At 72.0% G+C, this 57671-nt stretch carries 50 protein-coding genes and 1 pseudogene (1 of these 51 only partly in view); 34 read left to right on the top strand and 17 right to left on the bottom strand.

The window, feature by feature from the left end; genetic code table 11:
• Window positions 1-1674, bottom strand: the 5' portion of a protein-coding gene (locus tag ACWDNY_RS00745) for a CHAT domain-containing protein (protein ID WP_451643503.1). The gene continues 930 nt to the left of window position 1, outside the view; the window shows 1674 of its 2604 coding nt (coding positions 1-1674); its start codon is at window positions 1672-1674; the stop codon falls past the left edge of the window.
• Window positions 1675-1794: 120 nt separating this feature from the next.
• Here ACWDNY_RS00745 and ACWDNY_RS00740 point away from each other — a divergent pair, with 120 nt between their 5' ends.
• From ACWDNY_RS00740 to ACWDNY_RS00730, 3 genes are read left to right on the top strand one after another with little or no spacing between them, the layout of a single operon-like run.
• Window positions 1795-3231, top strand: a complete 1437-nt coding sequence (locus ACWDNY_RS00740; RefSeq protein WP_451643502.1) for a S8/S53 family peptidase — start codon at window positions 1795-1797, stop codon at window positions 3229-3231.
• Window positions 3228-3866: an RNA polymerase sigma factor gene (locus tag ACWDNY_RS00735; protein WP_451643501.1), complete on the top strand. Its 639-nt coding sequence runs from the start codon at window positions 3228-3230 to the stop codon at window positions 3864-3866. Before ACWDNY_RS00740 ends, ACWDNY_RS00735 begins: the two co-directional genes overlap by 4 nt.
• A complete protein-coding gene (locus ACWDNY_RS00730) occupies window positions 3863-4366 on the top strand; it encodes a hypothetical protein (RefSeq protein ID WP_451643500.1) in 504 nt (167 codons plus the stop codon). Before ACWDNY_RS00735 ends, ACWDNY_RS00730 begins: the two co-directional genes overlap by 4 nt.
• Before the next feature lie 134 nt (window positions 4367-4500).
• Here the strand turns inward: ACWDNY_RS00730 and ACWDNY_RS00725 are convergent, their stop codons facing one another.
• The 5 genes from ACWDNY_RS00725 to ACWDNY_RS00705 form a co-directional block, all read right to left on the bottom strand.
• Entirely contained in the window at window positions 4501-5310 is an 810-nt protein-coding gene (locus ACWDNY_RS00725) for an N-formylglutamate amidohydrolase (RefSeq protein ID WP_451643499.1), read from the bottom strand.
• A 102-nt stretch (window positions 5311-5412) separates the two neighbouring features.
• Entirely contained in the window at window positions 5413-6573 is a 1161-nt protein-coding gene (metX, locus tag ACWDNY_RS00720; RefSeq protein ID WP_451643534.1) for a homoserine O-acetyltransferase MetX, read from the bottom strand.
• Window positions 6570-7931 (bottom strand): bifunctional o-acetylhomoserine/o-acetylserine sulfhydrylase, encoded by a 1362-nt coding sequence (locus ACWDNY_RS00715; protein WP_451643498.1) that lies wholly within the window; start codon window positions 7929-7931, stop codon window positions 6570-6572. Before ACWDNY_RS00715 ends, metX begins: the two co-directional genes overlap by 4 nt.
• A 423-nt stretch (window positions 7932-8354) precedes the next feature.
• On the bottom strand, window positions 8355-10574 hold the full coding sequence (locus tag ACWDNY_RS00710) for an NADP-dependent isocitrate dehydrogenase (RefSeq protein WP_451643497.1): 2220 nt from the start codon (window positions 10572-10574) through the stop codon (window positions 8355-8357).
• Window positions 10575-10727: 153 nt separating this feature from the next.
• Complete coding sequence (locus ACWDNY_RS00705; protein WP_451643496.1) at window positions 10728-11147, bottom strand: DUF4186 domain-containing protein; 420 nt, start codon at window positions 11145-11147, stop codon at window positions 10728-10730.
• Window positions 11148-11776: 629 nt separating this feature from the next.
• On the opposite strand from ACWDNY_RS00705, the gene ACWDNY_RS00700 reads away from it, so the two are divergent.
• On the top strand, window positions 11777-13582 hold the full coding sequence (locus ACWDNY_RS00700; RefSeq protein ID WP_451643495.1) for a multicopper oxidase family protein: 1806 nt from the start codon (window positions 11777-11779) through the stop codon (window positions 13580-13582).
• A gap of 168 nt (window positions 13583-13750) precedes the next feature.
• Here the strand turns inward: ACWDNY_RS00700 and ACWDNY_RS00695 are convergent, their stop codons facing one another.
• Window positions 13751-14842 carry a mechanosensitive ion channel family protein gene (locus ACWDNY_RS00695; RefSeq protein ID WP_451643494.1) on the bottom strand — a complete coding sequence of 364 codons (1092 nt, stop codon included), beginning with the start codon at window positions 14840-14842 and terminating at the stop codon, window positions 13751-13753.
• A 472-nt stretch (window positions 14843-15314) separates the two neighbouring features.
• The gene (locus tag ACWDNY_RS00690) at window positions 15315-16073 is read right to left on the bottom strand and encodes a crotonase/enoyl-CoA hydratase family protein (protein ID WP_451643493.1); all 759 of its coding nucleotides are present in this window, start codon (window positions 16071-16073) and stop codon (window positions 15315-15317) included.
• 160 nt (window positions 16074-16233) lie between these two features.
• Between ACWDNY_RS00690 and ACWDNY_RS00685 the strand changes: the two genes are divergently transcribed.
• A complete protein-coding gene (locus tag ACWDNY_RS00685; RefSeq protein ID WP_451643533.1) occupies window positions 16234-18174 on the top strand; it encodes an ABC transporter ATP-binding protein in 1941 nt (646 codons plus the stop codon).
• 334 nt (window positions 18175-18508) lie between these two features.
• Here the strand turns inward: ACWDNY_RS00685 and ACWDNY_RS00680 are convergent, their stop codons facing one another.
• Window positions 18509-19738 carry a hypothetical protein gene (locus ACWDNY_RS00680; RefSeq protein WP_451643492.1) on the bottom strand — a complete coding sequence of 410 codons (1230 nt, stop codon included), beginning with the start codon at window positions 19736-19738 and terminating at the stop codon, window positions 18509-18511.
• Between the two features lie 175 nt (window positions 19739-19913).
• Between ACWDNY_RS00680 and rpmG the strand changes: the two genes are divergently transcribed.
• Both rpmG and ykgO read left to right on the top strand, forming a co-directional pair.
• Complete coding sequence (gene rpmG / locus ACWDNY_RS00675) at window positions 19914-20078, top strand: 50S ribosomal protein L33 (protein ID WP_451643491.1); 165 nt, start codon at window positions 19914-19916, stop codon at window positions 20076-20078.
• Window positions 20079-20209: 131 nt separating this feature from the next.
• Entirely contained in the window at window positions 20210-20332 is a 123-nt protein-coding gene (gene ykgO / locus ACWDNY_RS00670) for a type B 50S ribosomal protein L36 (protein ID WP_451643490.1), read from the top strand.
• A gap of 106 nt (window positions 20333-20438) precedes the next feature.
• Here the strand turns inward: ykgO and ACWDNY_RS00665 are convergent, their stop codons facing one another.
• The 4 genes from ACWDNY_RS00665 to ACWDNY_RS00650 form a co-directional block, all read right to left on the bottom strand.
• Entirely contained in the window at window positions 20439-22394 is a 1956-nt protein-coding gene (locus ACWDNY_RS00665; protein ID WP_451643489.1) for a DEAD/DEAH box helicase, read from the bottom strand.
• A gap of 219 nt (window positions 22395-22613) precedes the next feature.
• Entirely contained in the window at window positions 22614-23708 is a 1095-nt protein-coding gene (locus tag ACWDNY_RS00660) for a carboxylate-amine ligase (protein WP_451643488.1), read from the bottom strand.
• 98 nt (window positions 23709-23806) lie between these two features.
• Window positions 23807-24292 carry a SpoIIE family protein phosphatase gene (locus ACWDNY_RS00655; RefSeq protein WP_451643487.1) on the bottom strand — a complete coding sequence of 162 codons (486 nt, stop codon included), beginning with the start codon at window positions 24290-24292 and terminating at the stop codon, window positions 23807-23809.
• A 56-nt stretch (window positions 24293-24348) separates the two neighbouring features.
• Window positions 24349-24573, bottom strand: coding sequence for a DUF5133 domain-containing protein (locus ACWDNY_RS00650; protein ID WP_451643486.1), 225 nt, complete (start codon window positions 24571-24573; stop codon window positions 24349-24351).
• A 291-nt stretch (window positions 24574-24864) separates the two neighbouring features.
• Between ACWDNY_RS00650 and ACWDNY_RS00645 the strand changes: the two genes are divergently transcribed.
• The gene (locus tag ACWDNY_RS00645; RefSeq protein ID WP_451643485.1) at window positions 24865-25878 is read left to right on the top strand and encodes an SDR family oxidoreductase; all 1014 of its coding nucleotides are present in this window, start codon (window positions 24865-24867) and stop codon (window positions 25876-25878) included.
• A 74-nt stretch (window positions 25879-25952) separates the two neighbouring features.
• Here ACWDNY_RS00645 and ACWDNY_RS00640 read toward each other — a convergent pair.
• A pseudogene (locus ACWDNY_RS00640) lies at window positions 25953-26317 on the bottom strand (transposase); the annotation flags it as partial.
• Between the two features lie 231 nt (window positions 26318-26548).
• Here ACWDNY_RS00640 and ACWDNY_RS00635 point away from each other — a divergent pair.
• The 15 genes from ACWDNY_RS00635 (at window position 26549) to ACWDNY_RS00565 (ending at window position 42429) form a co-directional block, all read left to right on the top strand.
• Complete coding sequence (locus ACWDNY_RS00635; RefSeq protein WP_451643484.1) at window positions 26549-27628, top strand: lytic transglycosylase domain-containing protein; 1080 nt, start codon at window positions 26549-26551, stop codon at window positions 27626-27628.
• Between the two features lie 64 nt (window positions 27629-27692).
• Window positions 27693-28739 (top strand): sigma-70 family RNA polymerase sigma factor, encoded by a 1047-nt coding sequence (locus tag ACWDNY_RS00630; RefSeq protein ID WP_451643483.1) that lies wholly within the window; start codon window positions 27693-27695, stop codon window positions 28737-28739.
• A gap of 108 nt (window positions 28740-28847) precedes the next feature.
• Window positions 28848-29777, top strand: coding sequence for an ABC transporter ATP-binding protein (locus ACWDNY_RS00625; RefSeq protein ID WP_432030087.1), 930 nt, complete (start codon window positions 28848-28850; stop codon window positions 29775-29777).
• Window positions 29774-30544, top strand: a complete 771-nt coding sequence (locus ACWDNY_RS00620; RefSeq protein ID WP_451643482.1) for an MlaE family ABC transporter permease — start codon at window positions 29774-29776, stop codon at window positions 30542-30544. Before ACWDNY_RS00625 ends, ACWDNY_RS00620 begins: the two co-directional genes overlap by 4 nt.
• A gap of 3 nt (window positions 30545-30547) precedes the next feature.
• A complete protein-coding gene (locus ACWDNY_RS00615) occupies window positions 30548-31372 on the top strand; it encodes an MlaE family ABC transporter permease (RefSeq protein ID WP_451643481.1) in 825 nt (274 codons plus the stop codon).
• Window positions 31373-31377: 5 nt separating this feature from the next.
• Window positions 31378-32640: an MCE family protein gene (locus ACWDNY_RS00610; RefSeq protein ID WP_451643480.1), complete on the top strand. Its 1263-nt coding sequence runs from the start codon at window positions 31378-31380 to the stop codon at window positions 32638-32640.
• Window positions 32637-33677, top strand: coding sequence for an MCE family protein (locus tag ACWDNY_RS00605; RefSeq protein WP_451643479.1), 1041 nt, complete (start codon window positions 32637-32639; stop codon window positions 33675-33677). Before ACWDNY_RS00610 ends, ACWDNY_RS00605 begins: the two co-directional genes overlap by 4 nt.
• Before the next feature lie 197 nt (window positions 33678-33874).
• Window positions 33875-34867 (top strand): MCE family protein, encoded by a 993-nt coding sequence (locus ACWDNY_RS00600; RefSeq protein ID WP_451643532.1) that lies wholly within the window; start codon window positions 33875-33877, stop codon window positions 34865-34867.
• Complete coding sequence (locus ACWDNY_RS00595; protein WP_451643478.1) at window positions 34864-35973, top strand: MCE family protein; 1110 nt, start codon at window positions 34864-34866, stop codon at window positions 35971-35973. Before ACWDNY_RS00600 ends, ACWDNY_RS00595 begins: the two co-directional genes overlap by 4 nt.
• Window positions 35970-37262, top strand: a complete 1293-nt coding sequence (locus ACWDNY_RS00590) for an MCE family protein (protein ID WP_451643477.1) — start codon at window positions 35970-35972, stop codon at window positions 37260-37262. The genes ACWDNY_RS00595 and ACWDNY_RS00590 overlap by 4 nt, the downstream gene beginning before the upstream one ends.
• Window positions 37259-38533 carry an MCE family protein gene (locus ACWDNY_RS00585; protein WP_451643476.1) on the top strand — a complete coding sequence of 425 codons (1275 nt, stop codon included), beginning with the start codon at window positions 37259-37261 and terminating at the stop codon, window positions 38531-38533. The genes ACWDNY_RS00590 and ACWDNY_RS00585 overlap by 4 nt, the downstream gene beginning before the upstream one ends.
• Before the next feature lie 11 nt (window positions 38534-38544).
• The gene (locus ACWDNY_RS00580; protein WP_451643475.1) at window positions 38545-39018 is read left to right on the top strand and encodes a hypothetical protein; all 474 of its coding nucleotides are present in this window, start codon (window positions 38545-38547) and stop codon (window positions 39016-39018) included.
• 34 nt (window positions 39019-39052) lie between these two features.
• Window positions 39053-39811, top strand: a complete 759-nt coding sequence (locus ACWDNY_RS00575; RefSeq protein ID WP_451643474.1) for a hypothetical protein — start codon at window positions 39053-39055, stop codon at window positions 39809-39811.
• A gap of 518 nt (window positions 39812-40329) precedes the next feature.
• Window positions 40330-41916 carry a hypothetical protein gene (locus tag ACWDNY_RS00570; RefSeq protein WP_451643473.1) on the top strand — a complete coding sequence of 529 codons (1587 nt, stop codon included), beginning with the start codon at window positions 40330-40332 and terminating at the stop codon, window positions 41914-41916.
• A 12-nt stretch (window positions 41917-41928) separates the two neighbouring features.
• Window positions 41929-42429, top strand: coding sequence for a hypothetical protein (locus ACWDNY_RS00565; protein WP_451643536.1), 501 nt, complete (start codon window positions 41929-41931; stop codon window positions 42427-42429).
• Window positions 42430-42821: 392 nt separating this feature from the next.
• Here the strand turns inward: ACWDNY_RS00565 and ACWDNY_RS00560 are convergent, their stop codons facing one another.
• Window positions 42822-43706, bottom strand: coding sequence for a helix-turn-helix transcriptional regulator (locus ACWDNY_RS00560; protein WP_451643531.1), 885 nt, complete (start codon window positions 43704-43706; stop codon window positions 42822-42824).
• A gap of 241 nt (window positions 43707-43947) precedes the next feature.
• Here ACWDNY_RS00560 and ACWDNY_RS00555 point away from each other — a divergent pair, with 241 nt between their 5' ends.
• Entirely contained in the window at window positions 43948-45393 is a 1446-nt protein-coding gene (locus ACWDNY_RS00555; protein WP_451643472.1) for an MFS transporter, read from the top strand.
• Window positions 45394-45527: 134 nt separating this feature from the next.
• Here the strand turns inward: ACWDNY_RS00555 and ACWDNY_RS00550 are convergent, their stop codons facing one another.
• Complete coding sequence (locus ACWDNY_RS00550) at window positions 45528-45698, bottom strand: hypothetical protein (protein WP_451643471.1); 171 nt, start codon at window positions 45696-45698, stop codon at window positions 45528-45530.
• Window positions 45699-46214: 516 nt separating this feature from the next.
• Here ACWDNY_RS00550 and ACWDNY_RS00545 point away from each other — a divergent pair.
• The 9 genes from ACWDNY_RS00545 to pqqE all read left to right on the top strand — a co-directional run bounded on the left by ACWDNY_RS00545 (window position 46215) and on the right by pqqE (window position 55812).
• Complete coding sequence (locus ACWDNY_RS00545; protein WP_451643470.1) at window positions 46215-47609, top strand: LytTR family transcriptional regulator DNA-binding domain-containing protein; 1395 nt, start codon at window positions 46215-46217, stop codon at window positions 47607-47609.
• Window positions 47610-47648: 39 nt separating this feature from the next.
• A complete protein-coding gene (gene katG / locus ACWDNY_RS00540) occupies window positions 47649-49931 on the top strand; it encodes a catalase/peroxidase HPI (RefSeq protein ID WP_451643469.1) in 2283 nt (760 codons plus the stop codon).
• Window positions 49932-50352: 421 nt separating this feature from the next.
• Window positions 50353-50814 (top strand): MSMEG_3727 family PQQ-associated protein, encoded by a 462-nt coding sequence (locus ACWDNY_RS00535; protein WP_451643468.1) that lies wholly within the window; start codon window positions 50353-50355, stop codon window positions 50812-50814.
• A gap of 13 nt (window positions 50815-50827) precedes the next feature.
• Complete coding sequence (locus ACWDNY_RS00530; RefSeq protein WP_451643467.1) at window positions 50828-52528, top strand: PQQ-dependent dehydrogenase, methanol/ethanol family; 1701 nt, start codon at window positions 50828-50830, stop codon at window positions 52526-52528.
• A 50-nt stretch (window positions 52529-52578) separates the two neighbouring features.
• Window positions 52579-52677 carry a pyrroloquinoline quinone precursor peptide PqqA gene (gene pqqA, locus ACWDNY_RS00525; RefSeq protein ID WP_451643466.1) on the top strand — a complete coding sequence of 33 codons (99 nt, stop codon included), beginning with the start codon at window positions 52579-52581 and terminating at the stop codon, window positions 52675-52677.
• 110 nt (window positions 52678-52787) lie between these two features.
• Window positions 52788-53675 carry a pyrroloquinoline quinone biosynthesis protein PqqB gene (gene pqqB / locus ACWDNY_RS00520; RefSeq protein WP_451643465.1) on the top strand — a complete coding sequence of 296 codons (888 nt, stop codon included), beginning with the start codon at window positions 52788-52790 and terminating at the stop codon, window positions 53673-53675.
• Window positions 53676-53679: 4 nt separating this feature from the next.
• Window positions 53680-54378, top strand: coding sequence for a pyrroloquinoline-quinone synthase PqqC (gene pqqC / locus ACWDNY_RS00515; protein ID WP_451643464.1), 699 nt, complete (start codon window positions 53680-53682; stop codon window positions 54376-54378).
• A gap of 5 nt (window positions 54379-54383) precedes the next feature.
• Window positions 54384-54713, top strand: coding sequence for a pyrroloquinoline quinone biosynthesis peptide chaperone PqqD (gene pqqD / locus ACWDNY_RS00510; protein ID WP_451643463.1), 330 nt, complete (start codon window positions 54384-54386; stop codon window positions 54711-54713).
• Window positions 54706-55812, top strand: coding sequence for a pyrroloquinoline quinone biosynthesis protein PqqE (pqqE, locus tag ACWDNY_RS00505; protein WP_451643462.1), 1107 nt, complete (start codon window positions 54706-54708; stop codon window positions 55810-55812). The genes pqqD and pqqE overlap by 8 nt, the downstream gene beginning before the upstream one ends.
• Before the next feature lie 29 nt (window positions 55813-55841).
• Here the strand turns inward: pqqE and ACWDNY_RS00500 are convergent, their stop codons facing one another.
• Window positions 55842-56381 (bottom strand): manganese efflux pump MntP, encoded by a 540-nt coding sequence (locus ACWDNY_RS00500; protein WP_451643461.1) that lies wholly within the window; start codon window positions 56379-56381, stop codon window positions 55842-55844.
• Between the two features lie 444 nt (window positions 56382-56825).
• On the opposite strand from ACWDNY_RS00500, the gene ACWDNY_RS00495 reads away from it, so the two are divergent.
• Window positions 56826-57404 carry a fasciclin domain-containing protein gene (locus ACWDNY_RS00495; protein ID WP_451643460.1) on the top strand — a complete coding sequence of 193 codons (579 nt, stop codon included), beginning with the start codon at window positions 56826-56828 and terminating at the stop codon, window positions 57402-57404.
• Window positions 57405-57671: the final 267 nt, after the last annotated feature.

Here is a 57671-nt window from a genome sequence, read left to right as displayed (position 1 = left end):
CCGCCCCTCGCCGAGCCGCTCCAGCAGCCGCGCCGGGTCGAAGCGGTCGCCGCCACCGGGCGCCTCTCCGCGCAGGTGCAGCGTCCGGGACCGGATCTCCCGCTCCAGGCGCCGCTGCTCCCGCTCCAGCGCCGGGACCGGATGCCCCTCCTGCCGGGCGGCCTCCGCGCGGGCCGCGATCTCCCGGAACGCGGTCAGGCCGCTGAGCAGCGCCGGGTCGGCGGGCGGCCGGGTGGGCGGGGCGGACAGCACCGTCGCCCGCCAGCGCTCGCTCCACACCAGCAGCCGTCGCGGCTCACCCGAGGCGAGACTGGCCTGCTGGGCCAGCGCCGCCAGCTCCGCGCCCCGCGCGGTGGCCCGCGCCCGCAGCTCCGAGGCCCCGAGCGTCATGCGGTGCTCGTCGAGGACGTCCAGCCCGCGCCGGCACGCCTCCAGCACGCCCCGGCGCGAGCCGGCCGCCCGCGCCCGCAGCGCCTGCGCGACCCAGCCCGTCACCCGGGCCGGCGGCGGCCCGCTGTGACGGCTGCGCGCGGCGTCGGCCAGGTGCCGTTCCGCGTCCGCCGTCCAGCCGAGGGACAGCGCGATCCGGCCCGCGAGCAGCGACGCCTCCGGCGCGGCCGGCGAGCCCGCGGCGGCCAGCCGCTCGGCCACCCTCGCCGCGTCCGCGACCAGCCGTCCCGAACGGCGTCCGGTCGCCACCCGCGCCTCGATCAGCACCAGCCGGGCGTGCGTCTCCCACCAGGCCCGCCGCTGCCCGGCGAACAGCCGTACGGCCGCCGCGGCGCGGGCGATCGCCGTGTGCGGGTCGTCCGCGAGCCGGGCGGCGCGTGCGGCGGCGAGCAGCAGTTCCGCCTTGCGCGTGGACTGGCCGCCGATGCCGTCCAGGGCCGCGATCGCCGCGTCCGCCTCGGCCAGCGCCTCCGGGGCGAGCCCGGCGGCCATCAGCACCTCGCAGCGCCGGATGTTCAGCATGAACGTCGGCGTGCCCAGCTCGGCGTACCGCTCCCCGGCCTCGTCGAGCAGGCGCAGCGCCGCCGGGATGTCACCGGAGCGGAAGGCGGCCAGGCCCCGGCTCTCCACGGCGTCGGCCTTGTCGTGCTCCTGGCCGGTGGTGTCCCACAGCGCCTGGGCGGCGGTGAAGTCGGCGTCGGCCCGCTCCACCGCGCCCAGCGCCAGGTGCACGGTGGCGCGCAGCGTGAGCGCCCGCGCCGTCCAGATCACGTCGCCGGCCTGCCGCAGCACCGGGATCGCCCGGCGCACGTCGTCCAGGGCCTCACGGTGCCGGCCCAGCACCCACCACACGTACGCCCGCCGGTACAGCACCCGCGCCCGGGTGTGGCCGCTCCCGCGCGCCACACCGCGGTCGAACGCCTCCAGACCCCGGCGCGTGCTTCCCGCGTGCACCAGCGCGACCCCGAGCGTGGCCAGCACGTCGGCCTCGCGCTCGGCGGACTCCGCACGCGCCGCCAGGTCCCGCGCCCGCCGCAGATGCCGCAGCGCCAGCCGCATGTCGCCGAAGTCCCGCTGCCAGATGCCGATCACCTGGTGGGCCACGGAGGCGTGCGACGGCGCCGGGGCGGCGGCCAGCAGCCCCCTTGCCCGCACGAGGGCCTCACCCGGGTCGGCGAAGACCATCGGCAGCAGTTCGAGAACCGACTCGCCTCCCGCTGTCACCCCACGGATGGTAGTGGTCACCGCGCCGTGTCCGGAACCGTGTCACCCGGTTTGACGATGTATCAAGTGACGATCCGGCGGCTCTGCATGACGACCGCCGTCACCAGGGGGAGGACACGCATGGCACCACAGCGGTTCCACGAGCAGTTCCAGCAGATCCAGCGCTCCATGCCCGACGTGCCTCTGGCGATGGGCCCGGACGACTCGGGGGAGTTCCTCTACGAGAGGGGCGTCGTGCTGGCCCGGGACGGCGAGGAGGCGCACCTCGTCGAGGACACCGTGCGCACCCACTTCGCCGAGGCGCCCGGTCTGGTCGCGGACCACGTGCGCCGGGCGGGGCCCCAGGCCAACCGCACGGGCGTCACCCGCATCCAGGTCGGCGACCCGGGCGAGGGCGACCACGGCGGCGACCGGACCGTCGCGCACGCCCTGCGTGCCCTGCGCGAGCACGAGGGGCGCGCCGGACGGCGGCTGGTCAGCCGCAACCACGTGGTGTCGATCGCGGTCAACGCCTGCCCCGGCGACGAGCCGGTGCCCGCCCCCCGCGCCGAGGGCGTCAACCCGGCGCCCGCCGCCGCCCACGACCCCGCCGGCACCCCCGTGGACGTGCTCGTCATCGACACCGGCCTCATGCACGACTACCGGTCCTTCCCGCTGCTCGCGCACGTCGAGGGCGACGGCCAGGTCAGGGAGACCGACGACAACGGCGTCCTGCAGCAGTACGTCGGTCACGGCACCTTCATCGCCGGGCTCCTCGCGGCCGTCGCCCCAGACACGCGCATCACGGTCCGCGGCACCCTCAACGACGCCGGCGCCGTCCTCGAGTCGGACTTCGGGCACAAGCTCTTCGAGGCCGTGGACCAGCAGGGGTGGCCCGACATCATCAGCCTCTCCGCCGGCACCTCCAACGGCCGCACCGACGGGCTGCTCGGCGTCGACGCCTTCATGCGCGAACTGCGCGACCGGGGCACCCTGCTGGTCGCGGCGGCCGGCAACAACGCCAGCGCCACGCCGTTCTGGCCCGCCGCCTACGCCGACCTGCCCGGCTTCGCCGAATCCGTGCTCTCGGTCGGCGCGCTGCGCGGCGACGGCGAGTACGGCGCCTGCTTCACCAACCACGGCGCCTGGGTGAAGGCCTACGCCCCCGGCGAGCGGCTCACCAGCGCCCTCACCGGCTTCGACACGCCCGTGCCGTACGTCTACCAGCACTCCACCTACGACGCCTGCCGCTACGGGTTCACCTACGCCTGCACCTGCCGCTACCCGCGGCACACCGGCGCGCTGAGCGAGGAGCAGGGCAGCGCCCCCGGCAAGCCGGACCAGGTGATGTTCGAAGGGTTCGCACAGTGGAGCGGCACCTCCTTCGCCGCCCCCGTGGCTGCCGGGATGGTCGCCGCGCACATGACCGCCCACAAGGAGAGCGACGCGCGCGCGGCCCGGAGCCGGCTGCTCGCGGCCACCACCGAGTACGCGGAAGTGCGCGGGGCGCACGTGCCGGCGCTGCGCCCGCCCACCTGGCGCCCGGTCCCCGCCCCGCGGACGGCTCCGCCGGTATGACGGCCGGAGCCGTCCCCGCCACGGCGTACGATGTCAGGTCGTACACGAGGGGTGGGACCGTGGACCGTACAGATGTCGGCGCGCTCGTCCGGGCCGCCGTCGACGGCGACGCGGCGGCCTGGAAGGCACTGGTGGAAGGGCTGAGCCCGCTGGTGTGGTCGGTGGTGCGCGGCCACCGGCTCTCCGACGCCGACGGGCACGAGGTCTACCAGACCGTCTGGTTCCGCTTCGCCCAGCACCTCGGCCGGATCCGGGAGCCGCACAAGGCGGGCGCCTGGCTCGCGAGCACCGCGCGGCACGAGTGCCTGCGCACGCTCAGAAGCCTCAACCGGCTGACGGTGACGGACGATCCGCGCCTGCTCGACCGGGTCAGCGACGAGCGCACGCCGGAACAGGCGGTGCTCGACTCCGAGGAGGCCGCCGCGCAGAGCGAGCGGATCCGGCGGCTGTGGCAGGAGTTCGAGAAACTCGGCGACCGCTGCCGTCAGCTGCTGCGTGTGCTCATGGCCTCGCCGCCGCCCAGCTACCAGGAGGTGTCCGCCGCACTCGGCATCGCGGTGGGCAGCATCGGACCCCTGCGCCAGCGCTGCCTGCGGCGCCTGCGCGCACGACTCGACGCCCGGGGGGCGAAGTGAGCGACGGTCACGAGGACGACGACCTCCTCGGCCGGCACGACGTCCATGACGACGGGTCCGGCGGGGACTGGGGCGCGCACCTGCTGGAGGAGGAGCTGCGGCAGGCCGCCGCCATTCTCGACCCGGTGCCGGACGCCCTGTGCCAGCTCGCCGTCGAGGCGTTCGTGCTGCACGACCTCGACGCCCGCGTCGCCGAGCTGACCTTCGACTCCCTGGCCGACGCCCTCCCCGTCAGGGGGGCCGCGGACGTGCCACGGATGCTGACCTTCAGCGCGGGCGACCTGACCGTCGACGTGGAGGTCGGCGAGGACGGGCTGATGGGTCAGGTGCTGCCGCCCCAGCCCGCTCGCGTCGAGGTGCTCAGCGGCCCCCGGCCCGGCGCGCCCCTCACCGCCGATGCCATGGGCCGCTTCACTGCCACCGCTCCGCCCGGCGGCCCGTTCGCCCTGCGGTTGCACGCGGGCGGGCAGGTGGTGGTCACGGAGTGGCTGCGGGCCTAGTAGTGCTTCGTCACGTTGGGTGATCACTGCTGGTGGTGGGCGTCCTCCTCGGCATGCGGTTGGGGGAGGTGGAACGGCTCCCACGTGAGTTCGCACGTCGCGCGGGCGGGCGTCGGCCGGTGGCCTGCCGGAGGTCAGGCCGAGACGGTGTCGACGAGGGCCGCCAGCGCCGCCGCGAGACGGTTCAGGCCCGGACCCGCCGGGCCGCCCGGCTCGGTCATGTAGGTGTCCCGGCGGATCTCCACCATCAGGGCGGTGACGCGGGAGTCCGTGCGGTAGAAGTCCAGTGGGACGTAGGTTCCGCCGAACGGGCTGTCCAGCCCGGTCTCCCCGCACTCCGCGAAGGCCTTCCGGGCCGCCTCGGCCAGCTCGCCCGGCGTGTGGAAGGAGTCGGTGCCCAGACACACGGGCGGCCGCGGTCCCTCGCCGTGCAGCTCGTAGGGCAGCGCGGTGGCGGGGTACGAGTGGACGTCGATGACGACGGCCCGGCCCGTGGCGGCCAGCCGTCCGGCCACCGCCTCGGTCATCGCCCGCGCGTACGGGCGGAAGTAGCGCTCGACGAGTGGCTCCGGGTCGGTGCCGTCCGGCCTGAGCACCTCCCGGTGCGTGGTCCGGGTGTACACCGCGCCCATGCCGACGGCGAGCATCTCCTCCCGCTCGTCCGGGAACCGCTCCGGGTCGACGACCAGCCGCGACAGCCGGTTGACGAACCGCCAGGGGGTGACGCCCGACAGGCCGGCGGCCACGGCCGCGAGCTCCGCGGTGTGCGCGTCGGTGATGTGGCCCAGCTCCCGCGCCAGCGCCGGGTCGTCCAGCACGATGCCCGCGCGCACCGCGGGCGGTATCTCCCGCGCCGAGTGCGGCACGTGCAGGATCACGGGCGACTCCTCCGCACCGGGCAGGAGTTCGAACGAGGGTGAGGACGAGGGTGCGGTGTCGGGCACGGGCTGCTCCGGGTCCAGGTCGTAGTGAGTGGGTCGCGGCAGGATCGTGCCACACGAAGATCATCGGACCTCGACGGGTACGACGGTCTCCGGGCTCCGGGCTCACCCCGCTTCCAGCACCTCCCGTACCAGCGCCCCGACCTGCTCCGTCTCGATGAGGAACCCGTCGTGCCCGTACGGCGACTCGACCACCCGCAAACGGTCCGCGCCCGGGACGAGCGCGGCCAGCTCCGCCTGCTGGGCGAGCGGGTACAGACGGTCCGAGTCGACCCCGGCCACCAGGGTGGGCGCGGTCACGCGGCGCAGTGCGGCGCGCGTGCCGCCCCGGCCGCGTCCGATGTCGTGGCTGTTCATCGCCTGGGTGAGCGTGACGTACGAAGCCGCGTCGAACCGCCGGACCAGCTTGTCCGCGTGGTGGTCGAGATACGACTCCACCTGGTGGCGGCCGCCCCGCCACGGATCCTCCGCGTCCTGCGCCGACCGGCCGAACCGCGCCTGCAGCTCCGGCTCGCTGCGGTAGGTGACGTGGGCGATCCGGCGGGCGAGACCGAGACCGGCGTGCGGGCCGCGCCCGGTGTCGTGGTAGTCGCCGCGCTGCCAGTGCGGGTCGCTGCGGATGGCGTGCAACTGGACGTTCGCCCAGGCGATCTGCTCGGCGCTCGCCGCGGCCGTCGTGGCGAGGAGCAGCAGCGCGCCCGTGCGCCCGGGATGCCCCACCGCCCATTCCAGGGCCCGCATGCCGCCCATCGAGCCCCCCACGACCAGGGCCCAGCGCTCGATGCCGAGGGCGTCGGCCAGCCGGGCCTCGGCCGCGACCTGGTCCCGCTGGGTCAGGAACGGGAACGCCCCGCCCCAGCGCCGCCGCCCGTCGGGGTGCGGCGAGGCCGGGCCCGTGCTGCCCTGGCAGCCGCCCAGCACGTTCGGCGCGACCACGAACCAACGGTCGGTGTCGAGCGCCCGGCCGGGCCCCACCAGCCCGTCCCACCAGCCCGGTGTGGGATGGCCGGCGCCGGCGGGCCCGGCGACATGGCTGTCCCCGGTGAGCGCGTGCAGCACCAGCACGGCGTTGGAGCCGTCCGGAGCCGGCCGCCCCCACGTCTCGAACGCCAGCCGGGCGCCCCGCAGTTCACCGCCCGCCTCCAGCGGCAGCGGCTCGCCCGGCACATGCCACCGGCGGCGCCCGGGCGGGTCCCCCTCCCGCCAGGCCCCGGTGGCCGGCGGGAGAGGGGCCGAGGCGTCCGCGGCGGCGAGGACGGCGCTCAGGACGCGCCCTTGGCGGCGCGGAAACCGGCCTCCAGGTCCGCCTTGAGGTCGTCGATTCCCTCCAGCCCCACCGACAGGCGCACCAGGCCCGGCGAGGCGCCCGTCGCCGCCAGCTCCTCCTCGGTCAGCTGGCTGTGCGTCGTGGAGGCCGGGTGGATGATCAGGCTGCGCACGTCGCCGATGTTGGCGAGGTGGCTGAACAGCTCCACCGCGTCCACGAACCGCCTGCCCGCCTCGACGCCGTCGCGCAGCTCGAAGGACACCACGGCCCCGGCGCCGCGTGGCAGGTACTTCCGCGCCGCCTCGTGCCAGCGGCTGGACGGCAGACCCGCGTAGTGCACGGCGGCGACCTCGTCGCGCTGCTCGAGCCACTGGGCGAGCGCCAGCGCGTTGGCGGAGTGCCGTTCGATGCGCAGGCTCAGCGTCTCCACGCCCTGCAGGAGCAGGAACGCGGAGTGCGGCGAGAGCGCCGGGCCGAGGTCGCGCAGCAGCTGCACGCGCAGCTTGGCCGCGAACGCGCCGGGGCCGAGAGCGGGCCAGTAGCGCAGCCCGTGGTAGCTGGGGTCGGGCTCGCTGAAGTCGGGGAAGCGCTCGGCGTGCGCCCCGAAGTCGAAGGTGCCCCCGTCCACCACCACGCCGGCGATCGTGGTGCCGTGCCCGCCGAGGAACTTGGTCGCCGAGTGCACGACGACGTCCGCGCCGTGCTCGATCGGCCGCAGCAGGTAGGGGGTGGGCACGGTGTTGTCGACGATCAGCGGCACGCCCGCCGCGTGCGCCACGTCCGCGACCGCCCGCACGTCCAGCACGTCGCCGCGCGGGTTGCCCAGCGTCTCCCCGAACAGCGCCTTGGTGTTCGGCCGGACCGCCGCCCGCCAGGCCTCCGGGTCGTCGGGGTCGTCGACGAACGACACCTCGATGCCGAGCCGCGGCAGGGTGTGCCGGAGCAGGTTGTAGGTGCCGCCGTACAGGGACGTGCTGGAGACGATGTGGTCGCCGGCGCCCGCCAGCGTGAGGAGCGCCAGGGTCTCGGCGGCCTGCCCGGACGCCAGCGCCACGGCCCCGACACCGCCCTCCAGCGCGGCGATCCGCTGCTCGAACACGTCCTGCGTGGGGTTGTGCAGGCGGGTGTAGATGTTGCCGGGCTCCGCCAGCGAGAACAGGTCGGCCGCGTGCTGGGTGTCCCGGAACTCGAACGACGTGGTCTGGTAGATCGGCGTTGCCCGCGCACCCGTCGCCGGGTCGGGGGCGGCGCCGGCGTGGATCTGGCGGGTCTCGAAGGACCACGCTCCGGAGCCGGCCCCGGTGGGCGTGTGCTGGGGCGTGTGACCGGCGGTGACGGAGTCGACGGGCTGGCTCATGGTGCTGCTCCCTGGAACGAGGTGCGGAATGCGGGGTGCGCGCGGCGGACCGCGGTGTGCGTGACGGAACGTGCCCTCGGCCCCCGCGTGCGGGCGTGCCCGCACGCGGGCACGCCGGTCTGCGGGCACGCCCGGTGCGCGGGCGGAGGGGGGAGAGAAGGGAGAGTGCTGCGGAAGCCGGAGCGGAGCGTCAGCTCGCGGCGCGACAACCCATGGTGGTGACACGCGCGTAGTCGACGTGGCGGCGGGTCACGAGCAGGGTCATGCGAGGAGACAACCACGGGGGAGCGGGGCGCACCAGCACCTGGTGGAAGATGACATACAGCCGTCACACAACGACTGCGCCCCGCTCCCCGGCGGTGTGCCGGGGAGCGGGGCGGAGCGGTCACGGGCCCCGTCGGGCCCGCCGGGTGGTCACCCGCGTCAGCTCAGGGACGCCAGCGCATCGTTCCAGGTGGCGGACGGGCGCATGACCTCGGCGGCCTTCGCCGGGTCGGGCTGGTAGTAGCCGCCGATGTCGGCCGGCTCGCCCTGGACGGCGGCGAGTTCCTCGACGATCTTCTGCTCGTTGGCGGCGAGCGTCTCGGCGAGCGGGGCGAACGCCTTGGCCAGGTCGGCGTCGTCGCTCTGCCCTGCCAGCTCCTGCGCCCAGTACAGGGACAGGTAGAAGTGGCTGCCGCGGTTGTCGATGCCGCCGACCCGGCGGGTCGGGGACTTGTCCTCGTTCAGGAACGTCGCCGTGGCCCGGTCGAGGGTGTCGGCGAGGACCTTGGCGCGGGTGTTGCCGGTGGCCTCGGCGTACTGCTCGAAGGACGGCACCAGGGCGAAGAACTCGCCGAGGGAGTCCCAGCGCAGGTAGTTCTCCTTGACCAGCTGCTGGACGTGCTTCGGCGCGGAGCCGCCGGCGCCCGTCTCGAACAGGCCGCCGCCCGACATCAGCGGGACGACCGACAGCATCTTGGCGCTGGTGCCCAGCTCCAGGATCGGGAAGAGGTCGGTCAGGTAGTCGCGCAGGACGTTGCCGGTGACGGAGATGGTGTTCTCGCCGCGGCGGATGCGCTCCACGGAGAACTTCGTCGCCTCGACGGGGGACAGGACGCGGATGTCCAGGCCCTCGGTGTCGTGCTCCGGCAGGTACGCGTTGACCTTGTCGATCAGGTTGGCGTCGTGGGCGCGGGTCTCGTCCAGCCAGAACACCGCCGGGTCGCCGGTGGCGCGGGCGCGGGTGACGGCGAGCTTCACCCAGTCGCGGACCGGGGCGTCCTTGGTCTGGCAGGCGCGGAAGATGTCGCCCGCGGAGACGGTCTGCTCGATGACGGCGTCGCCGCCCGCGTCGACGAGGCGGACCGTGCCGGTGACCGGGATCTCGAACGTCTTGTCGTGGCTGCCGTACTCCTCGGCCTTCTGCGCCATCAGACCGACGTTGGGGACGGAGCCCATGGTGGACGGGTCGTAGGCGCCGTTGGCGCGGCAGTCCTCGATGACGGCCTGGTAGACACCCGCGTAGCTGGAGTCCGGCAGGACCGCGAGGGCGTCGTGCTCCTGGCCGTCCGGGCCCCACATGTGGCCGGAGGTGCGGATCATGGCGGGCATGGAGGCGTCGACGATCACGTCGGAGGGCACGTGCAGGTTGGTGATGCCCTTGTCGGAGTCGACCATGGCCAGCTCCGGGCCCTCGGCGAGCTCGGCGTCGAAGGAGGCCTTGATCTCGGCGCCCTGCGGCAGGTTCTCCAGGCCCTTGAAGATGCCGCCCAGACCGTCGTTCGGGGTCAGGCCGGCCGTGGCGAGCGCCTCGCCGTACTGCGCGAACGTCTTCGGGAAGAAGGCACGCACCACGTGACCGAAGATGATCGGGTCGGAGACCTTCATCATCGTGGCCTTCAGGTGCACGGAGAACAGCACGCCCTCCTGCTTGGCCCGGGCGACCTGCGCGACGAGGAACTCGCGCAGCGCGGCGACGCGCATGACGGAGGCGTCGACGACCTCGCCCTTGCGGACGGGCACGGACTCGCGCAGCACGGTGGTGGAGCCGTCGTCGCCGACCAGCTCGATGCGCAGGTTGCCGTCCTCGGCGATGACGACGGACTTCTCGGTGGAGCGGAAGTCGTTCTCGCCCATGGTCGCCACGTTGGTCTTGGACTCGGCGGTCCAGGCGCCCATGCGGTGCGGGTGGGTCTTGGCGTAGTTCTTGACCGAGGCGGGGGCGCGGCGGTCGGAGTTGCCCTCACGCAGGACCGGGTTCACGGCGGAGCCCTTGATCTTGTCGTAGCGGGCGCGGATCTCGCGCTCCTCGTCGCTCTTCGGGTCGTCCGGGTAGTCCGGCAGTGCGTAGCCCTGGCCCTGCAGCTCGGCGATCGCGGCCTTGAGCTGCGGGATGGACGCCGAGATGTTCGGCAGCTTGATGATGTTGGCCTCGGGCTTCTTGGCGAGCTCACCCAGCTCCGCCAGCGCGTCCGGGATCCGCTGGTCCTCGTTCAGGTACTCCGGGAACACGGCGATGATGCGCCCGGCCAGCGAGATGTCCCGGGTCTCCACGGCGACGCCCGCCCGCGAGGCGTACGCCTGGACCACCGGCAGGAAGGAATACGTCGCCAGGGCCGGGGCCTCGTCAGTGTGTGTGTAGATGATGGTCGAGTCAGTCACCGGGTGCTCCGCTCCACGTCTGCAACATTGCTCGACATCAAGATATCTCGTGAGTGCCCCCGGCTCGACAGGGGTCCGGGCCGGATCCGCCCGGCCCGGCCGCGGCGCGTGCGGCCGCGGGCCGTCTCCCCGGCCGCCTGGTGCCCACCGCCGTCAGCGCGGGCCCGCGGCGGGCGCTTCGCCCGACAGCTCGCGCTGGATCCAGCGGCAGATCACGTCCACCACCCAGGCACGCTCCGCGCGGCTCAGTTCCCGGCCCTTGGGGATGCCGTGCCAGCGCTGGAGACAGGTGCGGCAGCACGTGGCGGTGGCGTGCTGGGCGACGAACACCGGGTGCCCCCGGTAGGGCGTCTGCCTGCCGTCCTTGTAGGGCTCGGCCGGCGCCAGCCGGCGCGCGATCAGGTCGTAGGCGTGCCACCGAAGGGTGGAGGGGCCGTGCAGCTCGGCGGTGGCCCGATCCCTTCCGCGCAGGTGGAACTTCGCGCGGAAGGGGTGGCGCGCGACGGCGTCCAGCCGCCGGTCGATCGCGGAGACCGGCGTCGGGCGTGTGGAGGGGTCCGGGTCGGAAGTCATACTGCTTCGAGCATACGGAATGCGGACACACAGCACCTGGACCGCCGGCCCGTGCCCATGGTTGTGTGCGGCCATGTGCCCCATGGGCGGCAGCCGGCCGCACGACCGGCGTACCCGGTCACGAGCGTGTTCCGGTCGGCTTGTAGGAGAAGCCGCCGGCGGGGGTGGTCCGCTCGGTGCGTCCGGCGGCACACAGCGAGACGCCGGGGCGCGGCATCACCCTGGTGGACCGGAGCGATACGTCCCATCGAAACCCCCGGCAGGCTTCCGTCGCCCGCGGGCGCGCTCGACCGGCCGGCCGACAACGCCGTGATCGCGGGGCGCCAGGGCGTCCCGTGGCGGCCGGTGGCCGTCATGCGCATCCACCGGAGCGATGCGACGATCGTCGGTGACCGGCAGCCGACCGCGCACGGGCCCGAGCCCGCCGAGGGCCCGGCTCGGGGGTCGGCCACGGGTGCTGTGCTCCGATGATCTGAGCCGAGGTGAGAAGCGCAGTGATCAGCAGGAGACTCTTCGTTCAGGCCACTCTGGCAGGCGGAACGTCACTCCTTCCCGTTGCCGGTACGGCGATGCCGCGGGCTTCGCCGGCAGAAGCAGAAGTCCTCGATCCGGCGGCGATACGGAAGTACGTGGCCGAACTGGTGATACCCCCCGTCATGCCGCTGGACAGCCGGGTCGGCCGGGACAGCTACACGATCGGAATCCGGCAGTTCCGGCAGCAGGTGCTTCCCCCGGGCATGCCGGCCACCACCGTGTTCGGATACGGCTCGACCGGGCATCCCGAAACGTTCCACTCTCCCGCGTTCACCATCGAAGCCCGGTACGGACGAGCGGTCCAGGTCAGGTGGGTCAATCAACTGGTCGACACGAACGGCGGACATCTGCCGCATCTCCTGCCGGTCGATCCCACACTCCACTGGGCGAACCCACCGGGCGGGGCCAGGCGGCGGGACTCGCGCCCCACGTTCACCTCGACGCCCGGACCGTACGGCGGACCGGTTCCCGTCGTCACCCACCTGCACGGCGGGGCGAACACGGAGGAGAGCGACGGATACGCCGAGGCCTGGTACCTGCCCGCCGCGCGGGACATTCCCCGCGGTTACGCCCGAGTCGGATCCTTCTACGAGGAGTTCGCGAAGAAGTCCGAGGCGAAGTTCGGTGTGCCCTGGGACCCGGGCGAGGCCGTCTTCCACTACGCCAACCACAGCCGGGCCGCCACCCTGTGGTTCCACGACCACACCCTGGGCATCACCCGGCTGAACGTGTACGCCGGAATGTCGGGCTTCTACCTGCTGCGCGGCGGGCCGTCTGACCTGGGGGAAGGCGTCCTGCCCGGACCTGCGCCGAGGCTCGGTGACCCGCCCGGCACGCGCTACTACGAGATCCCGGTCGTCGTCCAGGACCGTTCGTTCCGCACCGACGGGGCCCTGTTCTATCCGGCGAGCCGGGCACTCTTCGACGGGTTCAAGGGCCCTTATGTGCCCGGCAGCGACATTCCGCCGATCTGGAACCCCGAGTACTTCGGCAACGCGATGGTCACCAACGGCAGGACCTGGCCGGTGCTGCCCGTGGAGCCGCGCCGCTACCGGCTCAGGTTCCTCAACGGCTGCAACGCTCGTACCCTGATCCTGAAGATCGTCGCCGATCCGCTGGCCCGCAGGCCGGTACCGGAAAAGCTCGCGCTGTGGCAGGTCGGAAGCGACGGAGGCTTCCTGCCCGCGCCCGTTCGGCGCGACCAACTGCTGCTCGCCCCGGCCGAACGCGCAGATGCCATCGTCGACTTCTCCTCAGCCCCGGTCGGCACGGAGCTGTACCTGATCAATGAGGGGCCGGACGGCGTGTTCACGGGAGGTACGGTCGGGACCGGCTTCCCCGCGGCGAACCCGAAGACCACCGGGCAGGTCATGAAGTTCGTGATCGAACCGCTCGTCACGGCGGACACCTCGACGCCTCCCGCACAGCTCACGCTGCCACCCTTCGAGCCCCTGGGCGCGGCCGACCGCAACCGGCAGGTCAGTCTCGGCGAGGCGGCCTCGGCCCGTGTGCCGGGCGTGAGCCCGCGCGAAGTGCTGCTCGGCGTGATCGGTCCGAACGGCAAACCGAAACTCCTGGGGTGGGCCGATCCCATCACGGAGAACCCGGCCGTGGGATCGACGGAGATCTGGGAGATTCACAACCTGACGACGGACGCCCACCCCATTCACATCCACGAAGTGCAGTTCCAGGTCGTCGACCGGCAGACGCTCCCGGCCGGCGGCCGTCGTCCCCCGGAGGCGTGGGAGCGCGGTTTCAAGGACACGGTGCTCGCCTATCCGCAGGAGACAACCCGGGTCAAGGTGCGCTTCGGCCAGGCAGGCCGGTACATGTGGCACTGCCACCTGCTGGAACACGAGGACAACGAAATGATGCGTCCGCTGCGCGTCGGTCCGGCCTGACGTCCGACTCAAGAGAGCGCTGGAGCCCGCCGCCGTGGAAAGTGGAGGGTCCGCCGCCCACTCGTCTGTCTGCAGGAGCACGGTCGTGTTGCGGCGCACGACCGTGCCGACCGTGGCGGCGGCCCCGTGCGCGCCGGTCCGTGAACGTCGGCGCGCACGGTCCTCGTGTCAGTCGGCGACGGCCGTTTCCGACGGCACACCGCCGTCGCTGCGCTGGTGCGGTATGACGACGGAGCCCTGCTGCAGGGCGACGGTCCGTGCGGGCGCCGGGATGCGGATGCCCTCCTCGCGGTACCGCCGGTGCAGGCGCTTGATGAACTCGTGCTTGATCCGGTACTGGTCGCTGAACTCGCCGACGCCCAGGATGACCGTGAAGCCGATCCGCGAGTCGCCGAAGGTGTGGAAGCGGATGGCCGGCTCGTGCTCCGGCAGGGCGCCGGTGATCCCGGTCATCACCTCGGCGATCACGTCGGTGGTCACCCGCTCCACGTGGTCGAGGTCGCTGTCGTAGCTGACCCCCACCTGCACCAGGATCGTCAGCTGCTGCTCGGGACGCGTGTAGTTGGTCATGTTGGTCTTCGCCAGCTGCCCGTTGGGGATGACCACCAGGTTGTTGGACAGCTGGCGGACCGTGGTCTGCCGCCAGTTGATGTCCTCGACGTAGCCCTCCTCGCCCGTGCTCAGCCGGATGTAGTCGCCGGGCTGCACGGTCTTGGAGGCGAGGATGTGGACGCCGGCGAAGAGGTTGGCCAGGGTGTCCTGCAGGGCGAGCGCCACGGCCAGGCCGCCGACACCGAGGGCGGTCAGCAGCGGCGCGATGGAGATGCCGAGCGTCTGCAGCACGATCAGGAAGCCGATCGCCAGTACCAGGACGCGAGTGATGTTGACGAAGATCGTGGCCGACCCGGCGACGCCGGAGCGGGACATGGTCACCGCCCGCACCAGGCCGGCGATCACCCGGGCCGCCGTCAGCGTCGACACGAAGATCAGCAGCACGCTCAGTGTCTGGTTCACGGTGTGCTGCACGGTGCGGGCCAGCGGCAGCACCGCCGCCGCGGCGGCCGCGCCGCCCGCGACCGCGGCCCACGGGACCACCGTGCGCAGCGCGTCCACGATGACGTCGTCCCCGCTCCAGCGGGTCCGGCCGGCGTGCTTGCCCAGCCAGCGCATCAGCATGCGCAGCAGCAAGGCCGCCACCAGGCCGGCCGCCAGGGCGATGCCGGCGAGGAGGAGATCGTCGAGGGTCAGTGCGCGGCTCATCGATCACCTCCGGGAAGACGCGCTGCGGCGCACGGGGCCGCCGACGGCCGGATGTGGGGTTGCGTCACGTTGCCACCTGTTCGGTTCCGGGATGTGCGAGTGCGCCTGCCGACGCTCCGCGGGGAGGGTCGGCACCCGGCGCACCCGGTCATCCTGCCGTATCCGGCACGGTAGTTCGTACCGGGACGGGGCGGCCGGTGGACCGCCGGGGCCGGTGAGGCGCCGGCCGGACGCGGCCCCGCCCGGGCCGTTCGGGGCCCACGGCTTCGTCGCCGGACACCGGCGCCGCCGCTCGCCACGGACGGCGCTCGCGGTGCACGGCGACCGCGTCGTCGCCGTCGGCTGCGTCGGCGACCTCGCCCGTCTCCGGGGCGCGGATGCCGGGGGCGCCGCCGCGGCCGCGCGACGCAGCGGGCGGCCGCGGTGGCCGCTGGGGCCCGTCACCCCGGCATCGCGCGCGCCGAGCCGCGCCTCAGGTGAAGGAACCGTGCCGTCCCGCGCCCGCGGCGAAGCGGGCGGCGCCCTCCGTGGCCCGCGCCAGGACGCCCGCACCGTGGCGCAGCTCGCTCCGCAGGGCACTCTCCTCGTCGAGACCTTCCTGGGCGTGGACCGAGGCCCGGTCGGAGCGCAGGCACTCCTGCGGGAACCGGGCGATCGCGGCGGCGAGCTCCTCGGCCTCGGCACGGGCCCGCCCGGTGGGTACGACCCGGTTCGCCAGCCCCATCTCGTACGCCTCCCGAGCCGGGACCGGGCGCCCGGTGAGGATCATGTCCAGCGCCCGGCCCGTGCCGATCAGCCGCGGCAGCCGTACCGTGCCGCCGTCGATCAGCGGCACGCCCCAGCGGCGGCAGAACACGCCGAACACGGCGTCCTCCTCCGCGACCCGCAGGTCGCACCACAGGGCCAGCTCCAGCCCCCCTGCCACCGCGTGTCCCGCGACCGCCGCGACGACCGGCTTCGACAGCCGCATCCGCGTCGGCCCCATCGGGCCGTCACCTTCCTCGGCCACCCGGTTCCCGTGCTCGGTGCCGATCGCCTTCAGGTCCGCGCCCGCGCAGAACGTGCCGCCCTCACCCCACAGCACCGCCACCCGGGCGTCCTCGTCGGCCTCGAACGCGCGGAAGGCGGCGGCGAGTTCGGCCGCCGTCGGGCCGTCCACCGCGTTGCGCGCCTCGGGACGGGAGAGGACCACGGTGGTGACGTGGCCCCGTTGCTCGATCCTGACCGGCATGGCGGCGACCTCCTCCTGCGCGACGAGACGGGCAGGCTACCCGCCGGTCAGCTCGCCGGACAGGTGCCGGCCGGCCCGGCGATCCGCCCGGAGCCCCGGCTTCTCCGCCCCCTGCGTTGACCTCAACGTAGCTCGAGGTTCTAGGTTCTGTTCCATGAGCATGGAGACCACCGCCTGGACGCAGTTGCACAGCGTCATGAACGCCCAGCAGGAGCGCCGCCCCTTCGCGCGCGCGACCCTGCGCCGCATCGCCGCATTCGCCCGGCCGCACCGCCGCCGCATCGCGTACTTCGTCGCCCTGGGGGTGGTGACCGCCCTGCTCGCCGTGGCGACGCCCCTGCTCGCCGGCCGCGTCGTCGACGCGATCGTCTCCGGCGGTGACGAGGGCACGGTCGTACGCCTGGCCCTGCTGATCGCCCTGCTCGCGGTGACCGAGGCGGCCCTCGGCATCCTCGGGCGGCGGCTGTCGGCGACGCTCGGGGAGGGGCTCATCCTCGACCTGCGGACGGCCGTGTTCGACCACGTGCAGCGCATGCCGGTCGCGTTCTTCACCCGGACGCGCACGGGAGCGCTCGTCTCCCGCCTCAACAACGACGTCATCGGCGCCCAGCGGGCGTTCAGCAACACCCTGTCCGGCGTGGTGAGCAACATCGTCACGCTGGTGCTCACGCTGGCCGTCATGCTCACCCTGTCCTGGCAGATCACGCTGCTGGCGCTGGTGCTGCTGCCGGTGTTCGTGGTGCCGGCCCGGCGGATGGGCAGCCGGATGGCCCGTATGCAGCGGGAGGCGGCCACGCTCAACGCGTCGATGGGCACCCGGATGACCGAGCGCTTCTCGGCGCCCGGCGCCACCCTCGTCAAGCTGTTCGGCCGCCCCGAGGAGGAGTCGGTGGAGTTCGCGGCCCGGGCCCGCCGGGTGCGCGACATCGGCATCCGCACGGCGACCGCCCAGTCGGCGTTCATCACCGCGCTCACCCTGGTGTCGTCCCTGGCGCTGGCCCTCGTCTACGGCCTGGGCGGCTTCTTCGCGCTGCGCGGCACCCTGGAGGCGGGCGCCGTCGTCTCCCTGGCCCTGCTCCTGACCCGCCTGTACGCGCCGCTCACCGCGCTGGCCGGCGCGCGCGTGGAGGTGATGAGCGCTCTGGTCAGCTTCGAGCGGGTCTTCGAGGTGCTGGACCTGAAGCCGCTGATCGAGGAGAAGCCGGACGCTCGCGAGGTGCCCGAGGGGCCGGTCGCCGTGGAGTTCGACGACGTCCGCTTTGGCTACCCGTCCGCCGACAAGGTGTCCCTGGCCTCGTTGGAGGAGGTGGCGACGCTCGACACCCGCGGCGGCGCCGAGGTGCTGCACGGCGTCTCCTTCCGCGCGGAACCCGGGCAGACGGTCGCGCTCGTCGGCTCCTCCGGTGCCGGCAAGTCGACCGTCGCCCAGCTGCTGCCACGCCTGTACGACGTCGACGCGGGCGCGGTGCGCGTCGGCGGGGTCGACGTCCGCGACCTGAGCTTCGCCTCCTTGCGGGCGACCCTCGGCATGGTCACCCAGGACGGTCACCTCTTCCACGACTCGGTGCGCGCCAACCTGCTGCTGGCCCGCCCGGCGGCCACCGACGAGGAGCTGTGGGACGCCCTGCGCCGGGCCCGCCTGGACGACCTCGTGCACTCCCTGCCCGACGGCCTCGACACCGTCGTCGGCGAGCGCGGCTACCGCCTGTCCGGGGGTGAACGCCAGCGCATGACCATCGCCCGGCTCCTGCTCGCCCGCCAGCGCGTCGTCATCCTCGACGAGGCGACCGCCCACCTCGACAACACCTCGGAGGCGGCGGTCCAGGAGGCGCTCACCGAGGCGCTGGAGGGCCGGACCGCGGTGGTGATCGCCCACCGGCTGTCCACGGTGCGCGCCGCCGACCTGATCCTCGTCGTGGAGGGCGGCCGCATCGTCGAGCGGGGCACGCACAGCGAACTCCTCGCGGCCGGCGGCCGGTACGCGGAGCTGTACCGGACACAGTTCGAGCAGCAGCGCGACGAGGTGGCGGTCGCCGAGCCGGCCGGGCGGGCGACGGGCGGCGAGCCGGCCGGGCAGGCGGCGGGCGAGGCGGTCGCCTGAGGCCCGGCGCACGGGGGCCCTGCCCCGCGACGCGCCCGGCCCGCACCGCCGCGCCCTTCGAGCAGGGGGCGCCCCCATGGCCGTACCGCCCGGAAGCCCACGTACGCCCGTCACGTGGGCTTCCGGGTGGTCGGCGCACACCTGCCTGTACGGGCTCCGGAGGACGGCTGCCGGCGCGCACCGGCCGGTACTGGGGGTCCCGGGCGGCCGGCCGACAGGTGCCCCCGGCCGGCGCGCGGCCGTCCCCGGGTGCCGGGACCGCAGCCGTGACCGGCCCCGGCGCGATGCGGCCGGTCTCGGCCAACGGCCCGCCGGGCCGCCGGGGCGACCGTGTTCAGGCGCCGGCCCGCCCGTCGCCCATGGCAGCGGCCCGCACCACGAACGGCCGCGAGACCACGGTGACGGCCACGGACACGGCGGCCAGAGCGGTGACCGCGGCCGCCGGCGTCACCGACTGCGCGAGCCCGCCTGCGATCGCGGCGCCGATGCCCTGCCAGGTCATCCGCCCGGCCGACTCCACGCCCTGCACCTGCCCGCGGACCGGGCCGGGGGTCAGGGCGAGCAACTGCTCCTGCAACGGCAGCGTCGCGGCGAACCCGGCACCGGCGACGAACACCGCGCACGTCACCACCGCCGACGGCGGGTGGAGCACGAACAGCAGGTAGGGGCCGGCGAGCAGCAGACGCAGCGCGAACGCGTACCGGCGCCGCTGCCTCGCGGAGAGCAGCCGCCCGACCGCCAGGTCACCGAGCAGCATGCCCGCCGATCCGGCCGCCAGCAGGATCCCGGCGTGCCCGGGGGAGTAGGGCAGGAACAGCGCCTCACAGCCGACGACCAGGCCGTTGGGGACCCACAGGTTGACCAGCAGGGCGCGCCGGCCGGGGTGGGAGAACAGGGCCACGTTCGCCGCCCAGGTCCGGCGCAGCCCGGGACGGCGGGACGGACGCACCGTCCGCTCCCGCACGGTCGCCGTCACCACCGCCGCCCCGAGCGCGGTGAGGACGGCGGCGACGACGAAGACCCCGCCCGGGCCGAGGACCCTCAGCAGCGCCGCACCGGCGGCGAAACCGACGATCGTCGCGCCGCCCGACGTGACGTTCATCAGCGAGCGCGCCCGTGCGTACGCGCAGGCGGGCACGACCTCGGCGAGCAGCCCCAGCCGGGTGCCGGTGCCCAGGGACTGGAAGAGCCCCAGCACCAGCAGCAGAGCGAACCGGGCCGCCAGGGGCAGTCCCGGAACGGCCTGCGCCGCCACCCCCAGCAGTGAGGCGCAGTGGAGGGCGAGCAGGGTGCGGCGCGGACGGCTCCCGTCCGCCACCGACATCAGCGTCATGGCGCCGAGCACGGTGGCGAACGTGGCCCCGTACATGCTCACCGCCGTCAGGAACGGGGACCCGGTCTGCCGGTCGACCAGTGTGCCGAGCGCGAGGCCGGACAGGGTGCCCGCGGCGGCCGTCAGCGTGAAGCTCGCGTACAGGCCCGCGAACTCCCTGCCGCGGAGCAGGGCCAGGTAGCCGGGGGAGGGAGGGGTCGGGGACGCGGATGCGATGACGTCGGAAGGCATGAAAAAAGCCTCCGGACAACACGCGCGGGGCGGGCCGAAGGCGACGGGGCAGCATAGCAGCCGTCGCCCGTTTCCGCGGCCGGACGGGAATGCCACGGCCGGGGTGGTGGTTGAACACGGCGTAGCTGACATGCACGGACCAGTAGGCCGTGATGTGGACGAGAGGAGAGGCACCGTGGCACGCAACACCACGCGTCCGGTCGTCACGCTGAGGTCGACGGCCGGCACAGGCGTCACCTACGTGACGCGCAAGAACCGTCTCAACGACCCCGACCGGCTGGTCCTGCGCAAGTACGACCCGGTGGCCGGGGAGCACGTTCCGTTCCGCGAGGTGCGGTGAACCAGGCGGTCCCGGCCGCCGACGCCCGGCGGACGGCCGACGGACGGAACGGAGCCGGGCACCCGTCCCGGGGCCCGCGTCGCCGGTGACCGGGCGCCCGTCCGGCGCCCCGAGTACGAGGAGGACGTGACATGAAGGTGCGCAACTCACTGCGTTCGCTGAAGTCCAGGCCCGGTGCGCAGGTGGTACGCCGCCGGGGTGTGACGTTCGTGATCAACAAGAGGGACCCGCGCTTCAAGGCCCGCCAGGGCTGAACCGGCGCGCCCCGACGGCCCGGCCCCCGCGATGCGCGGGGGCCGGGCCGTCGCCGTCCACGCCCGGTGCGCCGGAGCGGCCGTGCGCGCAGGGCAGGGCGGGCGCCTACCGCAGGTGCGTGCGTTCCCTGCGGACGGTGGGCCTCCTGCCCTTGATGGTGGTGCCCCGCAGCGCGCGGACGACGTCGTCGGCGGCCGACTCGGGGACCTCGACGAGGGAGAACCGGTCGGTGATCTCGATGCCGCCGATGTCCCGGGCGTCCAGCGCCGTCTCTCCCACGAGGGCGCCGAAAAGATCCTGGGGACGGATGCCGGAGGTCCGTCCGGCACCGACGAACAGACGTGTCATCCCCCGCGCAGGGACCCGGCCGCCGCGGGACGCGGGCCTGTCCCGCCGGTCACGGCCGCCCGGTGCGCGCTGCTGCGGCCGGAAGGAGGCCTGCGGGATCTCCTCCTCGTCCCCGCCGTCCATCTCGCCGGCTTCGTGGGCGAGCTTGACCGCGGCCAGGGCCACGTCCATGACGTCGAACTCCTCGGTGAGGGGTTCGACGACCCCCCGGAAGGGTTCGTAGCCGTCCTCCACCAGCGTCTCGCGCAGCGCTGCCCGGGTGAGCTCCATCCGGTGCGCCCGGAGATCGGCGACGGTGGGCAGCGCCTGTACGTCGATGGTGCGCCGGGTGGCCCGCTCGATCGTCTTCAGCGTGCGGTGCTCGCGGGGTTCGACCAGGGTGACGGCGACGCCGGCCCGGCCGGCCCGCCCGACCCGGCCGACGCGGTGCACGTAGGCCTCGGGCGCGCTGGGCAGGTCGTAGTTCACCACGTGGCTGAGGTTCTCGATGTCCAGGCCGCGCGCGGCGACGTCGGTGGCCACCAGCAGGTCGGCCGTCCCGGCGCGCAGCCGGCCCATCACGCGGTCGCGCTGCTCCTGGCTCATGCCGCCGTGCAGCGGCTCGGCCCGGTAGCCGCGGCCGTTGAGTGTGTCGGCGAGGTGGTCGACCTGGTCCCGGGTGCGGCAGAACACCAGGGCCGCCGTGGGCGTCTCGATGTCCAGGACCCGCCCGAGCGCCGCGGGCTTGTGCGAGCGGGGGACGACATACGCGGTCTGCCGCACCAGCGGTGCCTCGCCCTCGGCCGGCGCCGGGCGCTCGATGCGGATGCGCACCGGATCGTGGAGGTGGCGGCGGGCCATCTTCTCGATCCGCGCCGGCATCGTGGCGGAGAACAGCACCGTCTGGCGGTTCTCCGGCGTGTCGCCCAGGATCGCCTCGATGTCCTCGGCGAATCCCATGTCCAGCATCTCGTCCGCCTCGTCGAGCACCACGGTGGACAGGTGGTCCAGGCGCAGGCTGCCGCGGCCGATGTGGTCCAGCGCGCGTCCGGGGGTGGCGACGACGACGTCGACGCCCCGGTCCAGCGCCCGCAGCTGGTGCGCCATCGACTGCCCCCCGTAGACAGGCAGCACCCGGGTGCCCAGCTCCTGGCCGTAGCGGTGGATCGCCTCAGAGGTCTGAACGGCCAGCTCCCGGGTGGGGACGAGCACCAGTGCGGCCGGAGGCGCTCCCCGTCCGTCGGGCGGGGTGCGGTCGAGCAGGGGCAGGGCGAAGGCCGCCGTCTTGCCCGTCCCGGTCGCCGCCTGGCCGATGAGGTCCTGGCCCTCCAGCAGCGGCGGGATGGCCTCCCGCTGGATCGGCGTGGGCTCCTCGTACCCCAGGCCGGACAGCGCGCGCAGCAGCTCGTCCCGCAGGTGCAGATCGGGGAAACCAGCCGGTTCTTCGGGTGCCGGGGCTTCGGATGCCGGTGGTTCGGGTGCCGGTACCTCGGATGCCGGTGGTTCGGGTGCCGGTACCTCGGGTGCCGGGGCTTCGGATGCTGGTGGTTCGGGTGCCGGTGGTTCGGGTGCCGGTCCCTCGGAGGCCGGTGGTTCGGATGCCGGTCCCTCGGGTGCCGGTGGTTCGGGCGCCGGTGGTTCGGATGCCGGTCCCTCGGATGCCGGTGGTTCGGATGCCGGTCCCTCGGGTGCCGGTGCTTCAGGCGCCGGTTCTTCGGATGCCTGGGAGGCCATGCCCGCACTCCTCCAGTGGTCCGGGCCCAGATCCACCGGCGACTGCCTCCGCCCTTCCGGGGAGCCCTCCACCGGCCTGGGACCCTTCCAGGGTAGGGCACCCCCCCCACGCCACGGCGTGCCGTACCGCCCCCGTCGAGCGGGACCACCCCGCGGTCGGATCGGGCCCGGGCGTCGTCCCGTCGCGGGCGCCGTAGGACCGCCGGTGCCAGTGGTCCCTCACGGCATGGTGCCGGTCTCGATCATCATGGCGATGACGGCGTCGATGCCCCCTTCCGCCAGGCTCTGGCGCTGACGGTCCGCGCCGGTGCCCTGCTGCAGCAGGCGGTGCACCAGCGAGGTGACCTCACGGGTGTCACCGGCCGCGTCGAGCGCGGGACCGATGTGCGTCAGGAGCTGGCTGACGGCATCGCCGGCCCGGACACGGCGTCCGCCAGGATCGACGAGGTCCTCGCTCAGGCCGTGGCGGGCAGCCTGCCACATCGCGACCCGGAGCAGCTCCGGGTCGGGCACCGTCTGCTCCGCACCGGCCGCGATCTCGCGCAGCGCGGTGTCGACCAGCGCGCGCACCAGGCCGGTGAGCATCACGGCCTCGTCCGAGCGCAGCTGCACGTCCAGGCAGCGGACCTCGATGGTGGGGTAGTGCTCGGACAGGCGGGCCTGCCAGTAGAGCTGCCCCCGGTCGCCGATCACGCCGGTCGACAGCAGCCGCTGGATCCGCATCTCGTAGTCGGCCTCGTCGGCGAAGTGCGGGGGCAGGCCGCTGACGGGCCAGCGGCCGAAGACGATGGTGCGCCAGCTGGCGAACCCGGTGTCGTGGCCGTGCCACAGCGGGGAGTTGGCCGCCATCGCGGTCAGCACCGGCAGCCACCCCCGGACGCGGTTGAGCACCTGCACGCCCGCCTGCCGGCTGGGGACGGCGACGTGCACGTGCATGCCGTTGACCACCTGCTCGGCCACCAATTGCGGGGCCTGCCGCTGCAGAGACCGGTAGCGGGCCTGGTCGGTGACGGGCAGCGGCAGACGCTGCAGCAGCGGCGGCGTGGCGCCGGCCACGATCCGGCAGCCGTGCGCCTCCGCCGCCCCGGCCACGGCGTGGCGCAGCCGCAGCAGGTGCCCGCCGACCTCCTCGAGCGTGGCGCACACCGGTGTGGACACCTCGACCTGTGCCTGCAGCAGTTCCGGCCGGATCTCCCGCGCGGTGACGAAGGGTTCCAGATCGGCCGAGGTGCGTACCTTCTCCGCCAGGGAGACCGGCCGGCCCGTGACCGGTTCGATCAGCAGGTACTCCTCTTCGACACCAACGGTGATCATCAGCGGCCTTTCGCTCGCCGCGCACCGCCCCGGCGGGGAACCGGCGCGCTCCACCCGGGCGGTCACGGCTCCTCGCGCCCGGCGTCGCCCCGTCTGCTTCAGGGTGCCCCACGCAGCAAGTCCCGCGACCCGGCCCGCCCAAACACCTTCGATCGCGGCGCCGGGGGAGCGGGGCGGCCGCCGGGGGCGGAGGAGTCACTGGTCAAGGCCGTCGCCTCCCGCGGGATCGGCGGGGCCGGCAGGGTCAGGGGGTGTGCTTGTCCTGGTGGCCGGCGCCACTCGGCCGGCAGGACGGTGACGTCGTCGAGGCGGCCCGCGTGGTGTTCCCCGACGGCGTGCAGCGGACGGCGCGGGGTCCGGTGGCCGGAGTGGTGGCGGACGATGAAGTCGACGCAGTGGCCGGGGCCGAACTGCCGTCCGTCCGCGTCGCGTGCCTCGACGATGCCGTCGGTGCAGAGCAGGGAGCGGTCGCCTGGTTCGAGCTGGGCCCGGCATTCGACGATCGGCAGGCCGAACCCGCAGGCGGCGTGCTCGGCGAGGAGTCCGGGCAGCTGCTCCGGGGCCACCGTGTGGCTGGGCTGCATCAGCCGGCGCAGCGCTGCGCCGGTGTCCGTGTGGCCCCTCGCGCCGCCATCCCGCGTCAGGTGACCGACGGGGTGACACCGGGGGAACCGGAGCCGAGCTGCCGGCGGGCAGCGGCCAGGGCGCCGTCCACGTCCCGTACCCCGGTCGAGACGCAGAGCGTGTAGGCCACGTCTTCCATCCGCTGCCGCGCCTGCACACCGCCCCTCTCGGCGTGCAGGGCCGCCAGGGCCTCGTACTGCTCCACCAGATTGCGCAACACCACAGGGCTCGCCATCAGCATCGCTTCACTCCCCTGCCGTACCGCATCCGCTGCCCCCCCGCGTACCCGGGCCCGCACCGTCGACACCCGGCCGCGGGCACCCGCCGGGACGGCCACCGAACCCGCCGCCCCCCTCCCGGCACCCGGCGCTCCCCGCCGCTCCCGCCCGGACCGCGGCCGCACCGGGCGTGGGGGCGGTCCACGGTCCGCCACTCCTTCTCGGCGGAGCGTCGACCCCCGGCCCGGGACCCGTTTCCGGCACGGGGAACGCGATACCCGAACCGACGGACACACGACGCAGGAGGAGGGCGGATGAGCCGCACGACGGGACAGCAGACGGTGGTCGTGACCGGGGCCAGCGCCGGCATCGGACGGGCGACGGCCAGGATGTTCGCTGCCCGCGGGGCGCGGGTGGCGCTGCTCGCGCGGGGACGGGCGGGCCTGGACGCGGCGGCGGCCGAGGTCCGGGAGGCGGGCGGGCAGGCGCTGCCCGTCGTCACCGACATGGCCGAGCCGCACCAGGTGCAGGAGGCGGCTCACCGCGTCGAGGAGGAACTCGGCCCGGTCGACGTCTGGGTCAACAATGCCTTCACCGCGGCCTTCGGTCGGTTCATGGACCTGTCGGAAGAGGAGTTCCTCCAGACCACGAAGTCGACCTACCTCGGCTACGTGCACGGTACCCGGGCCGCCCTGAGGTACATGCTGCCGCGCGACCGCGGCACCGTCGTGCAGGTCGGGTCCGCCCTCGCCTATCGCGGCATCCCGCTGCAGAGCGCGTACTGCGGTGCCAAGCACGCCATCAAGGGCTTCACCGAGTCCCTGCGCTGCGAACTCCTGCACGACAGGTCCGCGGTGCGGGTCACCATGGTCCAGCTGCCGGCCGTCAACACCCCGCAGTTCACCTGGCTGCGCACGCACCTGCCCCGGCACGCCCAGCCCGTGCCCCCGATCTACCAGCCGGAGGTCGCCGCGCGCGCCGTGCTGCGCGCCGCCGACCACCCGCAGCGGCGCGAGTACTGGGTCGGTGCCTCGACGGTGGCGACAGTCCTGGCCAACGCCGTGGTGCCGGGGCTGCTGGACCGCTACCTCGCCCGCACCGGATTCGACTCCCAGCAGACCGACGCCCTCCCGCCCACCCAGGGCGACGGCAACCTCTTCGAGCCGGCGGACGCGGAGGAGGACTACGGCACGCACGGCGCCTTCGACGACCGGGCACACGCCTTCAGCCCGCAGCTGTGGGCGAGCCGGCACCACGTGGCGCAGACGGCCGCAGCCGCGGGGCTCGCCGGCGCGGGCTACGCCCTGCTGCGCCGCGCGCGGTCCTGACCCGCCGCGCTGCCCGGCCGCCCGGCCCGCTCCCTCGGGCCGGGCGGCCGCACACCGGCCCCGCCCCGGCCCCCGGGGATGCCGGTGGCGTCGCTGATCACAGGGTGTTTGGAGCCCGGTCGGCCCCGGTCGACCGGGCTCCGGCCGGTTTTGGGCCGCCATTGAGCGCCCGGATGTGGGAGCTGTCGATCACCGCCCTCGACGAATCCAAGCGGTCGGCGGCCCGCAGCACCCCGTGCAGCCGTTGCCGGACACCGTCGTTGTCCCAGTCCCGCAGCCTGCGCCCACAGGTCATGCCTGAGCCGAAGTCCAGCTCGGCGGGCAACCACTCCCACCGGATGCCGGTGGAGAGGACGAAGAGGAGGCGGCGCAGCACCCTGCGGTCACCCAGCGCCTTCCGGCCGGGGTACCGATGCCGACGCTGCCGGACGGGCAGCAACGGCTCGACCCGCGATCACAAGTCCTCGTCAGAAAGCCCCAGCTGGGGATCACGCTACGTCACATCCAAGCAATCACGGTGGCATTCCACCGCTTGGTGAGACCTTGACGGCCACGCATGTGTGCCCGCTCCCGAAGTGGCGCCCGCCCGATCCCGCCGGTTCCGTGCGACGGACCTGCCCTCCGGCCGCGTAGAGCAGACGACGGATTCACCCACGGAGGGGGCTGCACAGTGACAGCGCGTTCACTCGAGGGGGCACTGAAGGGTGCCAGGAGTACGGCGATCGCGGCGGCGGCGATGGCCGTGCTGACCGCGTCGCAGGCGCCGAGGGCCGTCTCGGCCGAGGCTGCGGAGCCCGTGCCGAGTGCGGCAACGGCCGAGCACGGCCTCAGCGTGTCCGGCGACACCCCGTACCGCACCGCCCTTCCCCCGCTGCGGACACGGAAGATCGGCTCGGCACAGGGAGCGAGGGGCGGCGGCGCCCTGCCCGCGAGCCTGTTCACCGCGTACCGGCGTGCCGAACAGGAGCTGGCGCGCAGCGCGCCCGGCTGTCGGCTGCGCTGGCAGCTGCTGGCCGCGATCGGTCAGGTGGAGTCCGGGCAGGCACGGGGTGGCCGGGTGACCCCGGACGGTAGGACCGTGACGCCCATCCTCGGCCCGCGGCTGACCGGCGGCGCATTCGCCGTCGTGGCGGACACCGACGGCGGCGCGTACGACGGGGACGCGGTGTACGACCGCGCGGTCGGCCCGATGCAGTTCATCCCGTCCACCTGGGCCCGCTGGGGCGCGGACGGCAACGGCGACGGACGGAGGGACCCGAACAACGTCTACGACGCGGCGCTCGCCGCCGGCCGCTACCTGTGCGCAGGCGGCCGGGACCTGTCGAACCCCGCCGACCTGGACCGGGCCATCCTGGGCTACAACCACTCGGACGCCTATCTGCGCACCGTCAAGGCGTGGTACGCGTACTACCTGACCGGACACCGGGTGATGCCGGACGCGTTCGACGGATCCCGGTCGGAGCGGCCGGAGACGTCCCGCCCGAAGCCCTCGCCGCGGAAGCCGTCGGGCGACCGGAAGGCGGGTCCTGGTCCTTCGCGCACGCCGTCGACGCCGCCCACCTCACCCTCTCCCAGCCCGTCCCCCAGGGCCGGCCTCCCGAAGGAGTCCGGGGCGCCGCTCGTTCCCGTGCCCGAACCGACCCTCACTCTGCCCGGCGGCGTGCTACCCGACGCGGGGCCGCTGACCACCGCCAACGGCCGGAACATGATGGGCCCCGCCCCCTCCACAACTGCCACTACTCGGCGGTAATGTCGCCGCCGTCGGAAGCACAGGACCGGCGGGTAAGTGCGAAGGGGCCCTCATGGCGACTGACATGTCTGCGGACACAGCGGCCACCGACGAGCGTTGGCAGCGGATGTGGAGCCATCGCGAGCAGCTGCTCAAGGTGGCCCGGCGGCGCTCCATGAGCCAGGAGGACGCCGAGGACGCCGTGCACGAGGCGATGCTGCGGGCCGCGGAGCGCCCGGACCTCGACGACGAGCGGCTCGGCGCCTGGCTGACGACGGTGACGATGCGGCTGTGTGTCGACCGGTACCGGCAGGTCAACCGCGAGGCCGAGGTCGGCAGCCGTCCCACACTCGTCGCGCCGGGTCCAGTACCCGTCGAGGAGGCGGTGTGCGACCGGGCCGAGGCGAAGTGGCTCGCTGTGCGCAGTGGTGAGTTGCCCGCTCGGCAGGCGGAGGCGCTCCGGCTGAGGTCCGAGGACCTGGACGTGAGCCAGGTCGCGGTCCGGATGGGGCTCAGCTACCGGACCGTCGAGTCGCTGCTCGCCCGGGCCCGGCGGACGCTGCGCGCCTCGCTGGCCGGGACGCTCGGGCTGGTGCTGTTCCTGATCGGGCGCGGCCGGCTGCGCGGGGGCGGCCACGCCCAGGTTGTCGCGGTCACCTCCACGGCGGCGACCCTGGTGGTGGCGGGGCTCGTGCTGCCGTACGCGCTCGACGGGGGCGGAAAGGGAAACGGTCGGGCGCCGCGGCCGGCCGCGTCCAGCGACGCGCAGGTCCCGGGTGGCGAGGCCGCGTCCCGGGGGCTCGCCCCCGGGACGCCTGCCCCCTCGTCCCCGGCGGCCGGGGCCTCGGGCCGGACGCCCTCACCCACCGGAGAAACGTCCCTGCCGCCGGTGCCGGTGCCGTCCCTGCCTGACGTGTCCGCGTCCACGCTCTCGGGGTTGTCGGCGCCGCAGGTTCCGCAGGTGCCCGAAGCGCCGAAGGTGCTCGGCCTGCCCACCGTGCCGGACCTGCCGACGAGGTCGGCCGCCCCGTCGCTCTCGTCGGCAGGTCCGGCCTCGGTCGTACCGGCCGCTCCGCTCTCCCTCCCCACCCCGAGGACGCCTTCGCGCACATCGCCGCCGAAGCTGCCGTAACGCCCCGTACACGTGTCCGAAAAAATTCTTCGTCCGCCGCGACGGACGCCCCTCCCCTCCGCGTAGAGCAGGTGTCAGAGCTGCTCCACGGGCGAAGGGCGGAACCGGATGGGTGTCGAGATCTGTGTGGAAGGGCTGACCAAGTCCTTCGGCCACCAGGTCATCTGGCAGGACGTCTCGCTGACCCTGCCCGCCGGGGAGGTCTCGGTGATGCTCGGCCCCTCGGGGACGGGCAAGTCGGTGTTCCTCAAGACGCTCGTGGGGCTGCTGAAGCCGGAGCGGGGCTCCATCACGATCCAGGGCCGGGACATCACCAGGCTCCGTGAGCGCGACCTGTACGAGGTGCGGAAGCTGTTCGGCGTGCTGTTCCAGGACGGCGCGCTGTTCGGCTCGATGAACCTCTACGACAACATCGCCTTCCCGCTGCGCGAGCACACCCGCAAGTCCGAGAGCGAGATCAGGCGGATCGTCCTCGAGAAGATGGACATGGTCGGGCTGCTCGGCGCCGAGGGGAAGCTGCCCGGCGAGATCTCCGGCGGCATGCGCAAGCGGGCCGGGCTCGCCCGCGCCCTGGTCCTCGACCCGGAGATCATCCTGTTCGACGAGCCGGACTCGGGCCTGGACCCGGTCCGCGTGGCCTACCTCAACCAGCTCATCGTCGACCTCAACGCGCAGATCGACGCGACGTTCCTGATCGTCACCCACGACATCGCCTCGGCCCGCCAGGTCCCGGACAACATCGGGCTGCTGTTCCGGCGCGAGCTGGTCATGTTCGGGCCTCGCGAGAAGCTGCTGGCCAGCGACGAGCCGGTCGTACGGCAGTTCCTGAACGGCCGGATGCAGGGGCCGATCGGCATGGCCGAGGAGAAGGACGCGGCCCAGGTCGAGCAGGAGCTGGCCCAGATCGACGAGGACGGTCCGGCCGGCGCGCCGGCTCCCCGCCTGTTGCCCGGCCCCGGCATCACCCGCCCGCCCCGCTGGGAGGCGATCGCCAGACGCGAGGCGGAACTGCACGGGGCGGGGGTGACGAGCCCATGAGGCTCTCCCCGACAGGTGCCCTCCGCCAATCGGGCAACCTGTTCGCGATGGCGCTGGACGTCGTCCGGTCCCTGCCCCGACGGCCCTTCCAGGCGCGGGAGTTCATCCAGCAGGCGTGGTTCGTCGCCAGCGTCACGATCCTGCCGACGGCCCTGGTCTCGATCCCCTTCGGGGCGGTCATCGCCCTGCAGATCGGCAGCCTGACCCGGCAGTTGGGCGCCCAGTCCTTCTCCGGGGCCGCGTCCGTGCTCGCCGTGCTGCGGGAGGCCTCGCCGATCGTCACCGCGCTGCTGATCGCGGGCGCGGGCGGCACGGCCATCTGCGCGGACCTCGGAGCACGCAAGATCCGGGACGAGATCGACGCGATGCAGGTGCTCGGCATCGACCCGATCCACCGGCTCGTCGTACCGCGGGTGCTGGCGTCGATGGTCGTGGCCGTACTGCTCAACGGCCTCGTCTCGGTGGTCGGTGTCGCGGGCGGCTACTTCTTCAACGTCATCCTCCAGCACGGCACGCCCGGCGCCTACCTGGCGTCCTTCACCACCCTCGCCCAGCTGTCCGACCTGTGGGCGGCGGAGATCAAGGCGCTGGTGTTCGGGGCCATCGCGGCGATCGTCGCCTCGTACAAGGGGCTGACGGCGCAGGGCGGCCCGAAGGGCGTGGGCGACGCCGTCAACCAGTCCGTGGTGATCACCTTCATGCTGCTGTTCGTGACCAACTTCGTGATGACCGCCGTGTACTTCCAGGTCGTCCCTCAGAGGGGTTAGCCGATGAGACCCCGAGAACTCCTCGACCGCCCCTTGCGCTCACTCGAAGAGCTGGGCACGCAACTGTCCTTCTACGGGCGCTCCCTGGCCTGGACGGGCCGCACCCTGCGCCGCTACAAGAAGGAGATCCTGCGGCTGCTCGCCGAGGTGAGCTTCGGGCGCGGCGCGCTCGCCGTCGTCGGCGGCACGGTCGGCGTGATCGCGTTCCTGTCCTTCTTCACCGGCACCGAGGTCGGCCTCCAGGGTTACGCGGCCCTCAACCAGCTCGGCACCTCCAACTTCGTGGCGTTCCTGTCGGCGTACTTCAACACCCGGGAGATCGCCCCGCTGGTGGCCGGGCTCGCCCTGTCCGCGACCGTCGGCGCCGGGTTCACCGCGCAGCTCGGTGCGATGCGGATCAGCGAGGAGACCGACGCGCTGGAGGTGATGGGCGTCCCCTCGCTGCCGTTCCTGGTGACGACGCGGATGGTCGCCGGCTTCGTCGCGGTGATCCCGCTGTACGTGGTCGGGCTGCTGTCGTCGTACCTGGCCGCCCGCACCATCACCACCGGCTACTACGGGCAGTCGACCGGCACGTACGACCACTACTTCCACCAGTACCTGCCGCCCGTCGACGTGTTCTGGTCCTTCGGCAAGGTGATCGTCTTCGCCGTGCTGATCATCCTGGTGCACTGCTACTACGGCTACCACGCGAGCGGCGGCCCGGCCGGTGTCGGCGTCGCGGTGGGCCGGGCGGTGCGGACCTCGATCGTCGCCGTCAACGTCCTGGACTTCTTCCTGAGCCTCGCGATCTGGGGCGCCAACACGACCGTACGGATAGCGGGGTGAGAGCGGTGCGCACGCACAGAACGAGGCTCAGGCTGTACGGCATCGCGTTCCTCACCGTGCTCGCGCTGCTGCTGTCGCTCGCGGTGGCCGTCTACCAGCAGGCGTTCACCTCCGTGGTGCCCATCACCCTGGAGGCCGACACCCTCGGCAACCAGCTCGATCCACGCGCCGACGTCAAGCTGCGCGGGCTGCTGGTCGGCGAGGTGCGCGCGGTGCACTCCGACGGCACGAAGGCGACCCTCGACATCGCGCTCGAACCGCGGTACGTGTCGTCCATCCCCTCGGACGTGCACGCGCGGCTGCTGCCCAAGACGCTGTTCGGCGAGAAGTACGTCGACCTGGTCGCTCCCGCCGGCGCCGCGCACACGTCGGCCCGGCCCATCCGCGCGGGCGACGTCATCACCCAGGACCGCACGACGGTCGGCATCGAGGTGCAGCAGCTGATGAACGACCTGCTGCCGCTGCTGCGCACGGTCCAGCCGGGTGAACTCAACGCCACCCTCTCGGCGTTCGCCACCGCGCTGGAGGGCCGCGGCGACCGGATCGGCGACAACTTGACCCGGGTCGAGAGCTATCTGCGTCGCCTCAATCCGAACATGCCCTCCCTCAAGGAGGACATCACGCGGTTCGCGGACGTCGCCGAGGTGTACGGCGACGCCGCGCCCGACCTGATGCGGATTCTGCGCAACACGGTCACCACCAGCCGGACGATCGTCGAGAAGAGGAACCAGTTGGCGTCGGCTCTGCGCTCGACCGCCCTTATGGCGGGCACGGCGAACGACTTCCTGTCCGAGAACGGCGACCGGCTGATCACCCTGGGCCGGGTCTCCCGCCCCACGCTGGAGCTGTTCGCCCGCTACTCTCCGGAGTACCCGTGCCTGTTCCAGGGCCTGGTCCGGCAGGAGAAGGCGTCCGAGGACGCGTTCCGGGGCGGCGAGATGCGGATCACCCTCGAGGTCGTCCGGCCGCAGGGGGCGTACCGGTCCGGTGAGGAGCCGGTGTACGGCGAGCGGTCCGGTCCGAACTGCCGAGGCCTGCCGCATCCGCAGGTGCCCGGGACGAAGCCCCACCTCCACGACGGAACGTCGGCCGCCGGCTCCGGCGGCGCCCAGCCAGGAGGCGCCGGCATGTCCGCCACCCGGGCTGAGCAGCGGGCCGTCGGCTCGCTCGTGGCTCCCGTCATGGGTATCCCCGCGGACGAGGTGCCGCCCGTGGCGACCCTGCTGTTCGGGCCGCTCGCGCGCGGAACGGCGGTGAGTGTCGCATGAGCAGGTCAGGAGCCCGGCAGACCGCCGCCCCGCTGGTCAAGTTCAGCCTCTTCGCGCTGGTCACGATCGTGGCGACGGCGCTGCTCGCCGCCACCATCGTCAACGTCTCCTTCACCCCCAAGGACACCTATCACGCGGTGTTCACCGACGTCACCGGGCTGGAGACCGGCGACGACATCCGGGTGGCCGGAGTGCGGGTGGGAGAGGTCGACGACATCCGGATCAAGGACCGGACCCTGGCGGAGGTCACGTTCACCGTCAGCGCGGACCGCCCGCTGCTCGCCGGGACCCACGCGGTCGTCCGCTACCGCAACCTGGTCGGGCAGCGGTACATCGCGCTCACCGAGGGCGCCGGCGACGCCACCGCCCGGCTGCGGCCGGGCGGCACCATCCCGCTGTCCCGGACCCAGCCGGCGCTGGACCTCAACGCCCTGCTGAACGGCTTCAAGCCGCTGTTCGCCGCGCTCAGCCCGAGCGACGTCAACCAGCTCGCCACCGAAATCGTCCGGACCCTCCAGGGCGAGGGCGGCACGGTGAACAGCCTGCTCGCGCACACGGCGTCGCTCACCAGCACCCTCGCCGACCGGGACAAGCTGATCGGATCGGTGATCGACAACCTCAACACCGTCCTGGAGACGCTCGACAAACGCGGCTCCCGTTTCTCCGGGCTGCTCACGCAGCTGCGCCGGGTGATCTCGGGGCTGTCCGCCGATCGCAGGCCCATCGGGGAGTCGCTGGTGAGCATCGGCGACCTCACGGACGTCACGTCGGGGCTCCTGAAGGACGCGCGTCCACCGCTGAAGGACGACATCGCCCAGCTCACCGATCTCACCGGAACGCTGAACAAGAACGAGAACACCGTGGAGGGCGTCCTGAATCGGCTGCCGAACAAGCTCGAGAAGCTGACGGGGACCGCCTCGTACGGCTCGTGGTTCAACTTCTACCTCTGCGACTTCGACGGCCGGATCGTGCTGCCGAAGACCAAGCAGGTGATCACCCCGGAGCTGCACGTGGCGCGGGCGAGGTGCGGCGGATGAGCATGCGCATCAGGCGGCGCGATGTCCGCCGCCCCGAGCCGCTGGTGAAGGTGCGCGTCCTGCCGCCGAAGCTGCCGGGACTCCCCAGGCTGCTGCCCAGGCGCAAGCCTCGCCCCGAGCCGCTGGTGAAGGTGCGCGTCCTGCCGCCGAAGCTGCCCAGGATCCGGATCCGGCGCCCGCGTCTGAAGCCCTTCCGCATGGGGGCCTCTCCCCGCGGTAGCCGGGGGAGCAACCCGGTCGTCGTCGGCGCCGTCGGCCTCACCGTCCTCGCGCTGCTCACCGTTGCCGCCTTCAACGCCGACAGCCTGCCGCTGATCGGGGGCGGCGACACCTACAGCGCGGCCTTCTCCGAGGCCGGCGGGCTGAAGCCGGGCGACGAGGTACGGATCGCCGGGGTCAAGGTCGGCAAGGTCGAGGGCGTCGACCTGGACGGCGACCACGTCAAGGTGACCTTCAAAGTGAAGGGCCGCCCGGCGTTCGGTACCGACACTGGTGCGTCGATCCGCGTCAAGACGATCCTCGGCGCGAAGTACCTGGCCCTGTACCCGAAGGGGCCCGGCCAGTTGAAGCAGGGCAGTGAGATCCCGCTCCGGCGGACCGTGTCGGCGTACGACGTCGTCCAGGCCTTCAGCGACCTGACGACCACCACCGAGGAGGTCGACACGGACCGGCTCGCGAAGGCACTGGACACGATCTCCGTCACCTTCCAGGACTCCCCCGAGGAGGTGCGGGCGTCGATCAAGGGGCTGTCCCGGATCTCCCGGACCGTCGCCGCCCGTGACAAGGCGCTGCACGGACTCCTCGACCATGCGAACTCAGTCACCGGGGTGCTGGCCGACCACACGAAGGACTTCTCCGCGCTGGTGAAGGACGGCGACGCCCTGTTCAAGGAGATCGACAGGCGGCGCGCGGCCATCCACAAGCTGCTCAAGAGCTCCGCGCTGCTCGGCATCGAGCTGTCCGGCCTGGTCGACGACAACAGCAAGGAGATCGGGCCCGCGCTGAAGAACCTCGACACCTTCGTGAGGATGCTCGAACGCAACCAGGCGAGCCTCGACCGCAGCGTCCGGCTGCTCGCCCCCTACGTACGGCTCTTCACCAACACCCTCGGCAACGGCCGCTGGTTCGACTCCTACATCCAGAACATGGTCGCCGCCCCGGTCACGCCACGGACGGGAGGCACCCGATGACCCGCAGACTCCTGGCCCTGTTCACCGCGCTCGCGATCGTCGTCGGCCTCGCCGTCGTCCTCTGGCCGGGCCCCGGCCCCGTCCGCGTCACGGCGTACTTCCCGCGCACCGTCGGCATCTACCCCGGCTCCGACGTCCGTGTCCTCGGCGTCCGCATCGGCGAGGTCAGGAAGATCACGCCGGAGGGCGGCCGGGTGCGGGTCGAGCTGGAGTACGACCGGGGCCGCAAGGTCCCGGCCGGCGCACAGGCCGCCATCGTCAACTCCTCCGTCGTCAGCGACCGGTACGTGCAACTGCTGCCGGTGTACCGCAAGGGCGCGGTGCTGCAGGACGGAGACGTCATTCCCGAGTCCCGTACGGCCGTCCCCGTCGAGCTGGACCGGATCTTCGACAGCCTGCACACCACCGCCGAGGCACTCGGCCCGAACGGTGCCAACGACAAGGGCTCGTTGTCCCGGCTGCTCGGGGTGAGCGCGGACAACCTCCAGGGGCAGGGCGAGAACCTCCACCAGACGGTGGAGGACCTGTCGCAGGCGGTCACCACGCTGTCCGACGGGCGCGGTGACCTGTTCGGGACCGTACGGAACCTTCAGGTGTTCACGGCCGCGCTGGCGGCGGACGACACCAGCGTGCGGTCGTTCAACACCGACCTCGCCGACGTGGCCGGGCAACTCGCCGGGGAGCGCAAGGACCTCGCGGCCGCGCTGAAGTACCTGGCCGCCGCACTCGGCGACATGTCCCGCTTCGTGAAGGCCAACAAGAAGGCGCTGACCTCGGACGTGCAGGGCCTGGCCAAGGTCACCGAGGTCCTCGTCACCCAACGGGATGCTCTGGAGGAGCTGTTGACCGTTGCCCCCACGGGCCTGTCGAACCTGCAGAACGCCTACAACCCTGCCGCCGGCACCCTCGACACCCGCAACAACGCGCAAGCCCCGCAGGATCCCTCATCCCTCCTCTGCTCGATCCTGAAGGCGACCGGCGAGGACCACGACAACTGCGCGGGGCTGAAGAAGCTCTTCGAGTCCCTGCCCAGGGTTCCGTCGCCCCCGGCGTCGACGGGCACGGTCGACAAGACCCTCGGCGGCATTCTGGGGGAACCGGCATGAGCCTGCAGCGCAAGGCGCGGGTGGCCGCATGGACGGCGGTCGGCTCGCTGCTGCTGACCGGCTGCGAATTCAACGGCTGGTACGACGTCCCGCTCCCCGGCGGCGCCGCCTCGGACGGCCACGCCTACCACGTCACCGTCGAGTTCCGGGACGTCCTGGACCTGGTGCCGCAGTCGTCGGTCAAGGTCAACAACGTCACCGTCGGCGCGGTCGAGAAGGTGGAACTGGACGGCTGGCACGCCCGCGTGCGGCTCAGGATCGCCGACTCGGTGAAGCTGCCCGGCAACGCGGTCGCCGATCTGAGGCAGACCAGCATGCTCGGCGAGAAGTACGTCGCCCTGTCCGCGCCGGCCGGCACGCGGCCCGTCGGACGACTCCGCGACGGTGACCGCATCCCGTTGTCCCGCAGCGGCCGCAACCCGGAGGTCGAGGAGGTGCTGTCGGCCCTGTCCGCACTGCTCAACGGCGGCGGGGTGGCCCAGCTGAAGACGATCACCGTCGAGTTGAACAAGGCCCTCGGTGGCCGCGAGGACCGGGTCAAGTCCCTGCTGAAGCAGCTCGACGTGTTCCTCGGCGGCCTTGACGACCAGCGGGCGGAGATCGTGCGCGCCTTGAACGGCGTCGACCGGCTCGCAAAGCGGCTGAAGAAGGAGAAGAAGACGATCGCCCTGGCCGTCGACACCATGCCGCCCGCCCTGAAGGCCCTCGCCGACCAGCGCAAGGACCTGACGAAGATGCTCACCGCCCTGTCCAGGCTCGGCAGGACCGGCACCGAGGTGGTGAACGCCTCCCGCGACGACACCGTCGCCAACTTGCAGAAGCTCCAGCCCATCCTGCAGGAACTGAACAAGGCGGGCGAAGACCTGCCCAACTCGCTCGAGATACTCACCACTTACCCGTTCCCGCGCAACGCGACGGACGCCGTCAAGGGCGACTACGTCAACCTGAGGATCACCGCCGACCTCGACCTGGCGAACCTCTACGGCAACGTCACCGGCAAGCCCGGCAAGGGCGGGAAGTCCCCGGCCCCCGGGACACCGCATCTTCCCGGGCTCCCCACTCCCACCCCTCTCCCGTCCATCCCGTCCCTGCCGGGCACCCCGTCCGTGCCCCCCATACCCTCCGCACCCTCCGCGCCCGCCGTGCCCTCGAAGCCCTCGGACGGCAGCACCCTGCTGTGCCCGCCGGTATGCACCGCTGCCTACGGCACCGGGAGCGGCCCGCGCCGCCTCCCGCCGGGGATCGATCCCGACCTCGCCGAGCTGATGCTGAAGGGGATACTGCCGTGATCACACGTACGGTCAGGGCCCAGCTGCTCGCCTTCGCGACCGTCACCGCCCTCGGGGTGTCGTACGTCGGCGCCCGGTACACGGGCCTGGTGGACGACATCCTGCACCGCGGGTACACCGTGCGCGCCGACTTCGCCGAGTCCGGGGGCGTCTTCCCCGGTGCCGAGGTCACCTACCGGGGGGTGCCGGTGGGCCGCGTGGGCGATCTGCGGCTGACTGGGTCCGGGGTCTCGGTGGCGTTGAAGATCGAGGACGACGCCCCGAGGATCCCGGCCGACACCGTCGCGGTGGTCGCCGACCGTTCGGCGGTGGGCGAGCAGTACGTCGACCTCCAGCCACGGCGGTCGGGCGGGCCGTACCTCGTGGACGGCAGCCCGATCCCGCGCAGCCGCACCCGGACCCCGCTGCCGGTCACCGACCTGGTCCTCAGCCTCGACCGGCTGGTCAACTCGGTCGGCAAGGACGACCTTCACGTCACCGTCGGCGAGCTGGGCAAGGCGTTCGCCGGCACCGGACCGAACCTGAGCCGGCTGGTGGACTCCGGCGACGCGCTGGTGGAGTCGGCATCCGCATCGCTCCCCCAGACGGTCTCGCTGATCAAGGACTCGCGGACGGTGCTCAAGACACAGGCCGACCAAGGTTCCGCCATCAAGTCGTTCTCCCGCGATCTCGCCACCCTCACCGCGCAGCTGAAGTCGAGCGACGGCGATCTGCGCCGGCTGATCGGCAACACCGCGCCCGCCACGCTGGAGGTCGACTCCCTGCTCAAGTCCACGCGGCCGCACGTGCCGGTCCTGCTGGCCAACCTCATCAGCGGCGGCCAGATCACCGTGGCCCGGCTGCCCGGCGTCGAACAGGCCCTGGTCACGCTTCCGCTCACGGTCGCGGGCAGCTACACGGTCATCCCCGGCGACGGCACCACCCACTTCGGACTGGTCGTGAACGCCGACGACCCTCCCGCGTGCACCCAGGGCTACGGCACCCAGCGGCGCGACCCCGCCGACACCCGCACGCGCCCGGCGAACACCGCCGCGCGCTGCACGGTACCGCGCGGCAGCAAGACGTCCGTGCGCGGAGCACAGAACGCGCCCGGCGCGACGACCGGTCGGTACAGCACCGACCAGGCCGCGTTCGTGGCCCCGTACGACCCGGAGACCGGCACCGTGACCGGCCCGGACGGAACGCCCGTCGAGATCGGCTCGACGGGCGGCGAACAGACCGTGTTCGGAAAGGAGTCGTGGCAATGGCTGCTCGTGGGACCGATGGCGTGAGAGGCGCACGCATGAGGCTGCTGTCGGCGGGGCTCGTCGCCGCGACCGTGTTGACGACCGTGCTGTGTGCCTGGCTGGGCTGGAGGCTGTCCGAACAGCGCGCGGCGGAACAGCGCCGTCAGGACATCCTGGCGGCGGCGCGCCAGTCGGCGCTGAGCTTCACCTCGCTCGACTACCGGCACTACGACCGGGACAGCGGCAACGTGCTGAAGGGCGCCACCGGCGAATTCAAGAAGGAGTTCGCCGCGCAGACCGCACAACTGACGAAGCTGGTCGCGCAGAACAAGTCGGTGTCCGAGGGGCAGGTCCTGGAAGCGGGCATCGTGCGGTCCGACGCGCGCTCGGCCCGGGTCCTGGTCGTGGCCGACAGCAAGGTGACCAACACCGCCACGCCCGAGGGCCAGGCGCGCACCTACCGGCTCCAGCTCGACCTGACGCGCGTGGCCGGCCGCTGGCTGACCTCCGACGTCGCGTTCGTGGGCTGACCCACCCGTGAGGCCATCGATGAGGAGAGACACCGTGGCAAACCCGCCCTCCCGCACCCGCGGCACCGGCTCACCGGCCCGCCGCACCATGACCGCGGCCACCCGCGCGGCGGCCAAGCGAGCCGGGCGGCCCGCGCGCCCCGAGCGCGATGCCCGCAAGGAAGAGCAGACCCGCTCCGGGCGCACCCTGCTCGTCGAGCCACCGGCGAACGGCTGGGAGGACCCGCCGGAGCCCGAGTCGCCCGAGTCGTTCGAGGGGGAGCCGGAGGACGGCGCGTCCCCGCGCAAGGCCGGGCGGAGCGTGCTCACCGCGGTGCTGGGCGTCGTCCTCGCGGTGGCCCTGGTCACGGCCGCCGTACTCGGGTGGCAGTACTGGCAGGGGCGGCAGGCGGAGCAGACCCGCGGCGAGGCACTCGCGGCCGCGCGGAAGGCGGCGCCGGTCGTGCTGTCGTACGACTACCGGCACCTGGACCGGGACTTCTCCCGGGCCCGCGCCCTGCTGACCGGGCACTTCCGCGACCAGTACGGCAAGACGACGAAGGCGGTGGTCGCGCCGACCGCGACGAAGTACCACGGCGCGGTGAAGGCGACCGTGGCCACACCCGCCGACGGCGGCACCCCGGCGGTCTCCGTCGTGTCGGTCACACCGGACCGGGCCGTCGTCCTGCTCTTCGTCAACCAGGTCACCCGGAGCACTCAGGTCCCGCAGCCCCGGCTGGACCTGAACCGGGTGCGCATGACGCTCACTCGCACCTCCGACGGCTGGAAGGTGAGCGGCGTCGACGCCCTCTGACCAGGCCCGCGCAAGTGCCCTCGCGCAGTCGCGCGGGGGCACTTCTTCGTGAGGAGGGGGGCGGCCGCGGACTGGGACGGCGGGCTTCACGGCGGTCGAGCCGTGGTGGCTCCAAGGCGCCCCCACCCCTGAGCGCACTATTCACCGACTGTGCCGCGGCCCCTCAGAACCTGTCCGCCCGTTTCGAAAAGGGTCCGGTTTCTCGCGACGGACGCGGCCTGCCTCCCCGTAGAGCAGACGAAGGCATCACCCGTACCGCCACACACGACCACCCTTTGTCCGGCTCGCGAACCCATGAGGTACCTGTGGCTCTACTCTCCGCACTCCGTCTTCACCACCATCCCCGGTCGCGGGGGCGTCTCGCCGTCGGGTTGCTGGCGCTCGTCGCCGGAACCCTGCCGAGTGCGACTGCCGACGCCGCCACCCCGCCATCCGGATCGGTCAGCGACACCGCGCCCACGGCCACGTGGAGCGCCGGACCCTTCGCCATCCCGAATGTCTCCGGCACGGTCGGGACGGTGAGCTGCGGGACTGCGCAACCCTGCGACGACTACGCCCTGAAGGTGTCGGTGCCCGCGGGCTACGACACCGGTCACAGCCTGCGCATCGACGTGGGATGGCCGGACTCCGCCGCCGACTTCGACCTGTACGTCCTCGACGCGGACGGCCGAGAGGTGGCCGCCTCGGCCTCTTCCAGTGACCCCGAGACCGTGCTGCTTCCGGCGGTATCGGCGTCATACACCGTGCGTGTGGTGCCGTACGCGCCGCTCGGCGCCAGCTTCACCGGCACCGCGAGTCTGATCACCGTTCCGGCCGATCCGCCGCCGAGTACGGCCACACCGCCGACGTACGCGAACTCCTGGGCACCCGACGGCATAGCGGACGCGCACAACGCCGGTGAACCCTCGATCGGCGTCGACCGTGCGAGTGGTGCCGCGATGTTCCAGGCGTACACGTCGACGCTCAAGGTCACCTACGACAGTACCGGTGCCGCCACATGGCAGGACAAGAGCGCGAGTGCGGCCGGCGGTTGCCCCCAGGGCAGCACCGCCAGCCTCGACCCGATTCTCTTCACCGACCCGGTCACCCACCGCACGTTCGAGTCGCAGCTTGCCGGCAAGACCGCCTTGACCTGCTACACCGACGACGACGGTGAAACGTGGACGCCGACGGGCGGCTCGGGCATCAACTCCGGTGTGGACCACCAGACCATCGGCGGCGGTCCCTTCGCCCCGGGCGGAGGCGCACTCACCTCGTACCCGAACGCCGTCTACTACTGCTCTCAGGACATCGCCGACGCCTCCTGCGCGGTCAGCCGGGACGGCGGTCTGACGTACGGGCCCGCCGTTCCGATGTACTCGCTGCTGGACTGCGGCGGTCTGCACGGGCATGTGAAGGTCGCCCCGGACGGCACGGTGTACGTGCCCAACAAGGGCTGCGGCGGCCATCAGGCCGTGGCCGTCTCCGAGGACAACGGGCTGACGTGGACCGTCCGCGACAACCCGTCCAGCACCCCCGGTGACTCGGACCCGAGCGTGGGTATCGGGGCCGGCGGGACCGTCTACATGGGCTACCAGAACAGCGACGGCACGCCGCGCATCGCCGTCAGCCACGACAAGGGCAGGACGTGGCTGTACGACCAGAACGTCGGCGCGGCCCTCGGAATCAAGAACGTCGTCTTCCCGGCCGTGACCGCGGGCGACGACAACCGCGCCTCCTTCGCCTTCCTCGGCACCACCACGGGCGGCAACTACCAGGACACGGCCTTCCAGGGCGTGTGGCACCTGTATGTGGCCACCACCTACGACGGCGGCCAGTCCTGGGTCACCGCCGACGCCACCCCCACCGACCCCGTCCAGAGGGGGTCGATCTGCACGGGCGGCACCACCTGCGGCGAGGACCGCAACCTCCTGGACTTCATCGACGTCACCACTGACGCCCAGGGCCGCGTGCTCGCCGCCTACGCCGACGGCTGCACCGGCACCTGCGCGACCGGAGGTGCGCAGAACTACGACGCGCTGGCCTCCATCGCCCGCCAGTCCTCCGGGAACACGCTGTACGGCGCATACGACGCCGTGGTCCGCGGCAAGCGCAAGAAGCCCTGAGGAAGCCATCAGATGAAGCCATCACCCTCGGCTGCCGTACTGGTGGGAGCCGTCCTCAGCCTGGCCGCGGTCACCGGATGCTCGGCGGCGAACAAGCACGCCGAGCCGCCGGGGGCGCCGTACGCGGCGGATCGGACAACCGATCCGCCGGCCGGGAATGCAGCCGGTGCCGCGCCCGGCGGTTGTCCTACTGCGTCCTCACTGCCGCTCCCCAAGGATTTCCCGGAGAACCTGCCGGTGCCCGACGGCGCGGTCGTGACCTCGGTGGAGCACCGCACCGGCGGCCGGCTCGTCGTCGCCACCGTCGTACGGGGCGGCTTCGACACCACCCTGGCATTCCTGCACAAGCGGCTCCCCAAGGCCGGCTACCTCCCTGAGGGAGGCGAGGTGGAGGAGGACGACGCCGAGTCGAACTTCTCCTCCCCAACCGTCCGGGGCCGCTGGACCCTGCGGAAGACGTCCGACTGTGGGGGAGGGGTGTACCTGACGTACCTGACGTCCGCCGTCTCCTGAACCCGGCCCGGGCGAGCTCTCTTCCGGCCGGTGAAGCAGCGAGGGGGCCACCTTTCGTGACGAGCGGCACCACGTGCGCTGCTGACCGAAAGGTGGCCTCTCGGATGGGTGGACCCCTGGTGAACGGGGCCACCGCGAGTCTGAAGCGGCTTCTCCACAGCCCGCCACAGCGCGGCCGCGTCCACATCCGCGCCGGTGGACTCCACAGCTCCAGCTCCAGCTCCAGCTCCTCGATGAACACCTGTGCCGCATGCGCCACGATCCGCGAGGCCTGCTCCAGCTGCGGCAGGGTGGACAACCAAAATCGTCCAGCCCTCCCACTCATGGCCAGGGATCCAAACAGCTACCACTGAGGGGGCCGACTGGGCCGTACGGCGGTGCGGCGGTGTCCCTCAGTGCCGTACCGCCGTCGGGTCCTGTGCCAGCGGGGCCGCCACGCTGCCAAGAAGCCGCAGCGCGGCCTCCGACGGCGAGCCAGGCTCGGCCGTGTAGGCGATGAGGCGCTGGCCGGAGGCCCCGGGTATGAAAAGGTTCTCGAAGCTGAGGTCCATCGCGCCGACCAGCGGATGACGCAAGTGCTTCACCCCAGAGGTGCAGGTGCGCACCGGATGCCGGGCCCAGCGAGAGGCGAACTCATCGCAGTTCATGGTCAGTTGACCGATGAGTTCGGCCAGGTCTCGGTCGTGGGGATGGCGGCCGGCGACCAGGCGCAGGGAAGCCACGCCGAGTTGCGCCTCCTCGCTCCAGTTCGTGAACAGCTCCTGATACTGCTCATCCAGGAACAGCATCCGGGTCAGGTTGGGGCGGGTGGCCGGTGTGTCGGGACTCTCGGGCGCCAGATGTCCGGCTAACAGCGCGTGCCCCATACGGTTCCAGGCGAGCACGTCGTTGTGCCGGTCCAGCACCAGGGCCGGGACCTCGCTCATGGCCGCCAGCAACTGTCGGGCCGAAGCACTGGCATGGGCCACTCGGGACGGAGCCGGCCGGGATGAAGCGGCCGTGGGGCGGGCGAGGTCCTTCAGATGGGCCGTCTCGTCGTCGGAGAGACGCAGCGTACGCGCTAGGGCATCCAGCACACCGTCGGAGACGCTGGTGGCACGGCCCTGCTCGAGACGCGTGTAGTGGGTGATGCTGACCCCGGCAAGCATTGCCAACTCCTCACGACGCAGGCCGCTGACGCGGCGGCGGGTCGGGTGCGGGGTGATGCCGACGTCCTCCGGGCGCAGTGCGGCGCGACGCGACTTGAGGAAGTCTCCCAGCGCGGACGGGGCGTCCACCCGTGCCTCCAGGTCGGTGGTGTGCGACAGGCCGTGGCCACTGACTTCCCATGATGCCCGCCCGACACGAAGACCGGGGGCCGTAAGGGTGGTCATGTGGTGACTACCCTCGCGCTGGCTGTGCGAGACAGGGTGCTGGCTGGGATTCCTGGTGTCGACGAGTCTCTCCTTCCGTAACCGCGCGTGAAGCGACCGTGAGCGCGCTGGGTGTCAGGAAACGTGAGGAAAGGGACTCGACTTCATGTCTGTCACTGATTCGGAGGCGGCCGGTACCGTCTCCGGCACCGCCGCTGGCACGGCCCCGGCCGCGCTCACCCCCCGGCTTCGGCTGGTACTGGTGCTCTTGCTTGCGGCCCAGTTCATGCTGGCCGTGGACTTCTCCATCCTGAACGTGGCGCTGCCGGTGATCGGTGAGGGCCTGGGTTTCTCGCTATCGCATCTGCAGTGGATCGCCACATCGTTCGCGCTGTGCGCGGCGGGCTTCACCCTGCTGTTCGGCCGCGTCGCGGACCTGTTCGGCCGCCGCCGGCTCTTCCTCGGCGGCCTCGTTGTCCTGGGCGCGGCCTCGCTCGTGGGTGGTCTAGCGCAGAACCCCGAGGTATTGATCGTGGCCCGCGTCTTTCAGGGCCTGGCGACCGCCGCTGTCACCCCGGCCGGACTCTCGCTGCTGACCACCTCGTTCCCGGAGGGCCCGCTGCGTCAGAAGGCGCTGGGCCTCAACGGGGCACTCATGTCAGCCGGATTTACCACCGGTGCCATCCTCGGCGGCCTGCTGACCGACCTGCTGTCGTGGCGCTGGGCGTTCTTCATCAATGTGCCTGTCGCCCTCGCCGTGCTGTTCATCGCCCCGACGGTCATCAAGGAGTCGCGCCCCAGCGAGCGTCCCAAGTTGGACCTGCCGGGCGCCGTCACCGTCACGCTCGGTCTGCTGGCCATCGTCTTCGGGCTCACCCAGGCGGGCGAGAAGGGATGGGGCTCGGCTCAAGCCCTGTTGTCGCTGGCCCCGGGTGTTGCCCTGCTTCTGCTGTTTTACGCCGTCGAGCGCAAGGTGTCCGCGCCGCTCGTACCGCTCGGGGTACTCGGCAGGAGGTCGGTGGCCTGGGGCAACATCGCGGGTCTGATCGCGTTCCTCACCGAGACCTCCCTGGTGTTCCTGCTGACGCTCTACCTCCAGAAAGTGCTCGGTTTCTCCCCGCTCGCCGCCGGCCTGTCCTTCGGCGTGCTCGGCATCGGAACGGTCGTCGGCGGCACCATCGCCCCGAAGGTCATCGGACAGATCGGCAGCAAGTCGACGCTGATCACCGGCGGCATACTGCAGACCGTCTTCACCGCCGCGCTGCTCGGCCTCGGTGACGACCGCTCGTGGATGTGGCTGCTGCTGATCGGCACCTTCGCCGGCGGGGTCGGCAACATGCTCGTCATCGTGGGCTTCATGGTCACCGCCACTTCGGGGCTCGCCGATCACGAGCAGGGTCTGGCCACCGGCCTCGCCACCATGACCCAGCAGGTCGGCATCACCATGGGCACGCCGATCATGAGCGCCGTCGCTACCGCCGCCATGACCGGCGCCGGAGCCTCGGCCATTCTCGGCGGTCTGAAGGTCGCCATCGCGGTGAACGCCGCCATCGCGCTCCTCGGCACCCTCACCAGCGCCCTGTTCCTGCGCACCCGATCGAGTGCGCAGTAACGGCGGGCGGTACGAGCCGCCGGATGCAGCCCAGCCGGCCTCCACCGCCGTGCGTCTCGACGACCGGCAGCGCGAGGAGGCCGGCTGGGCGGGCCGGTGGCTCGACGCCGGGCCCACCACATCCCGGTACGGGTCTACCGGCCCGGCCCGAACCCGTACGGCTGGCTGGTCTGGGCGCACGGCGGCAGCCGGCAGGCAGGGTCCGTGGAGCCCGTGCTGGTCAGGCGCGTCTGGTCGGGATCGTCGACGGTCGTGCCCATGCCGAAGTCGAGGATCTTGACGGTGTCGTCGCGGGTCAGGATCACATTGGCCGACGTGCTCTGCGTCCATCACGGCCTCGGCCACGGCGGCGCCCCGCGGCCGGCCACGCCGTCTGGAACGGCGCCACCAGCCTGTCCGCCGCCCCGCCGCCGAGATGCGGCTCGGTCCGACGAGGTTTCCGGCCCCGCGGAGCCGGAAACCCCCGGCCCCCTTCTCCCTACGGCGTGAACCGCACCCGGGGCCCCCGGCTGCCGACGGCAGCCGGGGGCCCCGGCCCGTGTCCGCCCACCTGCCGCCCCCCGCAAGCGGGCCCCGCAGACTCCCGAGCCGACACAACAGGGTCCTGTGCCCCGTCGACGTGGCGAGGGATGTGCGCAGCCGGACGACGGTACCTAGGGTGGTGGTGAAGGTCTGTGACACAGCCTGGAACGAGTGACGACGCAGGAAGACGCGCGACGCAGTGCCCGGTCCGCTGCAGGCCCGGCTGCGACGAGGGGTGACCGGCGGGACCGCGCGCACGCCGTCGGGCGTCGGGGACGAACCAAGGGCGGTTCTGAACCATGAGGGACGCACATCGGCCTGAGCCCGTCTCGGCGGACCCGGACAGCGGCACGGTGCTCGCGGCGTGGGAGCGGTTCGTGCGGGGCGAGGATCACGTCCCGGGTGTCCGGCCCCTGGTGGCGATGTCCTGGCATCGCTGCCGAGAGCAGTACCGGGTCGATCCCCTTCTCACAGAGGCCCCGGTGGCCGTCGTGGGGCCCGACCACACGCCCGAGCACGATGTCGTGTTCGCCGAGCTGGGTTTCCGTGCCGCCTCCGTGGCACATGAAATGGGCAACCTCGGTGGCGTCGTCACCGTCACCGACGCCACGGGCCGGATCCTGGCCGAGTGGGGTGACCAGGCGGCGCTCGCCAGAGCGGGCGACTCCAACCTGGCGCCCTGGTTCTGCTGGTCGGAGTGCGCGGTCGGCACCAACGGCATGGGCACGGCGCTGGAGGCGCACGGGCCGGTACCGATCAGGGGCGCGGAGCACTGGTGTCAGGCGTTCCACGACTGGGCCTGCGCGGGCATCGCGGTGCGTGACGTGGTGACGAGGGAACCGATCGCGGTCCTGAACCTCTGCTGCCGGCGCAGCCGGCTTCCCGCGTCCGCGGAGAGCTGGCTGGCGAACGCGGCCGCCATCAGCCAGTACCCGCTGAAGAGGCGCGCCCGGCACAGCGGCGCCGAACTGGTCGCGGCTTACAGCCAGGCCAGGGCACGCTCCAGTGCGGCGCTCGCCGCGGTGGACACCGCGGGCAAGGTGGTGATCGCCGACGACATGGCAAGCGTGCTCCTGGGCGTCCCGGCGAGCACCCCGGCGGTCGACCCCACGCTGCGATGGAGCTCCGGGCTGCCGGAACTGATCGCAGCCGCCCGGTACGCCGCGAGGCAGGCGGCCCACGATCCTGACTGGGTCGGCTCGACGCAGATCTCCGCCCACCTCGCGGACGAACCGACATCGATCAGCATCCGACCTGTCTTCTCGTCCGAACAGCTGATCGGAAACCTGGTTCTGTTCGATCGCTCCGACGGGGCGCGGTTTCCCCGGGCGGAGGGACCCGTGCACCCTCGGGTACAGCCGCGCCGGCTGGTAGCGGTGCGCGACAACCGGATGGTGCTGCTGCGGCTGCCGGAAGTCTCCTTCGCCGAATCGCAGGGAAAGGACGTGTGGCTCTCCACCGATCAGGGGCGCGTGCGAGCCGCCTCTCCGAGCCTGGACAAGCTGGACAGTGAGCTGGCGGATGCCGGCTTCCTGCGGGTGCACCGCCGGTATGTCGTCAACCTCTGCCGCGTCCGGGAGGTCGAGCGCGGGCTCAAGGGCGAGCTGTCCCTGGTCATGGACGACCGGACGCACGAGATGGTGCCGGTCTCCCGGCGGAACGTCCCGGGCGTACGTCGCGCGCTGGACATCTGAGTACCCCGGCACGACCATGGTTCCCGGAAGGGCGATCCCGTGACTGACAGCCCGGACGCCGTGGTCGGCGAGAGGAACGAGGTGAGCGCGGGCGGCCTCGGCATCTCCTGCCCGGCCGGGCACCGCGGTCACCCGGTCGGCGCTGCGAGCAACCACGACTGGTGGCCGGACCGGCTCGACCTGACGATCCTCCGCAAACACCTCGTCACGTCCGACCCCATGGGCGCGGACTTCGACTACGCCGCGGAGTTCCGGACGCTCGACCTGGACGCCCTGGCACGGGACGTCGACGAGGTGCTGACGACGTCGCAGGAGTGGTGGCCGGCCGACTTCGGCCACTACGGACCGCTTGTGATCCGCATGGTGTGGCACTGCGCCGGGACGTACCGCATCGACGACGGTCGCGGTGGCGCGAGCACCGGCATGCAGCGTTTCGCGCCGCTGAACAGCTGGCCGGACAATCGCAACCTCGACAAGGCGCGCCGGCTGCTCTGGCCGGTGAAGAAGAAGTACGGCCGCAAGATCTCCTGGGCCGACCTGATGATCTTCGCGGGCAACCGGGCCCTGGAGACGATGGGCTTCACGACCTTCGGCTTCGCCGGCGGGCGGCCGGACGTCTGGGAGCCCGACGAGGACGTCTACTGGGGTCCTGAGCGCGCCTGGCTCGGCAACGAACGCTACGGCGGCGTCCGGGAGCTGGACCACCCGCTGGCCGCCGTCCAGATGGGCCTCATCTACGTCAACCCGGAGGGACCGAACACCGTCCCGGACCCGCTCACCGCGGCCCGGGACATCCGCGAGACGTTCCGGCGCATGGGGATGAACGACGAGGAGACCGTGGCGCTGATCGCGGGCGGCCACACGTTCGGCAAGACCCACGGCGCGGCCGCCCCGGACGCCCACCTCGGCCCCGAACCCGAGGGCGCCGCCCTCGAGGAGCAGGGCCTGGGCTGGAAGAGCAGCTACGGCACCGGGACGGGCTCGGACGCCATCTCCAGCGGGCTCGAAGGCACGTGGACACCCACCCCGACGAGGTGGGACAACAGCTTCTTCGAGACCCTGTTCGGCTTCGAGTGGGATCTGGAGCTGAGCCCCGCGGGTCTGTGGCAGTGGATCCCGAGAGACGGCGGCGGGGCCGGCACCGTGCCGGACGCCCACGACGCATCGACGACACACGCCCCGACCATGCTGACCACCGACCTCGCGCTGCGGCTGGACCCGGTCTACGAGCCGGTCTCACGGCGCTTCCTGGAGAATCCGGACCAGCTCGCGGACGCGTTCGCCCGCGCCTGGTTCAAGCTGACGCACCTCGACATGGGTCCGGTCCAGCGCTACCTCGGACCGCTGGTCCCCCGGGAGACGCTGCGCTGGCAGGACCCGGTCCCCGCCGTGGACCACGAGTTGGTCGGGGCGGCGGACATCGCCGCGCTCAAGAGCCGGATCCTCGCCTCCGGGCTGCCGGTCTCCCAGCTCGTCTCGACCGCGTGGGCGTCGGCCTCGACGTTCCGCGTCAGCGACAGGCGCGGCGGGGCGAACGGCGCGCGCATCCGCCTCGAGCCGCAGCGGGGCTGGGAGGTCAACGGCCCCGTCACGCTGGCACAGGTGCTGCGCACCCTGGAGCAGATCCAGACGTCCTTCAACAACTCCCGGACCGAAGGCAAGAAGATCTCGCTGGCCGACCTCATCGTGCTCGGCGGGGCCGCCGCGGTCGAGCAGGCCGCCAGGACCGCCGGCTGCGACGTCCAGGTCCCCTTCGCTCCGGGACGCACGGACGCCACGCAGGAGTGGACCGACCCGGGGTCCTTCGCCCCGCTCGAGCCGACAGCGGACGGGTTCCGCAACTACCACCGCGGCAAGGGCGACCGGCTGCGCCCGGAGCACCTGCTGGTCGACCGCGCCAACCGACTGAACCTGACCGTGCCCGAGATGACGGTCCTGGTGGGGGGCCTGCGGGTGCTCGGCGCCAACTACCAGCAGTCGCCGCTGGGCGTCTTCACCTCGGCGCCCGGGTCGCTGACCAACGACTTCTTCGTGAATCTGCTCGACATGGGCACGGAATGGGTGCCGACATCCGCGGACGCCGAGACCTTCGAGGGCCGCGACCGCGCCACCGGCGAGGTCAAGTGGACCGGTAGCCGTGTCGACCTCGTCTTCGGCTCGAACTCCGAGTTGCGTGCGGTCGCGGAGGTCTATGCGAGCGACGACGCACGGGAGAAGTTCGTGCAGGACTTCGTCGCCGCGTGGGACAAGGTCATGAACCTCGACCGGTACGACCTCGCCCGGTCGTCCGTCGGGGCCCGGATGCCGGGACAGGCGTCGTGACCGGCCAGCCGTGGTCGACCGGCGACGACCGACCGGATCTGCTGCCGGCCCCGGCGCCACGCGGTGCGGTGCAGCCCGGCTCCCCCCAACGGCGGCACATCGGGTACGAACGGTGCCTGATCGCGGACGAACGGCATGAGCGGACCCGAACCGGCGCTCACCCTTGTCGGTGTGATTCATCCGGCGTAGCGTGCTTATCGAGTGCCGATTCGGCACCCTTTTTCGGGGTGATTCCCCCGGCGTAGCGCGAGTCCTTGACCATTGATGCAGCCGGGCAATCGGCGTCGTAAAAAACAATATCGAGGTCAATTCGGAGAACATTCTCGCCGGGCACATGCGTGTAACCGGCTGCGAGGTGCCGCCGTCAGCGCGACCGATGTGAAACGGACACATGGTTTCGGGACGAGGAGAGTGAGGCCCGATGACGACTGCGCAGGAGCGATCCGACCTGCTGGACAAAGTCGGGTTGAACGTACAGAACAAAGCGACGCTGGGTCAGGTGCTGGGAATCGGGAGCATCGGGCAGGCCACCGAGAAGCCGGATGGCCGCATGCAGGCCACCATTCGCATCAACCCGGACGAGCTGACCTGGGATCCATCAATACTTGTCATGCCTCATGGAGGCGATATCGATCTCGAGATCGTCAACGACGACCTGAACACGCACTGCGCGCTCCTGCCGAGCAATGGTGACCGGAAGTTCATCTGGTTGGTGAACCATTCGCGAGGACGGGCGACCCTCAACCTCGACGGGCCGGGCTACTACTGGTTCAGCTCGCCCACGGGCAACGACGAGGGCCGGGGGCTGACCGGGGCCATCGTCGTCCTGGGGGACGCTCCGCCAGAGGCCCGCCTCGACCGTCCCGAACAGCCGCGGCCGTAGAAAGGAGGAGACGATGACCGTCGCATACGTGGACGCGGGTGAGGCTGTCGACCAGGGAACCCTGAACTACAGGACCCCCGGGGAAGAGGTCGCGCCGCCGGTGGTGGCCGACATCAACTACGAACGCATACTCAATGCGCGCGAGGAACCCCAGAACTGGCTCACCTACTACGGCGCCTACAACGGGCAGCGGTACAGCCCGCTGGACCAGATCAACACGGAGAACGTCAAGCGCATCGGCCCCGCATGGGTGTTCCAGGCCGGCACGACCGGCCTGATCGCCGGCGCGTCGACCTACTCGTTCGAGGCCGCCCCGATCGTCGTCGACGGGGTCATGTTCCTCTCCGGCTGGGACGGCTGGGTCTGGGCCCTGGACGCGAAGACGGGTGTGGAGATCTGGCGGTACAAGCATGCGGTCCCCTTCGACGTGTCCCTGTGCTGCGGGAACGTGAACCGCGGGGTCGCCGTGGCCCGGGGGAAGGTCTTCTTCGTCACGGCGAATGCCCGTGTGCTCGCGCTCGACGCCACCAACGGCAAGCGTGTCTGGGACCGGACCTACGGAGACGTCCGGGCCGGGGAGAGCGCCACGCTCGCTCCGCTGGTCGTGAAGAACATGGTCATCGTCGGGAGTTCCGGCGGCGAGTTCGGCGTACGCGGCCACCTCGACGCGTTCGACCTCGAGACCGGCGAGCACCAGTGGCGCTGCTACACGGTGCCGAAGCCGGGGGAGCCCGGCTCGGAGACCTGGCCCGCCGCCGGCGAGGCCTGGGCACGGGGCGGGGCGAACTGCTGGGTCACCGGCACCTTCGATCCGGAGACGAACCTGCTGTACGTCGGCACCGGCAACCCGGCGCCCGACTTCGACGGAGCCGTCCGCGAGGGCGACAACCTCTTCACCGACAGCATCATCGCCGTCGATGTGGACAGCGGTCAGATCCGCTGGCACTACCAGTGCACCCCGCACGACGTGTGGGACTACGACAGCATTGCCGAGTGCATCCTGTTCGAGCAGGACGGGCGCAAACTGCTCGGGCACTTCGACAAGAACGGCTACTTCTTCGTCCTCGATCGCACGAACGGCGAGAGGGTGCAGATCACCCCGTTCGTGGACCGCATCACGTGGGGGGCGATCACGAGGGACGGCCGGGTGACGGCCAAGGTGTACCCGGACGAGGAGGGAGTACCGGTCCACTTCTACCCCGGTCCGGCCGGCGCCAAGGAATGGACCCATGCGGCCTACAGCCCGAAGACCGGGCTCTTCTACGTCCCGGTCCAGGACACCGGCGCCACGGCCACCCGGCGGCGCAGGGAGTTCAAGGAGAGCATCCCGTACTGGGGCGCGGGTGTTCAGGTGGACATCGACGACATGGCGGGGGCCATCAGCGCGTTCGACGCCACCGGCGAGGAGAAGTGGCGCTGGCGAAACGAGCTCCCGATGTGCGCGTCGGTGCTGGCCACCGGCGGTGACCTGGTGTTCGCCGGCGAACCCTCCGGGGAGTTCGACGCGTTCGACGCCCGCACCGGGGAGATGCTGTGGCAGTTCCAGTGCGGCAGCGGCCACCACAGCAGCCCGACCACCTACATGGTCGACGGCAGGCAGTACATCGCCGTGCCGGTCGGCTGGGGCGGCTGGGCCGAGGGGTTCCTCCCCGGCATGCTCGGCGCGGGGCACGGAAGCGCCCTGATCGCCTTCGCCCTCCCGGAACCGTCGTGACATCGCGTGACCCGAAGCCTGCCCCGATCCGCACGGAGAGGAGGTGAACCATGGAGTCTGAGCTCGCTGTGTGGGAGACGCCCGAGTTCGTCGAGATCACAGTCGCGGCCGAAGTGACCATGTACCTCGACCGGTTGGAGGAGGAGTAGCGGACGTGGGCGGGGCGCCGGACCCGGTCCGGCGCCCTCCGGCGGCTCGGGACGGTGACAGACGGCCGGGTCGGCGACGGACCCGAATCCTCGCTGAACGGAGTACCGGAGTGTTCCTGCGAGTGCTGGGTTCGGCGGCAGGGGGCGGCTCCCCCCAGTGGAACTGCGGCTGCCCGGTGTGCGCCGCGGTCCGCTCCCGGGCCGGTCCCGCGCGCACCCAGTCGTCGGTCGCGGTCAGCGCCGACCGCCGCCGGTGGTTCCTCATCAACGCCTCGCCCGACGTCCGCACCCAGATCGAGGCCTTCTCCGGCCTGCACCCGCACGACGACCGGACGACGCCGCTGGAGGCGGTGCTGCTCACCGATGCCGAGCTGGACCACACGCTGGGCCTGCTTCTGTTGCGCGAGACCCGCGCCCTGCGGCTGTACGCCACGCCGGCGGTGCACAGGACCCTGTGCGACGGCTCGGGCATCCTGCGCACCCTCGAGTGCTACTGCCCGGTCGAGTGGCGGGCGGTGACCCCTGGCGCCGAACTCGCCCTGGCGGACGGGCTGTCCTGCCGGGCGTTCGATGTGCCCACCACCAAGCGCGATCGGTTCGGAGCCGGTACGGACCACGGCCGCGTCGTGGGCTACCGGCTCACCGACGAGCGCAGCAGGAGGACGCTGGTGTATCTGCCAGGGGTGCAAGCGCTGACGCCGGCGCTGCGCGTGGAGATCGAGGGCTGCGCATGCCTGCTCATCGACGGGACCTGCTGGCGCGACGACGAGCTCGTACGGCTCGGCCTGGCCGGCAGGACGTCCCGGGAGATGGGCCACCTGCCCATCGACGGTCCGCACGGCAGCCTGGAGCAGCTCCCGTCGCTCGGCGTGGGACGGACGGTCTTCGTGCACATGAACAACACCAACCCGATCCTCCTGGAGGACACACCCGAGCGGCGTACCGTGGAGGAGAGCGGCATGGAAGTGGCCGTGGACGGCCTCGAGGTCCAGGTGTAGAGCCGTGACGACAACGACCACGACAACCGGCGCCGACGGCTTCGTCGAGACGTTGCGGGCCCACTCGCGGCGGTACCACGACCAGCACCCGTTCCACGTCCGGATGAACGCCGGCCGGCTGAGCCGCCGCCAGGTCCGCGGCTGGGTGGCCAACCGCTTCTACTACCAGGAGAACATCCCCCGCAAGGACGCCGCGATCCTGTCCAACTGCCCCGACCCGGAGGTCCGCCGCCGCTGGATCCGGCGGATCGTCGACCACGACGGCCGCACCACCGGCGAGGGCGGCATCGAGGCGTGGCTGCGCCTCGGCGAGGCCGCGGGGCTGACCCGCGAGGAGGTCCTGGACCACCGGCACCTGGTACCCGGGGTGCGGTTCGCCGTGGACGCCTACGTGCACTTCGCCCGGACCCGTCCGTGGGTGGAGGCGGTGGCGTCCTCGCTGACCGAGCTGTTCGCGCCCGACCTGATGGCGGCGCGGCTGGCCGCGTTCGAGCGGTGGTACCCGTGGATCGACCCCGAGGGCCTCGCCTACTTCCGCGCCCGACTGGAGCAGGCCCCCCGCGACTGTGAGCACGCCCTCGAGGTGGTCACCGAGCGCTGCCTCTCCGCCGAGTCCCAGGCGCGCGCCATCGACGCGCTGTCGTTCAAGTGCGACGTCCTGTGGAGCCTGATGGACGCCGTCGACCAGGCCTACCCGGAGTGAACATCATGGACCCGACCCCTGCCGGGACGACCCGGACCAGCACCAGGACCCGACCCGGCGTCGAGGTGTCCGGCTCGGGCCGACCCCGGTTGGCGCGCCATGTGAGGCTGACCTTCTGCCGGACCAGGCAGCGCCGGATCCTGCTGCACCCCGAGACGGTGGTGGTTCTCAACGACACCGGCGCGGCCGTCCTCGAGCTGTGCGACGGGCGGCACACCGTGGCCGAGATCGTGACCGAGCTGGGCGCCCGCTACCGGACGGTTCCCGAGGACGAGGTGCGGCAGTTCCTGTCCCGGCTCGTCGCCCGGCGCTGGGTGGAGCTCGACGATGGATAGCCCGTTCGGACTGCTCGCCGAGCTCACCTATCGCTGCCCGCTGTCCTGCGCGTACTGCTCCAACCCGCTGAACATGGCCGACTACCGGGACGAGCTGGCCACCGACGAGTGGCGGCGGGTACTGGTCGAGGCCGGCGACCTGGGAGTCCTGCAGTGCCACCTGTCCGGTGGGGAACCGCTGCTGCGGCGCGACCTGGTGGAGATCGTGGCCCACGCCCACGACCTGGGCCTCTACACCAACCTCGTGACCAGCGCCCTCGGACTCTCGCGTCCGAGAGCCGAACAGCTGCGGGCTGCCGGCCTGGACCATGTGCAGATCAGCATCCAGGCCGACGAGTCGGCCGCGTCCGACCGGATCGCCGGGACCCCGTCCTTCCAACGCAAGATCGAGGCGATGGGCGTGGTCAAGGAACTGGGCTGGCCGCTCACCATGAACGTGGTGCTGCATCGGTACAACATCGACCGTGTCGCCGACATACTCGGGCTGGCCGAGAAGGTGGGTGCCGACCGGGTGGAGCTGGCCAACACCCAGTACTACGGCTGGGCCTGGCGGAACCGTGACGCGCTGCTGCCGAGCCGGGCCCAGCTCGAGGCGGCCGAGGCCGTCGTGCGGGCCGCCCGCGAGCGGTTGCCGGACAGCATGGACATCATCTATGTCATCCCCGACTACTACAGCCGCTACCCGAAGCCCTGCATGGGAGGCTGGGGCTCCCGGCAGCTGACCGTGACGCCGAACGGCGACGTCCTGCCCTGCCCTGCCGCCCAGTCCCTGCCCTTGCCGCGGGCCAGCGTGCGGGAGGACCCGCTGGCGTGGATCTGGGCCGAGTCCCCGGTGATGACCGCGTTCCGGGGAACCGACTGGATGCCGGAGCCCTGCCGGAGCTGCCCCCGGCGGGAGCTCGACTTCGGGGGGTGCCGCTGCCAGGCGTTCCTGCTCACCGGCGACGCCGCCCGCACCGACCCGGTCTGCTACCTGTCGCCCGACCACGAGCTGGTCGCCCGGGTGGTCGAGGCCGCCAACGCCGGCTCGCGGGCCGACGGGCCTCCGCTGGTCCCACGCCCGCACCGACCCGGTCTGCCCGCCGGCCGGCCGGACTGAGCCCGCTCCCGGGGCCGAGTGAGCGGGCGTCAGCCGCCGAACCACAACGGCAGCGCCGCAGCGGCGATGATCAAGGTGACCCCGCTCAGCAGGTCCGAGCGGATCCGGACGAGACGCGCCGCGGCCCGCCCGAGCTGCAGCCCGACCAGCGACAACGCTGCTGTCATGACGCCGAAGAGGGCGGCCGAGAACCACGGCGAGACCCCAAGGAGCCCCAGGCTCGCCCCGGCGAACAAGTTGTCCAGGCTCAGCGTCAACGGAATGCCGAACAACGCCCACGGATGGTACAACTCATCCGGCTCGGGGTTCCGAAGAGCCGAGATGACAAGGTAGAGACCGTAGCCGCCGAGCGCGGCCGCGCCCACCAGATCGGCGACGTCCCCGACGGACTCCCCGATCCGGTGTCCGATCAGCATCCCGGCCAGGGGCATGATCGCGTCCCATAGGCCGAAGGTCAGTGCGACCTGCACCGCGCGCTTCAGACCGAATGGAACGGTGCCGAGCGCGATCGACACCCGGAAATTGTCGAGACTCAGTACACATCCCAGGACCAGGATTTCCCAGATCATGAGGACGCCGCTGCCCGATGACGACCGACGTCGACAGAATCTCTGCCTCGGCTGGTATGCACCATTCTTCCATGCTATCCCAGCTGGTTTGCGAGAAAAGTCGACAAGCTGATTCCCGGCCGTACCACCAACGTGTTCCTCGTGCAGAGGGGACGAACCGGTGAAAGCCTGGCCGGGTCACGCCCCTACACCCCAGCGCCCCCGCGCCGGGACAGGCGCCGTGTGTACTGCCTGAAACTCCACACGTCAGGACGTCTTCGGGCAGCCCGGTCAGTCCGGTAGCTCTGCTTCAAGATGCAGTCACCGACATGGGCCGGATATTCTGGTGATCGGGTTGGGCGGTGAAAGGGGCCCGCGTCGGGCGTGCCCCGGGTTTCAGTGGAGACGCCCCATTCCGCCACGCAGACTCGTGCAGCGTTCACGCCTCAAGGAGGAAGACTCGCTATGAGGTTCACTGCTACACGTACAGCGAAAGCAGCCACGGCAACTGCACTCGCAATTCCCCTCGCGCTCGGCGGCCTGGTGTCCCAAGGCCACGCCGAGTCTCCGTCCCCCAGCTCGTCGGGCCCATTCGGCCCGGCCTGTTCGACGCTCAACCAGAAGGCCGACACGTCGAAGGACAAGGTCACGGAAGCAGCGGCCGCGTATCCGCAACTCAGCCAGCTCGTTTCCGCCGTGGTCAGGGCGAAGCTGAACGGCACCCTCGACGGAAAGTCCGACATCACCGTCTTCGCGCCCAACAACCAGGCCTTCCAGAAGGTCACCGTGTCGCAGCTCAACTCGCTGCTGGGAAACGAGGCTGAGCTCAAGAAGGTGCTGACCTACCACGTCGTGGACAAGCAGGTCACGCCGAACGAGCTTTCCGACGGTTCCTTCAAGACCGTGGAGGGCGGAAAGCTGACCACGTCGGGGTCGGGTACGAACTTCAAGGTCAACGGGAAAGCGAACATCGTCTGCGGCAACATCAAGGTCGCGAACGCCACCATTTACGTCATCGACGCTGTGCTCATGCCACCGTCCTGACACACGCTTTACGGGCGATGGCATGACGTAAAGGCTCAGAGAATTCCCCGGCCACGGTCATCACCGCCCTGAACTGACTTGAGGGCCCGTCAGCTCTGCCGACGGGCCCTCAAGCCGGTTCGGGGTCGGTCCGAGGCTGCGCGCCAGGCCGCTTCGCGCACCGACCCTGCGCCCGGCGGGCCGCGACGGTCACACCTGGATCACCGGCGGCACCTGGACGCTGCCCGCGGGCAGCCGCATCAGGATCGGTCTGGGCGCGATGGGCGG

The sequence above is a fragment of the Streptomyces sp. NPDC003697 genome, from assembly GCF_053587115.1.
This window is presented reverse-complemented; position numbering and strand designations above follow the sequence as displayed.

Excerpts from the sequence above, each read along its gene's own strand:
- ACWDNY_RS00740 (WP_451643502.1), top strand. The coding sequence starts at position 1,795 with ATGGCACCACAGCGGTTCCACGAGCAGTTCCAGCAGATCCAGCGCTCC.
- ACWDNY_RS00735 (WP_451643501.1), top strand. The coding sequence starts at position 3,228 with ATGACGGCCGGAGCCGTCCCCGCCACGGCGTACGATGTCAGGTCGTAC.
- ACWDNY_RS00715 (WP_451643498.1), bottom strand. The coding sequence starts at position 7,931 with ATGAGCCAGCCCGTCGACTCCGTCACCGCCGGTCACACGCCCCAGCAC.
- ACWDNY_RS00705 (WP_451643496.1), bottom strand. The coding sequence starts at position 11,147 with ATGACTTCCGACCCGGACCCCTCCACACGCCCGACGCCGGTCTCCGCG.
- ACWDNY_RS00695 (WP_451643494.1), bottom strand. The coding sequence starts at position 14,842 with ATGAGCCGCGCACTGACCCTCGACGATCTCCTCCTCGCCGGCATCGCC.
- ACWDNY_RS00690 (WP_451643493.1), bottom strand. The coding sequence starts at position 16,073 with ATGCCGGTCAGGATCGAGCAACGGGGCCACGTCACCACCGTGGTCCTC.
- ACWDNY_RS00685 (WP_451643533.1), top strand. The coding sequence starts at position 16,234 with ATGGAGACCACCGCCTGGACGCAGTTGCACAGCGTCATGAACGCCCAG.
- ACWDNY_RS00680 (WP_451643492.1), bottom strand. The coding sequence starts at position 19,738 with ATGCCTTCCGACGTCATCGCATCCGCGTCCCCGACCCCTCCCTCCCCC.
- ykgO (WP_451643490.1), top strand. The coding sequence starts at position 20,210 with ATGAAGGTGCGCAACTCACTGCGTTCGCTGAAGTCCAGGCCCGGTGCG.
- ACWDNY_RS00665 (WP_451643489.1), bottom strand. The coding sequence starts at position 22,394 with ATGGCCTCCCAGGCATCCGAAGAACCGGCGCCTGAAGCACCGGCACCC.
- ACWDNY_RS00660 (WP_451643488.1), bottom strand. The coding sequence starts at position 23,708 with ATGATCACCGTTGGTGTCGAAGAGGAGTACCTGCTGATCGAACCGGTC.
- ACWDNY_RS00655 (WP_451643487.1), bottom strand. The coding sequence starts at position 24,292 with ATGCAGCCCAGCCACACGGTGGCCCCGGAGCAGCTGCCCGGACTCCTC.
- ACWDNY_RS00650 (WP_451643486.1), bottom strand. The coding sequence starts at position 24,573 with ATGCTGATGGCGAGCCCTGTGGTGTTGCGCAATCTGGTGGAGCAGTAC.
- ACWDNY_RS00645 (WP_451643485.1), top strand. The coding sequence starts at position 24,865 with ATGAGCCGCACGACGGGACAGCAGACGGTGGTCGTGACCGGGGCCAGC.
- ACWDNY_RS00630 (WP_451643483.1), top strand. The coding sequence starts at position 27,693 with ATGTCTGCGGACACAGCGGCCACCGACGAGCGTTGGCAGCGGATGTGG.
- ACWDNY_RS00625 (WP_432030087.1), top strand. The coding sequence starts at position 28,848 with ATGGGTGTCGAGATCTGTGTGGAAGGGCTGACCAAGTCCTTCGGCCAC.
- ACWDNY_RS00620 (WP_451643482.1), top strand. The coding sequence starts at position 29,774 with ATGAGGCTCTCCCCGACAGGTGCCCTCCGCCAATCGGGCAACCTGTTC.
- ACWDNY_RS00615 (WP_451643481.1), top strand. The coding sequence starts at position 30,548 with ATGAGACCCCGAGAACTCCTCGACCGCCCCTTGCGCTCACTCGAAGAG.
- ACWDNY_RS00605 (WP_451643479.1), top strand. The coding sequence starts at position 32,637 with ATGAGCAGGTCAGGAGCCCGGCAGACCGCCGCCCCGCTGGTCAAGTTC.
- ACWDNY_RS00600 (WP_451643532.1), top strand. The coding sequence starts at position 33,875 with ATGGGGGCCTCTCCCCGCGGTAGCCGGGGGAGCAACCCGGTCGTCGTC.
- ACWDNY_RS00595 (WP_451643478.1), top strand. The coding sequence starts at position 34,864 with ATGACCCGCAGACTCCTGGCCCTGTTCACCGCGCTCGCGATCGTCGTC.
- ACWDNY_RS00590 (WP_451643477.1), top strand. The coding sequence starts at position 35,970 with ATGAGCCTGCAGCGCAAGGCGCGGGTGGCCGCATGGACGGCGGTCGGC.
- ACWDNY_RS00580 (WP_451643475.1), top strand. The coding sequence starts at position 38,545 with ATGAGGCTGCTGTCGGCGGGGCTCGTCGCCGCGACCGTGTTGACGACC.
- ACWDNY_RS00565 (WP_451643536.1), top strand. The coding sequence starts at position 41,929 with ATGAAGCCATCACCCTCGGCTGCCGTACTGGTGGGAGCCGTCCTCAGC.
- ACWDNY_RS00555 (WP_451643472.1), top strand. The coding sequence starts at position 43,948 with ATGTCTGTCACTGATTCGGAGGCGGCCGGTACCGTCTCCGGCACCGCC.
- ACWDNY_RS00545 (WP_451643470.1), top strand. The coding sequence starts at position 46,215 with ATGAGGGACGCACATCGGCCTGAGCCCGTCTCGGCGGACCCGGACAGC.
- ACWDNY_RS00535 (WP_451643468.1), top strand. The coding sequence starts at position 50,353 with ATGACGACTGCGCAGGAGCGATCCGACCTGCTGGACAAAGTCGGGTTG.
- ACWDNY_RS00530 (WP_451643467.1), top strand. The coding sequence starts at position 50,828 with ATGACCGTCGCATACGTGGACGCGGGTGAGGCTGTCGACCAGGGAACC.
- pqqA (WP_451643466.1), top strand. The coding sequence starts at position 52,579 with ATGGAGTCTGAGCTCGCTGTGTGGGAGACGCCCGAGTTCGTCGAGATC.
- pqqD (WP_451643463.1), top strand. The coding sequence starts at position 54,384 with ATGGACCCGACCCCTGCCGGGACGACCCGGACCAGCACCAGGACCCGA.
- pqqE (WP_451643462.1), top strand. The coding sequence starts at position 54,706 with ATGGATAGCCCGTTCGGACTGCTCGCCGAGCTCACCTATCGCTGCCCG.
- ACWDNY_RS00500 (WP_451643461.1), bottom strand. The coding sequence starts at position 56,381 with ATGATCTGGGAAATCCTGGTCCTGGGATGTGTACTGAGTCTCGACAAT.
- ACWDNY_RS00495 (WP_451643460.1), top strand. The coding sequence starts at position 56,826 with ATGAGGTTCACTGCTACACGTACAGCGAAAGCAGCCACGGCAACTGCA.